The sequence below is a fragment of the Rhodovarius lipocyclicus genome (genome assembly GCF_009900765.1).
Taxonomy (GTDB): domain Bacteria; phylum Pseudomonadota; class Alphaproteobacteria; order Acetobacterales; family Acetobacteraceae; genus Rhodovarius; species Rhodovarius lipocyclicus.
The window spans coordinates 56,106-111,585 of sequence record NZ_JAAABL010000007.1 but is presented as its reverse complement, the minus strand read 5'-3'; the positions used below and the strand labels follow the sequence as shown (position 1 = coordinate 111,585).

The following is a 55,480-nucleotide window of genomic DNA, read 5'->3' as shown; positions in this document are numbered from 1 at the left end:
CAGCATCGGCACGCTGAAGGCGATCAGCGACGTGCTGGGGGTGCATATCAACTGGTTCTTCCAGCCCCAGCCCGAACGCCCGCCCGAGGAGGTGGAGTTCATCGTGCGTGCCAACGGCCGCCGGCGCATGACCTTCACCGGGCTCGGCATCCAGGAGGAATTGCTCTCCCCCAACCTGGCCGGCCCGCTGGAAATGCTGCTGAGCACCATCGAACCCGGGGCCGACAGCGATTTCTACAGCCATGAAGGCGCGGAAGCCGGGCTGGTGATCGAGGGCACGCTCGACCTGTGGGTGGGGGAGAGGCGCTTCCGGCTGGAGGCGGGGGACAGCTTCTCCTTCCGCAGCACGGAGCGGCACCGCTGCGCCAACCCGGGCGAAGTGCCCACCCGGGTGGTGTGGGTGATCACGCCGCCGCATTACTGAGGGGGGGGGCCGCCAGTCAGGGGCTCCGCCCCCGACACCCCCGCCAGGACCGAGCACGGTCCTGGACCTAGATCAGTTTGGCGCTGATCCTGGGAAGGTGTTTCCCATTGATTTTTATAATGGAAAAGGCGCCCCGCCTGCGAAGGTAAGGCGCCAAACTCCTGGGTTCCAAGGGCCTTTCGGCCTTTGGCGGGGTGGTCAGGGGCAGAGCCCCTGACTGGGGGTTCGGGGGCAAAGCCCCTGAGCGCCCCCTCACCCCGCGACCGACAACCCTTTCACCCTATGCTTCCCGATCAGCGCGGCCACCAGCCCGCTGGCCTTGGCTTCCTCCACGCAGGCTTGCAGGAAGGCGGCGCCGGCCGTGTTGGCGCGCGCGGTGCCGATGGCCTGTTGCACGGCGGTGAAGCGCCCTTCCAGGATGCGCGCGCCGGGCAGGGCCGCGGCATCCTCGATCAGCCGGGGGCGCAGCCCGGCGAGGACTTCCAGCTTCTGGTCGCGGAACAGTTCGAAGGCGCCGGGGATGCTGTCGCTGTGCAGCAGCTGGGCGTGGCGGATGTTGCGTTCCAGCCACAGGTCATAGGCGGCGCGCGCCGTGACGGCGATGCGGTGGCCGGGCTGGTCCACCTCCTCCAGCCGGGTGATGGGGGAATGGGGCGGGACCAGATAGGTCGCCTCGATCTCGCAATAGGCGTCGGTGAAGGCGATGCGCTCGGCGCGCTGCGGTTCGGCGCCGATCAGCCCGATATCCCAGGCGCCGGTGCCCACGTCATCGGCCAGGGCGCCGGGGCGGGGATAGGGCACGTACTGCACCGGCACGCCCAGCCGCCCGGCGATGAAGGCTGCCATGTCCGGGGAGACACCCTGGGGCTCGCCCGCCGGGCCCCGCCCGGTGACCAGCAGGAAATTGCTGAGGTTGATGGCCGCGCGCAACACGCCGCCCGGCGCGAGCTGGGAGAGGATGTCTGGGTTCATGCGCGCATCCTGGGGCCTTGGCACCAGGGCGAAAAGGGGCGGCACGCGCCGCCCCCCCGGTATCAGCCGACTTCGAGCAGTTCCACGTCGAAGACCAGCGTGGCGTTGGGCGGGATCACGCCGCCGGCGCCGCGCGCGCCATAGCCCAGCTCGGGCGGGATCACGAGGCGGCGCTGCCCGCCCACCTGCATGCCGACCACGCCCTGGTCCCAGCCCTGGATCACATGCCCGGCGCCCAGCGGGAAGCGGAACGGGTCGCCCCGGTCGCGGGAGCTGTCGAATTTGCGGCCCTTGTTCTCGGGCGCCGCCTCGTCGAACAGCCAGCCGGTGTAGTGGACGGCCACATAGCGGCCGGCGGTGGCGGTCTCGCCGGTGCCGATCTTGATGTCAGTCATCAGGGTTCTCTCGATAGGATCGCCCCAAATTGGCGCGGTTTGCGAAATACGCAACCGCGCCCGCCCGGTTCAGTCGTCGTAGCGGACGGGCGTGTTCAGCGCGTCATCCTCATGGCGCTTCCAGTACAGGTCGAGGATGCGGGTGGTGATGGGGCCGGGCCGGCCGTCGCCCAGCTTCCGGCCCTCGTACCAGGTGACCGGGGTGATGCCGCCGGCGGTGGTGCTGGTGAAGATCTCGTCGGCCTCGGCCACTTCCTCGGCGCGGACGGGCCGCACCTCGCAGCGCAATTGCAGGTCGGCCGCGATCTCGGTCACGGTGCGGCGGGTGATGCCTTCGAACATGCCGCGGTCGGGCGTGGCCAGCGCCCCGTCCTTGACGATGAAGATATTGAAGCCCGGCCCCTCGGTCACGGTGCCGTCGGCCAGCGGCAGCACCGTCACGGTGGCGTCGCGGTCGTAGGCCTCGAACAGGCTCATGGTCAGGTCCAGCCAGTGGAAGTTCTTGATCCGCTGGTCGAGGGATTCGGGCGGGATGCGCTGGGTCTTGGCCAGGACCATGCGCAGGCCGTCGCGCCGCTGTTCCTCGTTCGCGATCCACAGGAAGGGCTGCACATAGGCATAGAGCCGGTTGCGGCACAGGCGGGGGTCGCGCGTGCCCGGCGGCTGCACCCCGCGTGAGCACATCACCATGATGAAGGCATCCCGGTAGCCGGTGCGGCGGACGCATTCCATCAGCACCTCGGCCAGTTCCCCGTCCGTGTGCGGCAGGGACATCCGCAGCCCGGCCATGGAGGCGCGGAAGCGCGCGATATGGTCGGCCAGGCGGAAGATCCGCCCCTTCCAGACATGCAGCGCGTCATAGGTGATGTCGGAGCGCAGGAAGCCCCGGTCCAGGATGGGGATGGAGGCCTCGGCGAGGGGCATGTAGCGCCCATCCATATAGGCCACGCCCTGCACGGCGGCCAATTCGTCGATCGCGTTCATGCCGCCGTCGTCTCCCGTCCCTCGAAGCCCGCCACCGCGCCCGCGACGCAGCGCGCGATGGTGTCCATGTTGTAGCCGCCTTCCTGCACCAGCACGGTCGGCAGGTTCAGCGCGGCCAGCCGCGCGCCGATGCGCCGGAACCCGTCGAAGGTGATGGACAGGCCCTCGGTCGGGTCGGCCTCATGCGCATCGACGCCGAGCGAGACGACCAGGGCCTCGGCCTGGCTGGCCGCGATCCGGGCGCAGGCGGTCTCCAGCGCGGCCAGGAAGGCGGCGTCGCCCGTGCCCTTGGGCAGCGGCAGGTTCAGGTTGAAGCCGAGCCCCGCACCCTCGCCGCGCTCATGCGCGTGGCCCACGAAATAGGGATGGTAGTCGATGGGGTCGCGGTGCAGGGAGGCGAACAGCACGTCGTCCCGCCGGTAGAACACCGCCTGCGAGCCATTGCCGTGATGCACGTCCACATCGATCAGCGCGACGCGGCCGAAGCGCTGGCGCAGGTGCTGGGCCGCGATGGCGGCGTTGTTCAGGAAGCAGTTGCCCCCGCCCATATCGGCCGAGGCGTGATGGCCCGAGGGGCGGCACAGCGCATAGACCGCGCGCTCCCCCTTCAGCACATGTTCGGCGGCCTCGACGGCCAGATTGGCGGAATCGAGCGCCACCGCCCAGGTGTGCTCCCCGATCGGGGCCCAGCAATCATGCATGTGGTAGCCCGCGCGCCCGACGATCGAGACCGGGTAGCCATGGTCCATGCCGCGCACGGGGAAGATATAGGGGAACACATCCTGCGAGGCGCCCTCGATCTTCCGCCACTCGCCCCAGGCATGTTCCAGGAAGTCGAGATATTCCGGGGTGTGGATGGCGGCGACGGGCTTCATGCCGTGCGGGGCGGCGTTCAGCAGCGTGTGCCCGTCCTGGCGCAGGGCGGCCAGGATGTTCTCCGCCCGCGTCGGCAGGTCCCGGTTCGCCACCACCCTGCCATGGCGGAAGGTCTCGCTGGGGCGATGCCCGGCATGGTGGGGTGAGAAGAAGGCCTTCATCAACGAGGTCCCGGCGCGTGAAGCCGAATAAATTCGACTTTCGGGAGGATGTCAGCGCGCCTTCGCCGCCGCAAGCGGAATTTGCCGGGAAACATCGAATTCCCGTGAAGGGTCAGCCCTCCAGCGGCTGCGCGCGCTTTTCGGCGTATTCGCCCACATACAGGCGCAGATAGGCCAGCTTCGCCCGCAGCGCCTCGGCGGCCATGTCCGGCTCCACCTGGCCGCCGCGCGCGAAGGACAGCGCCCAGACCGCGTCCGAGATGGTGACGGAGACCGCCATCGCCTGTTCCAGGGCGGGACTTTCCGCCACCACGAAATGCTGGATCAGCTTGCGGTAGTAGATGCCGCCGATGCGCCGGTTGGCGCTCAGGTCGGCGGCGCGGATCTCCCAGCCGGTCTCGGGCCCCAGGAACAGGCGCATGGCCACCGGATGCTCGTGGTAGAAGCGCAGGGACATCTCGGCATGAATGGCGCTGAGGTCGCTCCAATGCGTCAGCCGGTCGTGGGGGATGGGGCTCAGGGCCAGTGCCTCGAAGCCTGCCAGATAGCGGCGGGCCAGGCCCATCAGCAGGGACTGGCTGGTGGAGAAATAGTGATACAGCGAGGCCGGCGGCAGCCGCGCTTCCTCCGCCACCTGTTGCAGGCTGACATCCGTGCCCGCCTGCCGGCGGATCACGAGGTCGGCGGCATCCAGGATCTTCTCCATCCGCGCGCGGCCCCTCGCCTGGCGGTGCGGTTCCTCGATGATGGCGGCGGGCTGACGCAAGGCTGTCTCCTGGGGCGGGGAATTTATCGAATTTTATCGACTCCTGCAATTGCCCGGCAGGCATGGGCTGGGCATGATCGGCGCAAGGCGCATCACGACCGGGGAAACCTTCATGCAACAGGCTCAGGCGGAACTTCAGGCCAGCGAATGGCTGGCCCGGCTTCAGGCGCGGCTGGCCGCCCGCGATGCCGCCGGCGCCGCCGCCCTGTTCCTGCCGGACGGCTTCTGGCGCGACATGCTGGCCTTCACCTGGACCATCGAGACGCTGGAGGGCGCGCCCGCCATCGCCGCCATGCTGGCCGCGCGGCTGGAACCCACCGGCGCCGTCGCCTTCGCCCTGGAACCCGGCACCGCGCGGGAAGACGCGGGCGTGCTGGAAGCCTGGTTCCGCTTCGAGACCGCCCAGGCCCGCGGGCGCGGCCATCTGCGCCTGAAGGATGGCCTGGGCTGGACCCTGCTGACCGCGATGCAGGAGCTGAAGGGCCATGAGGAAGCCGCCGGCCCCCGGCGCCCGCGCGGCGTGGAGCACGGCGCCCGGCGCGGCCGCCGCAGCTGGCTGGAGGAGAAGCAGGCCCATGAGGCCGCGCTGGGCGACAGCATCCAGCCCTATTGCCTGATCATCGGGGGCGGGCAGGGCGGGCTGGCCCTGGCGGCGCGGCTGAACCGGCTGCGGGTGCCGGCGCTGGTGATCGACAAGCTGGCCCGGCCCGGCGACACCTGGCGCAGCCGCTACCGCGCCCTGTGCCTGCACGACCCGATCTGGGCCAACCACCTGCCGGACCTGCCCTTCCCGGACCATTTCCCCGTCTTCCTGTCCAAGGACCAGATGGGCGACTGGCTGGAATCCTATGCCAGCATCATGGGGATCAACATCTGGGGCTCCACCGAGGCGCGCTCCGCCCAATACGACGAGGCGGCGGGCGAATGGCGGGTGGAGGTGCTGCGGGAAGGCCGGCCGGTCACGCTGCGCCCGAAGCAGCTGGTGATCGCCACCGGCATGTCCGGCGCGCCCGCCATGCCGCGGCTGCCGGGTGCCGAGGCGTTCCTGGGCCGGCAGATGCACTCCAGCGCCTATACCGGCGGCGAGGCCTTCGCCGGCAAGACCTGCGTCGTCGTGGGGTCCAACAACTCCGCGCACGATATCTGCGCCGATCTGTGGGAACACGGGGCGCGGGTGACGATGTTGCAGCGCTCCCCCACCACCGTGGTGCGGATCGAATCCGTCATGCGGTTCAGCTCCGGCAAGCTGTTCTCGGAGGCGGCGCTGGCGGCCGGCATCACCACGGAACAGGCGGATTTCATGATCGCCTCGCGCCCGTTCCGGCTGGTGGAGCGCATCCAGAAGGGCATCTACGACGAGATCCGCGCCCATGACGCCGATTTCTACGCGCGCCTGGAACGGGCCGGCTTCCAGCTGGATTTCGGCGAGGACGAGACCGGCCATTCCATGAAGTATTTCCGGCGCGGCTCGGGCTACTACATCGATGTCGGCGCCAGCGAGCTGGTCTGCCAGGGAGAGATCGCCCTGCGCAGCGGCGTGCAGGTGGCGCGCCTGCTGCCGGACGGGCTGGAGCTGAACGACGGCAGCACCCTGAAGGCCGACCTGATCGTGCACGCCACTGGGTTCGAGCCGATGGAAAGCTGGATCGCCCGGCTGATCTCGCCGGAGGTCGCGGCCAGGGTCGGGCATGTCTGGGGGCTGGGCTCCGGCACGCGGAAGGACCCAGGGCCCTGGGCGGGCGAGCTGCGCAACATGTGGAAGCCCACCGCCCAGCCCGGGCTGTGGCTGCAGGGCGGCAACCTGCAACAGGCGCGCTTCTACTCGCGCATCCTGGCCTTGCAGCTGAAGGCGCGGATGGAGGGGCTGCCCACGCCGGTCTTCACGGGTTAACCAGCGGCCGGCGCCGCCAGGGGCTGGGCTTCGCCGCCCTGGGCGTAGCGCCGCGCCAGCCAGGCGCAGACGATCAGCTGGATCTGGTGGAACAGCATCAGCGGCAGCACCACCAGCCCCACCTGGCTGCTGGCGAACAGCACGCTGGCCATGGGCAGGCCGCTGGCCAGGCTTTTCTTGGACCCGCAAAAGACCAGCACGATGTCGTCCTCCCGCGCCAGGCCCAGCCCGCGCGACAGCATCAGGCTGATGCCCAGGGCCACGGCCAGCAGCGCGCAGCACAACAGCGCCAGCACCGCCAGCTGCGCGGGCGAGAGCTGGTGCCAGATCCCCTCGCGCACGCCCTCGCTGAAGGCGGCATAGACCACGAGCAGGATGGACAGCCGGTCCATCCGGCCCAGCAGCGCCTTGTTGCGCGTCACCAGCCCGCCGATCCAGGGGCGCAGCGCCTGGCCCGCCGCGAAGGGTAGGAACAGTTGCAGCGCGATGCCGCGCAGGGCGTCGAAGGACAGCCCGCCGCTGCCCGAGGCCTCCGGCATCAGGGCCGCGACCAGCAGCGGCGTGACCACCATGCCCAGCAGGTTGGACGCCGAGGCGCTGCACACCGCCGCCGCCACATGCCCGCGCGCGATGGAGGTGAAGGCGATGGAGGATTGCACGGTGGAGGGCAGCAGGCACAGGAACAGCACGCCGGCCTTCAGGCCTTCCGGCAACACCGCGTTGGGGAGCAGCCCGGTCAGCACCCCCAGGGCGGGAAACACCACGAAGGTGACGCCCAGCACCGTCAGGTGCAGGCGCCACTGCGCCAGCCCCTGCAAGGCCGCCTGTGGCGCCAGCCGCGCACCATACAGGAAGAACAGGAAGGCGATGGCGATCCCGGTCGCGTATTCCAGCACCTCCGCCCCCAGCCCGCGGGCCGGCAACACGGAAGCGAGGGCGACGGTGGCCAGCAGCGTGGCGACGAAGGCATCGATAGGCAGGCGGAGGCGCATGACGGGCATCTGCGCCCCCGCGAACCCATTGTGAACCGTGCTTGTCATACTGATGGTGATCGTGAATCATGATGGGCAGTGGAGGCCCCCATGCTGGAACCCATGCTGTTGCGCAGTTTCCTGGCCGTGGCCGAGCGCGGCGGCTTCTCGGCGGCCGCGCGGCACCTGGCGTTGCAGCAATCCACCGTCAGCGGCCATATCCGCCGGCTGGAACAGGGCTGCGGCCGGCGGCTGTTCCTGCGGGACACGCACAGCGTGGCCCTGACCGCCGATGGCGAGGCGATGCTGGGCTTCGCCCGCTCGGTGCTGGAGACGGAGGCGCGGGCGCGACGGCATTTCTCGGCGGCCAAGCTGCGCGGCCGGCTGCGCTTCGGCGCGTCGGAGGACGTGCTGCTGCAGGGCCTGCCCGACATCCTGCGCGACTTCACCCAGGCCCATCCGGGCGTGGAGCTGGAACTGACCGTGGGCATGAGCGGCCTGCTGCACGCCCGCCTGGCCGAGGGCGCGCTGGACCTGGTGCTGGCCAAGCGGCCGGAAGGCGACGCGCGCGGCCGCACGGTATGGCGGGAGCCATTGGTGTGGATCGGCCGGCTCGGCTACGCGCCCGACCCCGCGGAGCCGCTGCCGCTGATCCTGCTGGCAGCCCCCAGCATCACCCGCACCCGCGTGCTGGAGGCGCTGGAGCGCGCGGGCCGTGCCTGGCGCTTGGCCTGCACCAGCGGCAGCCAGACCGGGGTGGACGCGGCCGTGCTGGCCGGGCTGGGGGTGGCGCCGCACGCGGCCAGCCTGGTGCCGCAGGGCCTGGCCACCCTGCACGGCCCCGGCCTGCCGGAGCTGGGGGAGGTGGAGTTCGTCGTGCAGGGCGCGCGGCAGGGGGGGCAGGGCGCGCGGCGGGGGCCGGCGGCCGCGCTGGCGCAGTTGCTGGAGGCGAGCGCCGACCGGCTGCGCCGCCCGCTCAGTGCCCGGTGAAGGCGGGCGGGCGCTTCTCGGCCTTGGCGCGGCGACCCTCGGCGTAGTCGGCGCTGGCGTAGCAGGCATCCTCCGCCACCTGGGTGCGGGCGCGGTCGGGGGGCGCGTCGCGCCGGGCCAGCTCCTGGAAGGCGATCTTGGCGGCGCGCAGGCTCAGCGGCGCATTGGCCGCCAGTTCCCGCGCCAGCGCCGCCACGCTGGCCTCCATCGCCGCGATATCGGGCAGCACGGCCTGCGCCAGGCCCAGGGCGAGCAGCTCCTCCCCGCCATATTGCCGGCCGAGCAGCACCATCTCCCGCGCGCGGGAAAGCCCCACGACGTCGGCCACCTTCTCGATATCCTCCAGCCGGTAGGGCAGGCCGAGGCGCACGGCGGGGATGCCCACCCGCGTGTCGGCGGCGGCATGGCGGAAATCGGCCATCAGCGCGAATTCGAACCCGGCTCCCAGGCAATAGCCGTGCATGGCGGCGATGATGGGCTTTTCCATGCGTTGCAGGGCATTGGCCACCTCCCGCTGCCAGGCATTGTAGCGCGCGGCGGCCTCCGGGTTGGCGCGGATGGTGTCGAATTCGCTGATGTCGTTGCCGGTGCAGAAGGCGCGCTCACCCGCGCCGGCCAGCACCAGCACGCGGATGGCCGGGTCTTCCGCCACGCGCGCCAGGAAGCCGGGCAGGGCCTGCCACATCTCGGCATTCACCGCGTTCAGGCGGCGCGGGTTGTCGAGCGTCAGCCGCGCCACGCCATCCGTGACCTCGAAGCGGATCAGGCCGGTCACAGTGCCTTCTCCGCGCGCAGCGTGGCGATCTCCTCGGCCGAGAAGCCGAATTCCGCCAGCACCTCATCCGTGTGCTGGCCGCGATCGGGGGTGGGGTTGCGGGGGTTCCGCACCCCCGGCATCTGGATCGGCGTGCGGACCAGATGGAGCTCGCCCAGCTTGGGGTGCTGCACGGGGAAGGACAGGTTCAGGTGCCGCACCTGGGTGTCGGCGAAGACCTGGTTCATGGAATAGACCGGGCCGGTGGGCACGCCCGCCTTGTTCAGCCGCTCGATCCAGTTCTGCGCCGTGTCGCCCAGCAGCTTGGCTTGCAAGGTGGCATTCACCTTGGCGCGGTTGGCGGAGCGCGCCTTCTCGGTCGCCAGCTCGGGGGCCTTGGTCTCCTCCTCCAGCCCCAGGGTCTCCACGATGCGGCGCCACATCTCGTCGCCGCCGGCGGCCAGGTTGATCACGCCATTGGCGGTGTGGAACAGGCCGGTGGGCACGGTGGTGGGGTGGTCGTTGCCCGCCTGCTGCGGCACCTCATGCGCCATGGTCCAGCGGGTGGCCTGGAAGTCCATCATCGCCACCATCGCCTCCAGCAGCGAGGTATGCACCCAGCGCCCCTGGCCGGTCTTCTGGCGGTCGATCAGCGCGATCAGGATGCCGATGGCGCAGAACATGCCGCTGGTCAGGTCCGCCACCGGGATGCCCACGCGCATGGGCCCGCGCCCGGGCTCGCCGGTCACGCTCATCAGCCCGCCCATGCCCTGGGCGATCTGGTCGAAGCCCGGGCGGCGGGCATAGGGCCCGTCCTGCCCGAAGCCCGAGATCGACCCCAGGATGATGCGCGGATTGATCTTCGCCAGCGACTCATAGTCGATGCCGAGCCGCGCCTTCACATCGGGGCGGTAGTTCTCCACCACCACATCGGCCTGGGCGACCAGCCGCTGGAACACGGCCAGCCCCTCGGGCTTCTTCAGGTTCAGCGTGATGCCGCGCTTGTTCCGGTGCACATGCTGGTAGTCGGGGCCGTTGCGCGCGCCGCCCATGCCCTTGCCGGTATCGACCTCGTCCGGCGCCTCGATCTTGATGCAGTCCGCGCCCCAATCGGCCAGCTGCCGCACGCAGGTGGGGCCCGAGCGCACGCGCGTCAGGTCCAGCACCTTGATATGGGAGAGAGGGAGGGACATCAGCGCGTCTCCGGCAGGTGGATCACGATGTTACCGCCTGCTTCCACCATGGCGCGAGCGCCGGGCGGGATCAGGAGGGTGGACATGGCTTCCTCGATGATGGCGGGGCCGATCACCTCGGAACCGGCGGCGAGCCGCCTGCGGTCCAGCACCGGGGCGCTGAACGGGCTGTCGCCGAAGCGGGCCTGGCGGGCGCCGGTTGCCGCCTGGCCCTCGGCGGCCACCGGCACTTCGGGGTCCAGCGTGCCCTCGGCCGTGCTGCCGGTGACGGAGACGCGGATGTTGATGATCTCGATCGCGGCCACCGCCGGGCGGCGGCTGAACACGCGCTCATAGCCCGCCTGGAAGGCTTCGCGGATGCCGGCCTCCGTGCCCGGGCCATAGGGGCCGGCGGGCAGTTCGGTGATCAGCTCATAGCCCTGGCCGACGAAGCGCAGGTCCGCCGCGCGGCGGATCGACAGTGCGGCCCCGGCGCCGAGCGTGGCGCCGATCACGGCGCGGGCCTGGGCTTCCAGCTCCGCGTATTCGGCATCCAGCGCGGCCCAGTCCAGCCCGTCCAGCCGGCGTGTGACGGTCGCCACCCGGTCCACCCGGGCGGGCGCCAGCAGCAGGCCGAGCGCCGAGGCCACCCCCGCGCCCGGTGGGCAGATCACCTGGGAGATGCCCAGCCGCCGCGCCAGCTCGCAGCCATGCAGCGGGCCGCCGCCGCCGGTGACCAGCAGGGCGAAATCGCGCGGGTCATGGCCCTGTTCGGCCACATGCACGCGCGCCGCCGCCGCCATGGTCTCGTTCACCACGGCATGGATGCCGGCGGCGGTGCGCGGCACATCCAGCCCCGCTTGCGCCGCCAGCCCCCCCACGGCGGTTTCGGCGGCCTCGGTGGACAGCTTCATGGTGCCGCCCGCGAAGGTCTCGGCATCCAGATAGCCCAGCAGCAGATTGCCGTCCGTCACCGTGGGTTCCGTACCGCCGCGCCCGTAGCAGGCGGGGCCGGGGACGGAGCTTGCGCTGCGCGGCCCGACCTTCAGCAGCCCCAGCGCGTCATGGGCGGCAATGGAGCCGCCGCCCGCGCCGATCTCGATCAGCTCGATGGTCGAGATGTTCAGCGGCAGGCCGCTGCCAGCGGTGAAGCGGCGTTCGCGCCCCGCCTCGAATTTATGAACCACCAGCGGCTCGCCGCCATGCACCAGGGCCAGCTTGGCGGTGGTGCCGCCCAGGTCGAAGGCCAGCAGGTCGCGCTTGCCGGACCGCGCGCCGAAGAAGGCGGCCGAGAGCGCGCCCGCCGCCGGGCCGCTTTCCAGCAGCTGCACCGGCACGCGCTTGGCCTCATCCACATGCGTCAGCCCGCCATTGGACAGCATCATGAACAGGGGTGCCGCGATGCCGATGCCGGCCAGGTCGCCCGACAGGCGGTTCAGATACTTCTCCGCCAGCGGCTTCACATAGGCATTGGCGACGGTGGTGGAGCTGCGGTCGAATTCGCGGATCTGCGGCGACACGTCGCAGGACAGCGACAGGATCAGCCCCGGGTGGCGCTGCGCGATCAGCCGCGCCGCCTCACGCTCATGCGCCGGGTTGGCGTAGGCATGCAGGAAGCAGATGGCGAGCGACTCGACGCCCTGGGCCACCAGCGCGTCGGCGGCGGCGAGCACGCTGGCGGCATCCAGCGGGATTTCCACCGTGCCATCGGGTGCCAGGCGCTCCAGCGCCTCCTGCCTGAGCGCCCGGCGCACCAGGGGCTGGGGCAGCGGCAGGTGCAGGTCGTACAGCTCGTATTTGCGCTCATGCCCGATTTCCAGCGTGTCGCGGAAACCCTGGGTGGTCAGCAGGCCGGTGACGGCGCCGCGGCGCTCGATCAGCGCGTTGGTGAACAGGGTGGTGGCGTGCACCACGCGGTCTACCTGGGCGGCGTCGGTGTTTTCCGCCGCGAACAGGTGCGCGATGCCCGCCACCACGCCGCGCGCGGGGTCCGATGGGGTGGTCAGTTCCTTGTGGGCGGCGAAGCGGCCCGTGGCGTCGTCGTACAGCACGATATCCGTGAAGGTGCCGCCGATATCGATGGCCAGCGCGCTCATAGCTTGGTCTCCGTCACCAGACCGTCCTCGATGTCCTGCGCGGCCAGTGCCGCGTCGCGTTGGGCTGGGTCGCCATAGCCGCCGCCGCCGGGGGTGCGCAGTTCGACCGTGCTGCCGGGGTTCAGGATGTGCTGGCGCTTGGGGTCCACTACCGTGCCGTCGATCAGCACGGCGCCGGGCGTGCCCGCCCCGCCGCCCGCGAGGCCGGGGGCCGCCGCTTCCTGCCGCGTGCGCTCGGCCATGAAGGTGATGGCGACGGGGGTCGGGTTGCGGCTCTCGAAGGCCCATTCCTGGCCGGTGCCGCCGCGATGCTCGCCGGTGCCGCCGGTATCCACCCGCAGGCGGCGGTGGCGGATGCGGAAGGGCGCGCCCTGCTCGATCATCTCGACCGGCGCGGCGGACACGTTGGACGGCCAGGACAGCACATTCGCGCCGTCATGCGCGGCCCCGGCGCCGTAGCCGCCATTCATGAAGAACTGGTTCGCGATCGGCGAGCCATCCGCCCGCACCCCCGCGAAATTCAGGCTCCAGAGCGGGGAGCCCACGCCCGCGATCACCTTGTCCGGGATGGCGTCGGCCAGCGCCTGCAGGATCATGGGCGGGATGAAATGCCCGGTCAGGGCGCGGTTGGCCCCGGCGAAGGGCGGCGTGGAATTCAGGATGCAGCCCACGGGGGCCGAGACGGTGATCGGCCGGAACGCGCCCTCATTGTTCGGCACCTCCGGGCACAGCGCCGCCTTCACCGCGAAGGCGGTATAGGCCAGCGTATAGGCGAGGCAGACATTGATGCCGCGCGGCACCTGCGGGTCGGTGCCCGCGTAATCGGCCATGATGCTGTCGCCCTGCTTGTGCAGCGCCAGCTTCAGCCGGATCGGCTGTTCGAGGCCGTCCGTCACGACGTCCGCGTGATAGATGCCATCGGGCACGGCGCGGATCGCCTTGCGGGTCGCGGCCTCGGAGCGGCCATGAATCTCGTCGGCCAGCGCCACCAGGTCTTCCAGCCCATGCTCGCCCAGCAGGGCGCGCAGGCGGCGTTCCATCAGGTCCAGCGCGGTGAACTGGGCATAAAGGTCGCCCATCACCTGGTCCGGCACGCGGGTGTTCTTGCGCAGGAAGCGCACGAAGGTGTCGTCGATGGTGCCTTCCCGCACCACCTTCATGATCGGGATCTGCAGGCCTTCCTCATACACCTCACGCGATTCGGCCGTGCGGATGCGCCCGCCGATGTCGGGCGCATGCGCCACGGAGCCCGCGAAGGCCAGCAGCTTGCCATTGAGGAAGATCGGCTTGGCCACCGTGATGTCCGGCAGGTGGCCGGTGCCTAGCCAGATATCGTTGGTGATCAGGATATCGCCCTCGCGCAGCGTCTCGGGCGGGAATTCGGCCAGGAAATGCCCGATGGTGCGCGGCACGGTGCACAGGAAGGACGGCACGCCATCCGTCGCCTGCACCAGGGAATGGCCGCGCGCGTCGGTCAGCACGCAGGCGAAGTCATGGCTTTCCCGCACGATGACGGAAAAGGAGGTGCGCAGCAGTGCCGCCGCTGCCTCGTCCACGATGGAGACGAGGCGCGTCCAGAGCAATTCAAGCGTGACGGGATCGAACTTGATGGTCATCCAAAAATCCTCAGTTCAACCGGATGCCGGCGGCCTGGATCACGCGGTTCCACTTCTCGGTCTCCGAGGCGAAGAAGGCGCGGGATTCGGCGACGGTGCCACCCACGGGGGTGATGCCAAGGCCGGCCAGGCGCTGGACCACGGCGGGGTCGGCCAGCACGGCGCGGGTGTCGGCGTTCAGGCGTTCCAGCAGGGGGGCGGGGACGCTGGCGGGGGCGGCCAGCGCCAGCCAGGCGGTGGCGACATAGCCGGGCAGGCCCGCTTCCTCGGCCGTCGGCACATCGGGCATGGCCGGTGAGCGCGTGGCGGAGGTGACAGCCAGCGGCCGCACCGAACCGGCCTGGGCCAGGGGCGGGATGGTGGGCAGATTCTCGAACATCATCTGGATGTTGCCCGCCACCAGGTCGTTCAGCGCGGGCCCGCTGCCGCGATAGGGCACATGGGCGATCTGCACCCCCGCCGTCAGCAGGAACAGCTCGCCATGTGGGTGGAGCTGCCATTGCCGGCGGAACCGAAGCTGAGCGAGCCCGGCCGGCTGCGCGCCAGCTCCAGCAGTTTCCGCAAATTGCGCGCGGGCACCCGCGGGTTCACCACGATGACATTGGGCAGCTCGCCCAGCACCGTCACCGGCGCCAGCTCCCGCGCCGGGTCATAGTTCAGGCGCGGGTAGATCGCGCTGGCCGCGTGGATGCCGAGCGTGCCGAGCAGCAGCGTGTAGCCATCGCCCGGTGAGCGCGCGACGTATTCCGCGCCGATATTGCCCCCGGCGCTCGGGCGGTTTTCCACCACCACGGGCTGGCCCCAGCGGGTGCCCAGATGCTCACCCACGATGCGGGCCAGCACGTCGCCCGAGCCACCGGGGGCCAGCGGCACGATGATGCGCACCGGCTTGGTGGGAAATTCCTGGGCATGCGCGGGGGCGTGCGCGCCCCATGACAGAACCGCGGCGAGGGCCGCGGGAAGCAGACGACGATACATGGCTTGTCCTCTTGGCGGGATCAGCCGCGTGACTGGCGTTTTTTCTTATGGTTTCAGCGTGCCCGAGAGCACGGCGGCGTAGAGTTCGCGGCCCGCGGCGATATGGCGCCGCATGGCGGTTTCGGCGGCCTGGGCATCCCCGGCCTCGATGGCGTCCAGGATCTCCGAGTGTTCGTCGGCGATATGGCCCGGGCGTTCCGGCACCCCGCGCGCGAGGTGGCGGTAGCGCTCGAAGCCCAGCATCACCTGCTCATGGCAGGCGGCGGCGGAGTGGTTGGCCGCGAGGCGCCGTAGCTCCTCGTGGAAATCCAGCCCGACGGAGAGGATGAGTTCCGCGTCGCCCAGCGCCTGCACGCGGCTGTGGCGGGCGTGGATGTCCCGCAGGCGGGCGGGGTTGGCCAGGCCCTGTGCCACGCGCCGCGCGGCGGAGGCGGCGAGCAGCCCCTCCAGCACCTCTCGGGTGGCGGACAGCTCGTGCATCTCGGCCATGGTCAAGGGCGGGATGCGCAGGCCCTTCGCCTCCCGCCGCAGCAGCCGCAGCTGCTCCAGCCGGCGGAGGGCGTCGCGCAGGGGGGTGCGGCTGACATCGTAGCGGGTGGCCAGCCGTTCCTCGGTTTCGAGGGAATCGGCGGGCAGTTCGCCATTGAGGATGGCGTGCAGCAGGCGGCGGAAGACCAGCTCGGCGGCGGTGATGCCGGAGGGCGGCTTGTCCAGCGGGCTGGGGGGTGGTGCGTCCCATCTCATGGGCACATGAGTTCATGTATACATTCAGGGCGCAAGAGGGGGCTTCAGGCACAAAAAAGCCGCCCCTCTTGCGAGGGGCGGCTCAAGGGCCGGGGCTTGGGGAGGGTTAGGGAGAGCCGCCCCGGCCGAAGGTTCAGCCGCGGCTGGGCACCCACACCGTGCGGTCACGGCCGCCGACGTTCTGCACCACGGGCACCTGGCCCGCGATGCCCCGCTGCGCGGGGCCTTGGATGGAGTAGCTCAGCACCGGCCGGCCCTGGTCGATACGGCTGATGGTCACGGGACCGCCGCCCACGATGTTGCCGCGATAGGCGTCGTCATAGACGACATGCTGGCTGGCGAAGTCGCCCTCCAGGCGGGGCGCCTGATGGGCGAAGGCGGGGGCGGAAGCCATCAGGCTGATGGCGGCGGCGGCGAAAGCGATGCGGTTCATGGTCTGGGTCTCGGTTCTCTGTGGCGGGGCGGCCCTTGCCGCCCGGCGTTGAGAGACAGATGCACCTCCACGAAAAGACTCTCCAATCGAGCCTGCGCATCCACATCATACGCTGGGGTTATGATGCGGTGGCGCGGTTGCGGCGGGGCCCGCGGCTGGCTACATCCCGGCCATGCAGCATTATGATGCCGTCATCCTGGGTGCCGGCGCCGCCGGGCTGATGTGCGCCATCAGCGCCGGGCGCCGGGGCCGCCGCGTGCTGGTGCTGGACCACGCGCCGCAGGCGGGCTCCAAGATCCTGATCTCCGGCGGCGGGCGGTGCAATTTCACCAACACCGGCACGGCGCCGGACCGCTTCATCTCCGCCAATCCGCGCTTCGCCCGCTCCGCGCTGTCCCGCTTCCGCCCGCGCGACTTCCTGGAGATGGTGGAGAAGCACCGCATCCCCTGGCACGAGAAAACCCTCGGCCAGCTGTTCTGCGACCGCTCCGCCAAGGACATCCTGGCCATGCTGCTGGCCGAATGCGCCGCCGTGGGCGTGGCGATCGAGACCGGCGCGCGGGTGACGGAGGTGACGAAGCCCGGCCCCTTCCACACCGTGACCGGGCGCGGGACCGTGGCCTCCGAATCCCTGGTGCTGGCCACGGGCGGGCTGTCCATCCCGAAGATGGGCGCCACCGGCTTCTCGCTCGATCTCGCCCGGCGCTTCGGGCTGCGGGTGGTGGAAACCCGCCCCGGCCTGGTGCCGCTGACCTTCGATGCCGAGGCGCTGGAGATGATGCGCCCGCTGGCGGGCGTCGCACTGCCGGTGCTGGCCCGCGCGGCGGAGGGGCCGCGCTTCCCCGAGGCCATGCTGTTCACCCACCGGGGCCTGTCGGGGCCGGCGATCCTGCAGATTTCCTCCTACTGGCGGCCGGGGCAGGCGATTTCGCTGAACCTGCTGCCGGGGCAGGACCCGGCGGCGCTGCTGCTGGCCCGCAAGCAGGCCCGGCCCCGGGCCGAGCCCCGCACCGTGCTGGCCGAATTCCTGCCGCAGCGCCTTGCGCAATCCCTGGCCGAGGCCTTCCTGCCGGGGATGGAAATGGCCAACCAGCCCGACCGCGGCCTGCGCGCGCTGGCGGAGCGGCTGCGGGCCATGTCGCTCACCCCCTCCGGCACCGAGGGCTACGCCAAGGCCGAGGTGATGCTGGGCGGCGTGGATACGGCGCAGCTTTCCTCCCGCGACATGCAGGCCAACGACGTGCCCGGCCTGTTCGTGGTGGGTGAGGCGGTGGACGTCACCGGCTGGCTGGGCGGCTACAATTTCCAATGGGCCTGGGCCAGCGGCTGGTGCGCGGGGGAGGCCGCCTGAGGCCATCTTGCCGCCCGGCCGGGGCGGCCGCAGGATCGGCCCATGCATGACGACCTGATCCGCCTGACCGCCACCGAGGCCACGGCCCTGCTCCGGCGGGGGGAAGTCTCGCCCCTCGACCTCATCGACGCCGCCGAGGCGCGCATCGCCCAGGTCGAGCCCGCCGTGAACGCCCTGCCCACCCTGTGCTTCGACCGGGCCCGCGCGCATGCCCGGCGGCTGATGGCCGGCGAGGGGCGGGAGCTGGAGGGCCAGGCGGGTTGGCTCGGCGGGCTGCCGGTCTCGATCAAGGACCTGACGGATGTGGCGGGGGTGCGCACCACCTATGGCTCGCCCATCTTCCGCGACCATGTGCCCCAGGCGTCCCACCCGGTCGTGAAGCGCATCGAGGCGCATGGCGGCATCGTCGTCGGCAAGTCCAACACGCCGGAATTCGGCGCCGGCGGGTCCACCTTCAACGAGGTGTTCGGCCGCACCCGCAACCCCTGGAACACATCCCTCACCTGTGGCGGCAGCACCGGCGGCGGCGCCGTGTCGCTGGCCACCGGAGAGGTCTGGCTGGCCCAGGGCACCGACCATGGCGGCAGCCTGCGCCGGCCGGGCACCTATTGCGGGGTGGTGGGGCTGCGGCCCTCGCCCGGGCGGGTCACGCGCGGGACGGTGAACAACCTGTTCTCCACCCTGTCCGTCCAGGGGCCGATGGCGCGCAACGTGCCGGACCTGGCGCTGTTCCTGGACAGCATGGCCGGCTGGTGCGTGCTGGACCCGCTGACCTATGACGCGCCCGCGCGCTCCTATACCCAGGCCGTGGCGGTGGCCGGGGCCGAGCGCCCGAAGCGCATCGCCTTCACCGCCGACTTCAACGGCCAGCTGCCGGTGGACCGCGAAACGCGGGAGATCTCCACCCGCGCCGTCCGCGCCTATGAGGCCGCGGGCTGCGTCGTGGAGGAATTCGCCCCCGACCTGGCGGAGTTGGGGGAGGCCTTCCTCATCCTGCGCAGCCAGGCCTTCGTCGTGGACCGGGAGGCGCAGCTGGCCACCCACCGCGACCTGATCAAGCCCGACATCATCTGGAACACCGAGCGCGGCCTGAAGGCGACCCCCAGCCAGCTGGCCTGGGCCGACCGGGAGCGCGCGGCCTTCTACCGCCGCATGGCCGCGATGTTCGCGCGCTACGACGTGTTCGTCACACCCGGTGCCGCCACCCCGGCCTTCGACGTGATGCTGCGCAACCCGGAGACGATCGCGGGCGTGAAGCTGGAAAACTACATGGCCGGGTCCATGATCAACGCCGCCATCACGCTGGCCGGCTGCCCCGCCGTGGCCGTGCCCTGCGGCTTCGACCAGTACGGGCGGCCGGTGGGGCTTCAAGTGGTGGCCCCGCCCCGGCGCGATGACATCGCCCTGCAAGCCGCGGCCCTGCTGGAACAGGTCACGGGGCTGGCGGCGCAGCTGCCCATCGACCCCCGGCGCGGCACGGTGCCCCCGGCGGAGGCGGCGTAGGGCGTCAGGGGCTTTGCCCCCGAACCCCCAGTCAGGGGCGCTGCCCCTGACAACCCCGCCAAAGGCCGAAAGGCCCTTGGAACCCAGGAGTTTGGCGCTTCATCCTGGCAGGCGGGCCAGCATTTTCATTATAAAAATCAATAGGTAAAACCTTACCAAGGTGTAGCGCCAACTGATCTAGGTCCAGGACCGAGCACGGTCCTGGCGGGGGTGTCGGGGGCAGCGCCCCTGACCGGGGGTTCGGGGGCGAAGCCCCCGGGGCGCGCGTCACCCCCGCTCGATCCGCGGCAGGAACCAGGCCAGCAGTCCGGCCAGTGGCAGGAAGGAGCACAGGCTGTACACGCTCTCGATGCCGATGCTGTCCGCCAGCCCGCCCAGCATGGCGGCCGCGATACCGCCCAGCCCGAAGTTCAGCCCGTAGAACAGCCCGCCAACCAGGCCGATCCGGCCGGGCATCAGCTCCATCGCGTACAGCATGATGGCGGCGAAGGCGCTGGCCATGATCAGGTTGATCAGGGTGGTCAGCACGCCGGTCCAGAAGAAGTCGGCATAGGGCAGCAGCAGCGTCAGCGGCAGCGGGCCCAGCACCGAGAACCAGATGACGCGGTAGCGGCCGATGCGGTCGCCGATGATGCCGCCCAGCAGCGCGCCGGCGGCCGAGGCCAGCAGGAAGACGAACAGCATCAGCTGCGAGATCTGGATCGAGACCCCGAAGCGGTCGATCAGGTAGAAGGTGTAGAAGGAGCGGAAGCTCTCACTATAGGCGTTCTTGGAGAACATCAGCAGCATGAGGACGATGATCCCCACCGCCACCGTGCCCCGCGAATAGGCTGGGCGCTCCGCGCCGCCCGCCTTGGGCGTGGCCTTGGCGCGCAGCACATGCTGGCGGATCGCGCTGTGCTGGCCCGCCGTCCAGACCATCAGCAGCATGGCCAGCAGCGCGGCCGAGGCGAACCAGACCAGGCTGTCCTGCCCGCGCGGCACGATGACGATGGCCGCGAACAGCGGCCCCAGCGCCCCGCCCGCCTGGCCCCCCACCTGGAACACGCCCTGCGCGAAGCCGTGCCGCCCGCCCGAGGCATAGCGCGCCATGCGCGTCGCCTCCGGGTGGAAGATCGAGGAACCGATGCCGATGCAGCCCGCCGAGGCGATGATGAGGCCGTAGCTGGAGGCGAAGGCCAGCCCCACAAGCCCGCTCAGCGTGAACAGCATGCCGATGACGGTGGAATAGGGCATCGGGTGGCGGTCGGTGTAGTAGCCCACCGCCGGCTGGAACAGCGAGCCCGCCACCTGGAAGGTGAGGGTGATCATGCCGATCTGCACGAAATCCAGCCCGTAGGCGTCCTTGATGATCGGATAGACGGCCGGGATCAGGGACTGCATCAGGTCGTTCAGCAGATGCGTCAGCGCCAGGATGAGCAGGACGGTCATGTGCGTCCGGGGCGGGGCGTCGGCGGTCTGGGCGGGGGTCATGATCCGCTATGTCCTGACCTTGTCCGGATTGTCGAGGGGGGCACGCGCGGCATGCGGCCGCCCGGGTGGCCGCCGCGCCGGATGGCGCGGGTGCCGGCATAGCCCCGGCTATTCCATGCGGATGTTCGCGGCCTGCGCCACCTCTCGCCAGCGGGAGAGGTCGGTGGCGATGAAGCGCTCGCATTCCTCCAGGCTGCCGGGGCTGGGCCGGGCGCCTTCCTGCGCCAGGCTGGCCGCCAGCCGGCTGTCGCCCAGCGCCGCGTTGGCGGCCGCGTTGATGCGGGCACGGGCCGCCGCCGGGATGTCCCGCCTGCCCAGCAACCCCCACCAGATCGCGGCCTCATAATCCGGCAGGCCGCTCTCACGCGGGGTGGGGGCGTGGGGGGCGCCCTTGTTCTCGATCACGAAGGGCTGGCCCAGGCCGCGCTGCATCTCGTCGCACAGCGGGCGCGCCACGGCATCGTTGCTGCCGCCGGGCGGGAAGGGGACGATGATGCGCACCGCGCGGCTGGGCCAGGGTGGTGTCTGGGCCTGGGCCAAGGCGGGTGCCGCCCACAGGCCCAGCGCCGCGCGCCGTTTCAGCCGCATGTCGTTTCCTCGGAGTTTTGGGGCATCCTGGCGTGGGCTTCCATTCCGTGCAAGTCACTTCCGTCTGGTGGAATCGCCTGCTAGCCTTCCGCCATGGCCAAGCGCATGCCCAGACCCGCCGAGACGCCCACGGAGCCCCTGCTGCGGGAGGTTCCGCCCCCCGCCCAGGTCTCGGGCGTGGGGGACAGCGTGCGCGCCGTGGACCGCGCGCTGGTGATCCTGCGCGCCTTCCGCGAGGATGACGGCCCCCTGCCGCTGACCGAGATTTCCCGCCGCGCCGGGCTGAACATGACCACCGCGCTGCGCCTGCTGGGCACGCTGGAGGGGCATGGCTTCGTCAAACGCCTGCCCGCCGGCGGCTATCTGCTGGGCCCCACCCTGCTGCTGCTGGGGGATCTGTTCCGCCGCTCCCTGCGGCTGGAACACCATGTGATGCCGGCGCTGGAGCGCCTGCGCGCCGAAAGCCGGGAGAGCGCGGCCTTTTTCGTGCGCGAGGGCGAGCAGCGCCGCTGCGTCTTCCGCCTGGATTCCCCGCAGATCGTGCGGGAGGTGGCGCATGTGGGCGAGGCGCAGCCGCTGGGGCGCGGGGCCCATGGCCGCTCGCTGGTCGCGCTCGATACCCATGAGCCCCTGCCCGTCGTCACGCGCGGAGAGCGCCTGCCGCAGATCGCGGCCATCGCCTGCCCGGTGCTGAACGCGGCGGGCGAGGTGGCGGGTTCCATCGGCATCTCGGTGCCGCTGTATCGTTTCGATGCCGGGATCGAAGCCCTTTGTGTGCCGCTGGTGATGCGGGAGGCGGTCGCCATGACCCGCGACCTGGGCGGCGACCCCACCCCCTTGGAACGATTGCGGCGCTGACCGCGCCAACCGGAGGAAACGAACAAGCAATGGCCCGTATCGAACTGACCCCCGAGGGGCAGCGCACGCCCGAGGAGCAGCGCGCCTGCCAGGAAGCCATCAGCGGCATCCGTGGCCGCGTGCCCGCGCCGATGATCGCTTGGCTGAAGAACCCGGAACTGGCCAGCCGCGCCCAGAAGCTGGGGGAGCTGCTGCGCTACCAGACCTCGCTGGAGCCGCGTTACAGCGAGCTGGCCATCCTGGTCATGGCCCGGCACTGGAGCGCGCATTACGAGTGGTTCGCGCACAAGCGTATCGGGCTGGAGGCGGGGATGGACCCCCAGGTGGTGGCGGACATCGCCGCCCGCCGCGTGCCCACCCTGCGCGATGCGAAGGAACAGGCGATCTACGATGTCGCCACCACCCTGCTGGCCACCCGCCGCGTGCCGCGCCCGCTGTATGACCGCGCCGTGGCGGCGCTGGGGGAGAAGGGGCTGGTCGAGCTGATCGGGATGCTCGGCTATTATTCCTTGGTCTCCATGACGCTGAACACCTTCGAGCTGGGCCTGCCGGAGCATTTCCAGACCGAGCTTGGCGCGGAACCCGGCGATGAGGTGCCCAACTGATGGCCGGGCGTCTGCAAGGCAAGGTCGCCATCATCACCGGCGCCGGCTCGGTCGGCCCCGGCTGGGGCAATGGCCGCGCGGCCGCGGTGCTGTTCGCGCGGGAGGGTGCGATCGTCCATGGCGTGGACCGCGACCCGGCCGCGATGGCGGAAACCGCCGCCCGCATCGCGGAATTCGGCGGCAGCTTCACCATGGGCCAGTGCGACGTGATGCAGCCCGCCTCCATCGCGGCGATGGTGGCCGAGGCCCACAAGCTGCACGGCCGCATCGACATCCTGGTGAACAATGTCGGCGGCAGCGCCAAGGGCGGGCCGGTGGAGATGAGCGAGGAGGTCTGGGACAGCCAGATCGACTACAACCTGAAAAGCGTCTTCCTGGCCTGCAAGCATGTGCTGCCCATCATGGTGGCGCAGGGGGGCGGGGCGATCGTCAACACGGCCTCGACCAGCGGCACCCGCTGGACCGGTTCGGCCCAGGTCGCCTATGCGGCGTCCAAGGCGGGGGTGATCCAGCTCTCGCGCGTGGTCGCCGTGGAATACGCCAGCCGCAACGTGCGGGTGAACACGGTGGTGCCCGGGCAGATGCACACGCCGATGGTGGAGGTGCGGCTGGCGGGCCAGCGCTCCGGCGGCGATGTGGAGGCGCTGCTGAAGCAGCGCCTGTCGCGCATTCCCATGGGCTTCGCGGGCGATGGGCGGGACACGGCCCACGCCGCGCTGTTCCTCGCCTCCGACGAGGCGCGTTTCGTGACCGGCACCGAAATCGTGGTGGATGGGGGGATGTCAGCCAGATGCGACTGATGGCTTCGCGCCGCGCCCTGCTCGCGGCCCCTTTGGCTACGCCAGCCTTCGCGCAGTCCTTCCCCGACCGGCCGGTGCGCCTGGTCGTGCCCTTTCCGCCGGGCGGGCCGGTCGATCTCGGCGCGCGCATCCTGGCCCAGCCGCTGGGCGAGGAACTGCGCGGCTCCGTGGTGATCGACAACCGGTCCGGCGCCGGGGGCGTGGTGGGTGTGGATGCCGTGGCGAAGGCCACGCCCGATGGCTACACGCTGGGCTTCGCCAGCACGGGGGCGCTGGCCGTCAACGTCACGCTGATGCCCAACAACCCCTATGACACCCGGCGGGATATCGCGGCGATCTCCATCGTCTCGGCCGTGCCGTCGCTGCTGGCGGTGCACCCGGATGTGCCGGCGCGCAGCGTGGCGGAGCTGGTGGCGCTGGCGAAAGCCCGGCCCGGGCGGCTGAACTACGGCTCCTCCGGCCCTGGCGGCACGCCGCATCTTGCGGGGGCGCTGTTCACCATGCGCGCGGGGGTCGAGATGGGCCATGTGCCCTATCGCGGCGCCGCCCCCGCCATCACGGCGCTGCTGGCCAAGGAGGTGGACATGGCCTTCCTGGATGTGCCGGTGCTGCTGCCGCATGTGCAGGCCGGGCGGCTGCGCCCGCTGGGCGTGACCAGCGCCGGGCGCTCGGCCGCGCTGCCCGAGACCCCCACCTTCGCCGAGGCCGGGGTGAGCGGCATGGAGGTGGAGAACTGGTACGCCATCTTCGCCCCCGCCGGCACGCCGGCCGGGCGCGTGGCCCGGCTGCACGCGGCCACCGCCGCGGCCCTGGCCCGGCCCGAGACCCAGCGCCAGATCACCAGCCAGGGCGCCCGCGTGGTGGCCAGCCGGCCGGAGGACGCGGCGACCTTCATCTCGGCCGAGGTGGACCGCTGGGCCCAGGTCGTCCGCGGCGCCAACATCAGGCCCGAGTGATGCCCTATATCCCGCCCGAAAACACCTGCGACGCCCATTGCCATGTCTGGGGCCCCGTCGCGCGCTTTCCCTTCGCGGAAAACCGGCCCTTCACCCCGCCCGAGCGCACGAAGGACGACCTGGCCGCGCTGTACCGGCGGCTGGGCATCGCGCGGTCCGTTATCGTGCAGGCGGTGGTCTATGGCACCGACAATGGCGCGATGCTGGATGCCATCGCGCATTCCCAGGGGCGCTATCGCGGCATCGCGCTGATCGACGACAGCTTCGACGAGAAAGCGCTGATCCGCCTGCATGAAGGCGGCATCCGGGGCGTGCGCTTCGGCTTCGTGCGGCATCTGGGCAAGCGGCCGGACCTGGCATTCTTCCGCCGCACCGTGGCGCGCATCGCCCCCCTGGGCTGGCACGCGCAGATCCACCTGGATTCCGCGGATCTGCTGGAGCTGCGGGAGGAGCTGGACCGCCTGACCATCCCCTTCGTCATCGACCATATGGGCCGCGTCGATGCCGCGAAGGGGCTGGACCAGCCCGCCTTCCGCGCCCTGCTGGAGCAGGTGAAGCGGGAGAATTGCTGGGTGAAGGTCTCCGGCAGCGATCGGGTCTCGGCCACCGGCGCGCCTTTTCATGACGCCATCCCCTTCGCCCGGGCGCTGATCGCGGCGGCACCCGACCGCGTGGTGTGGGGCACGGACTATCCGCATTCCAACCCGCGCCACCTGATCGAGGATGACGCGGGGCTGATGGAACTGCTGCCGCTGATGGCCGACGCGGCCGGGCTGCGGAAGCTGCTGGTGGAGAACCCGGCCCGGCTCTACGGGTTCTGAGGCGGCTATTCCGCCGCGGCGGCCTTGCGCCGCGCGGGGTGTTCGGGGCGCGGCAGGCCCAGGTTTTCCCGCAGGGTCCGGCCCTCATACTCCCGGTGGAACACGCCGCGCCGCTGCAAGGCGGGGATCAGCTTGTCGAAGATGTCGCGCACCGGGCCGGGGAAATAGGGCGGCAGGATGTTCCAGCCGTCGCAGCCCCGGTTCAGGAACCAGTCGCTCATCTCGTCGGCGATGCTCTCGGGCGTGCCGACGATGACATGGTGGCCGGAGGCGCTGCGCTGGTTGATCAGCTGGCGGATGGTCAGCCCCTGGTTGGCGGCCAGGTTCCGCGCCAGCTTGGCGTGCTCGCTTTTCAGGCTGTTGGTGTCCGCCAGCATCTGCGGCACCGGCGCGTCGAGGTCATAGCCGCTGAGATCCCCGAAGGAGGGATACAGCGCCGCCAGCCCCAGCTGCGGGTGGATCAGTTCCTGCAACCGCTCGTTCAGGTCGCGGGCTTCCTGCATGGTGTCGGCCATGATGGGCATGACGCCGGGCATGATCAGCGCATGGTCGGGCGAGCGGCCCTGCGCCGCCACCTTCTCCTTCACGCCGGCGTAGAAGGCCTGGGCCTCGGGCAGGGATTTCTGCATCGTGTAGACGAGTTCGGCGATGCGCCCCGCCAGATCCTGCCCCGGCCCGGACGACCCCGCCTGCACGATGACCGGATAGCCCTGGATCGGCCGGCGCGCGTTCAGCGGCCCGCGCACCTTGAAATGCTCGCCCCGGTGGTCGGGCACATGGATCTTCGCGGGGTCGAAATACTGCCCCGTCGCCTGGTTGCGGATGAAGGCGTCGTCCTCGTAGCTGTCCCACAGCCCGAACACGACATCGACGAATTCCTGCGCCCGGCGATAGCGCGCGCCGTGCTCCATGTGCTTGTCGCGGTTGTAGTTCAGCGCCTCCTGCTCCGACCAGGAGGTCACGACATTCCAGCCCACCCGGCCCTCGGTGATGTGGTCCAGCGAGGCGAACAGCCGCGCCACCGTGAAGGGCTCGTAATAGGTGGTGGAGACGGTGGCGATGTAGCCCATGTGCTCCGTCACGGCCGAAAGCGCCGAGAGCAGGGTCATCGGCTCGAACACGTCGATCCGGCTGTCGTAGCTGAGCTGGGCGTTGTCCTTGGCGGAGCTGCGCACCGCCATGCCGTCGGCCCAGAACATCATGTGGAACTTGGCGCGCTCGGCCTCCCTGGCCAGCGTCTTCCACATGCCGATATCCATGGCCGCGCCCAGCAGCGCGTCGGGCATGCGCCAGCCGCCGCCATGCGCGCCATTGGCCACCAGGTTCAGGCCGAGCTTCATGGTGCGACTGGTCAATGCGATTACTCCGCGGCGGCTGACCGGGCGGCGCGTTCGGCCGCCCAGCGGTTCACGGGCGTCTTCAGCCCCAGATTCTCGCGCAGCGTAGCGCCCTCGTAAGCCTTGCGGAACAGGCCGCGCCGCTGAAGCTCCGGGGTGATGTGCTCCACGAAATCGTCGCAGCAGCCGGGCAGATAGGGCGGCAGCACGTTGAAGCCGTCGCAGGCCTCGGCCTCGTACCATTCCTGCATGCCGTCCACGATGTCGCTGGCGGTGCCGATCAGGTAGAAGCCGCCGCCCACGATCTGCTGGTACAGCTGGCGGATGGTCAGGTTGCCGTCGCGGGCGCGCTTCATCACGCGCTCGGTGGCACTCCTCACCTGGGCCTCGCGCTGAGGTTCGGGCACCGGGCCGTCGATGTCGAAGCCCGACAGGTCGCCGAGGGCCGCATAGACGCGGGCGAGGCCCACCAGCGGGTCCGTCAGTTCCTGCAGCCGGTCGAACTTGGCCTGGGCCTCGGCCCGGGTGGCGCCCACGATGGTGCGCACGCCGGGCATGATCTTCAGCTCATCCCAGTCGCGGCCATACTTGGCCATGCGGCCCTTCACGTCGTCGTAATAGGCCTTGGCGGCGCTGACGGAATCGGCCGCCGCATAGACCACATCGGCGGTGGCGGCCGCGATCTCGCGCCCGGGTTCGGAGGCACCGGCCTGCACCAGGATGGGCCGGCCCTGCGGCATGCCCGCCACGTTCAGTGGCCCGCGCACCTGGAAGTGCTTGCCCCGATGGTTCAGCAGATGCATGCGGCTTTCGTCGTAGAACAGGCCGCTCTGCTTGTCGTAGACGAAGGCGTCGGGTTCCCAGCAATCCCACAGCCCCTTCACCACCTCGACGAATTCGGCTGCGCGTTCGTAGCGCAGGTCGTATTCGAGGTGCTCCTCGCGCGAAAAATTCTTGGCTTCCGCCTCGGACCAGGAGGTGACGATGTTCCACCCCGCGCGCCCGCCGCTGATCAGGTCCAGCGTCGCGAATTTGCGGGCGATGTGATAGGGCTCGTTGTAGGTGGTGCTGGCCGTGGTCACCAGGCCGATGTGCTTCGTCAGCACCGACAGCGCCGGCAGCAGCGTCAGCGGCTCCATCTCCACCAGCTCATAGCCCGAGCGCGCCAGCGAGCCGCGCGGCTCATCGCGTTCGCGCAGGCCGATGCCGTCGGCGAAGAAGATCATGTCGAACAGGCCCTGTTCGGCCATCTTCGCGTTGTGCGCGTAATGCTCGAAGCGCAGCGTGCCGTCCGAGGGCACATCTGGGTGCCGCCAGGCGGCGGGGTGGTAGCCGAGCCCGCGCATCGACATGCCGAGCTTCATCATTCCTTGCCGAGCCATTCCCACATCCTCAAGGCGCGCCGGGCGCCGCTTGCAATTGCCGGAATGCGATGGCCGCGAGGCAGCCAGAGGGTGAGAGCGCCAGCATGCACAGGCCCGCAGGGGCGCGCAAGGCCTATCAAAACGAAAACGTATGAAGGCGGACAGCGACCCTAGGTCAGCCCGGGCAGCAGCCGTTCCATCGTTGCCTCCGCCCGCAGCATGGCGGTGAATTCCTCCACCGCGCGCGAACGCGGCTGGCCGGAGGGAAAGGCCAGGGTCGCCGGGTAGTCGATGCGCGGCTCGAAACGGCGCAGCGCGATGGCGGGATCGCGCACCGCCGTGACGGTGAAGGGGTCCAGCAGGGCGATGCCCACACCCTGGCCGACCAGCCGGCACATCGCCTCGGCGGAGGTGGATTCCGCCACCTCCCGCGCCACGGCGCCGGCCAGGCGCAGCATCGCATCCAGCTTCACCGTGATGTGGCTGCCGGCGCCGTGGTTCACCAGCTTCTGCTCGTGCAGATCCTCCGGCCGGATCACGCGCTTGGCCGCCAGCGGGTGGTTGGCCGGCAGCACGCACACCGCGTCCAGCTGTGGCAGCACCTCGATATCCACCCCCGGATAGTCGAGCGGCGCATAGGCGATGCCCAGGTCGTATTGCCGCATCGCCACGCGCTCCAGCACCGTGGGCGCGATGTGGTTGTGCAGGGCCACGAAGGTGTCTGGGTGTTCGTCGAGGAAGCGCGCGACCAGCCGCGGCAGGATGCCGTGGGCCGGCCCCGCCATGGCGATGATGCGCAGGTTGCCGCGCCGGGCGCGCTTGATCTCCTGGGCCGTGTGCTCGATGCGGTCCAGGCCCAGGAAACTGCGCTGGACCTCCTCATACAGCAGGTTGGCCTCCGCGTTGGGCACGATGCCGGTGCCGCGCGGCTCGAACAGGCGCAGCTTCAGCACCTCCTGCAGGTCGCGCATCAGGCGGCTGACGGCGGGCTGGGTCAGGCCCAGCATCTCGGCGGCGCCGGAGATCGAGCCGCGCAGCATCACGCCGCGGAAAGCCTCGATCTGGCGCTGGGTGATTCGGCGGGCCATCGCTTCATAATATAATGACATGAAGACGGGTGAAAACAGCATTTGACCCCCCTCGGTTTCATGCCGCACGGTTTGATCCAGCGCAACCGGGCCAACCGGTGCGGCAGGGAAGAATGCTTGAGGTCGCGGCACACTCCGTGGGGGAGTTGCTGACGTGCTGCATCTGGAAATCCGTTCGAGGCTGACGCCCGACACCGACATGACCGCCCCTGGGGGCGCCCCTGGGGGCACCGCTTCGGGCGGGGCGTAACCACGCCCCGTTCCAGGAGCATGCCGCCGTCCCCGAGGGTGAGAGCGAGGGGGCGGCGGCGGCTCCGATCCACAATGGTCGCCGCCTTCCGGGAGAAACCATGGGGACCGCCCGCTATATCGCGAGACGCCTGATCTTCTCGCTCTGCCTCATCCTCGGCGTCAGCGTCATCCTGTTCGCGATGATCAACGCCATCGGCAACCCGGTGGAGGTGCTGCTGGCCGAACGGCCCGGCATCACCGAGGAAATGATCCAGGCCGTGACCGAATACTACGGCCTGAACGGCAGCGTGACGGACAGGTACTTCACCTGGATCTGGGCGCTGCTGCGCCTCGATTTCGGCACCTCCATCATCTACAACCTGCCCGTCTCCGAGATGCTCGTGACCTATGGGCTGGAGACGCTGAAGATCCAGGTGCCGGCCATCCTGATCGCGCTGCTGGTGTCGGTGCTGATCTCGGTGCTGGCGGCCACGCGGCAGTACAGCCGGGTGGATTTCGGCGTCATCGCCTCGGCCATGGTCGGGCATTCCATGCCGGGCTTCCTGCTCGGCATCGTCCTGATCCTGATCTTCTCCTATTCGCTCGGTATCCTGCCCAGCTATGGCGCCTATTCCACCCGCAACCCGCTGTGGGGCAGCGATGTGGCGGACGCGCTGTGGCACATGGTGCTGCCGGTCGGCATGCTGGTGTTCTTCAACTGCGCGACGCTGACGCTGCTGCTGCGATCCTCGCTGGTGGACGTGCTGCGGCAGGATTTCATCACCGCTGCCCGCGCCTCCGGCCTGCCGGAACGCCGGGTGGTGTTCGGCCATGCCCTGCGCAATGCCTTCATCCCGGTGCTCACCTACCTCGGCATCCTGTTCGGGCTGATGCTGGGCACCGCGCCGGTGACGGAAACCGTGTTCACTTGGCCGGGCCTCGGCGCGCTGTACATCATGGCGATCCAGCAGCTCGACTACCCGCTCATCATGGGGGCCACGATGGTCATCACCGTCATGCTGGTCACGGCGACCCTGCTGACCGACATCGCCTATGTGGCGATCGACCCGCGTATCAGGCTGGGCTGAAGCACATGAGCGACGCGACCCTTCCGGCCATCGCGGCCCCCCGGCAGCGCGCCCCGGGCATCTGGCGGCAATCCTGGTACCGGTTCCGGCGCAACCGCGCGGGACTGATCGGGCTGGCCATGGTCACGCTGGTGGTGCTGGTGGCGCTGCTGGCTCCCTTCGCCGCGCCCTTCGCGCCGGACGACACCTCGGCCATGCTGCGCGGCGCCGCCCGGCGCGCGCCCAGCGCCCTGCATTGGCTGGGCACCGACCGCAACGGCTACGACGTGTTCACCCGCATGATCTACGGCGCGCGCACGGCGCTCGCGGTCGGGCTGGGGGCCATGATCATCGCCTCCGTCATCGGCGTCATCATCGGCGGCATCGCGGGCTATGCCGGCGGCATGGTGGATGAGCTGCTGATGCGCTTCGCCGAATTCTTCATGGTCATCCCCGTCTTCGTCGTGATCCTGGCCGTGGTGCGGCTGTTCGGCATCGTGGTGGTGGGCACCTGGCTGGAGGACATCCCCAACCTCAACCTGATGACCATCATCGTGCTGCTGGGCTGCTTCGAATGGCCGCCCATCGCCCGCATGGCCCGCGCGGAATTCCTGCGCCTGCGCAACTCCGAATTCGTGGAGGCCGCGCACTGCATCGGTTCCTCCCGCCGGGACATCCTGCTGCGCCACATCCTGCCCAACGCCATGCCGCCGCTGATCGTGCTGGTGGCACTCGGCATCGGCGGGGCGATCCTGGCCGAGACGATGGTCAGCTTCCTGGGCTTCGGCGACCCCCGCGCCGTCTCCTGGGGCCAGTCGCTGTATTTCAACTACGAGGCGCTGAAAGTGGCCCCCTGGGCCGTGCTGTCGCCCGGGGCCGCGCTGTTCGTGACGGTGCTTGGGTTCAACCTGCTGGCGGATGGACTGACCGATGCTTTCAACCCTCGCACCCGCCAGTAGCCCGCCGGTGGTGGCCGCCCCCGCCCCCCTGCTGCAGGTGCGCGACCTGCGTGTGCATTTCCACACGCGTGAGGGTGTGGTGCGCGCGGTGGATGGTGTGGACTATCACGTGAACCCGGCCGAGACGCTGGGCATCGTGGGGGAGTCCGGCTCGGGCAAGACCGTCTCCAGCCTGGCCACGCTGCGGCTGGTGCCGCCGCCCGCGCGCATGGCCGGCGGCCAGATCCTGTTCGAAGGCCAGGACCTGCTGGCCAAGAAACCCGCCGAGATGGCCGCCCTGCGCGGGCGCCGCATCGCCATGATCTTCCAGAACCCCGCCACCTCGCTGAACCCGATCTATTCCATCGGCGCGCAGCTGGGCGAGATCCTGATGTGGCACGAGAAGGCGAGCCGGGCCGAGGCCGATGCGCGCGTCGTGGAACTGCTGGGGCTGGTCGGCATCTCCGACCCCGGCGCCCGGCTGCGGCAATTCCCGCATGAGCTGTCGGGCGGCATGAAGCAGCGCGTGGGCATCGCGCGGGCCCTGCTGTGCAACCCGTCGCTGGTGCTGGCGGATGAGCCGACGACGGCGCTGGACGTGACCATCCAGGCGCAGATCCTGGAACTGCTGGCGGACCTGCAGAAGCGTTTCCGCATGTCCATGGTGCTGGTCACCCACGACATGGGGGTGGTGGCGCGCATGGCGAGCCGGATCACCGTGATGTACGCCGGCCGGGTGTGCGAGAGCGCGGATGCCGCGACCATCTTCAACGCGCCGCGACACCCCTATACCCGCGCGCTGCTGGAAAGCATGCCGCGCATCGACCATTCCTATACCGGGGCCGCGCGCCGGCCGCTGCCGACCATCGCCGGCCGCCCGCCCAACCTGCTGAACCCGCCCCCGGGCTGCCGCTTCCATGACCGCTGCCCGGAGGCAGCCCCCGAGTGCCGCCGGCTGCTGCCGCTCGAAACCCCGGTCGGCCCGGGCCACACCGTCAGTTGCCTGAAGCGCGGCAGCGAGGGGATCGCGGCATGAGCGCGCTGCTGGAAGTCGACGGGCTGTCGAAATACTACCCTGTCCTGGAACGCCGCCTGTTCCGCGCCAGCAAGCAGACGGAGATCCGCGCGGTCGATGGCGTCTCCTTCAGCGTGGCCGAGGGCGAGACGCTGGGCCTGGTGGGCGAATCCGGCTGCGGCAAGACCACCACCGCGCGCTCCATCCTGAACCTGGTCGAGCCCTCGGACGGCGCGGTGCGCTTCCAGGGGGAGGACATCGTGCCGGTGTTCCGCGGCGGGGACCGGGCGCGCATTCTCGCGATCCGCCGTTCCCTGCAATACGTGTTCCAGGACCCGTACCTGTCGCTGAACCCGCGCTGGACGATCGGGGAGACGCTGAAGGAACCGCTGCGCGTGCACCGGCCCGAGGCGCCGGAGACATGGGACGCCCGCATCGGCGAGTTGCTGCGGATGGTGGGCCTCGAACCTCATCATGCCTGGCGCTATCCGCACGAATTCAGCGGCGGCCAGCGCCAGCGCGTGGGCATCGCGCGCGCGCTGGCCATCGAGCCCCGCCTGCTGATCCTGGATGAGCCGGTGTCTTCGCTCGATGTCTCGGTGCGCGCGCAGATCCTGAACCTGCTGGCGGAGCTGCAGGACAGGCTGGGCCTCGCCTATCTCTACATCTCCCACGACCTCAGCTCGGTCCGCTACATCAGCACCCATGTGGCGGTGATGTATCTGGGCAAGCTGGTCGAGATCGGGCCGGTGGACGACATCTTCACCCGCCCCCGGCACCACTACACGCGGGCCCTGCTCAGCGCGATCCCGGTGCCGAGCCCTGGCGCCGCGCAGGACCGCATCGTGCTGCAGGGGGAGGTGCCGAGCGCCATGCGCCGCCCCACGGGCTGCCCCTTCCACCCGCGCTGCGCGGCCGCCCTGCCGGTGTGCGCGCAGAGCGAACCCCTGCTGATGCCGCCTTCCGCGCCGCATCGCGCCGCTTGCCACAACCCCCTTTGAACGGAGACACCGCATGCGCATGACCACAAAGCGCCGCGCCATGTTGCAGGCCTCGGCCGCATCCCTCGTCACCGCGGCGGTCGGCCCGGCCCAGGCGGCGCCGCCCTTCTTCCGCCTGTACCTGATGATCCCGAACAACCAGCCGGCGCGGATGATCTGGGGCACGCTGGCGGCCCAGCAGATGTCGCGCATCGGCATCGACGTGGTGTCGAGCTTCGTGCCCTTCACCGTCATCTCCCCCCGCCGGTCGCGCGGCGACGGCAAGCCGCATGCCGAGGGCGGCTGGGACGCCTATCTGGAGCGCTACTACTACAACGCCATCACGCCCACGCCGAACTCGCTGTTCCACAGCCGGCTGGCCCCGCCCTCCGGCCAGAACTTCTATTACGTGAACGACCCGCAGATCGACGACGCACTGGACCGCCTGGGCAGCACCATCGACCCCGCCGGGCGCCAGGCCGCCTACCGCGACTTCGCCAAGCGCTGGTACGATACAGAGCCGATGACGATCCTGTTCTATCCGAAGGACGTGATCGCGGTGAACCCGAAGCTGCGGGGCTTCGACACCACCACCTTCAACCCGGTGTTCTTCCCCAACCCCGAGAGCTGGACCATCGAGGGCGCGGGCAATGACGCGACGGCCGCCTTCGCCTCCTGGGCGCCGCCCATGTCGCTGATCCCGATGTATTCCAACGGTTATTCGGACAGCAACATCTTCGGCCCGGTCTACAACCGGCTGTACGAGTATGAGAGCTGGGAGAACAAGCGCCTGCAGCCCGGCCTCGCGCTCAGCCACACCATGTCCGACGACGGCAAGAAGTGGGTGATCACCCTGCGCCCCAATGTGCGCTGGCATTCGGGCGAGGAATTCACCGCCGAGGATGTGAAGTTCACCTGGGACACCATCCTGAACAAGGCCTATGGCGCGCCGATCCAGGCCACCGCCGAGCAGGTGCTGGGCGGCACCGAGAGCTATCGCGTGACCGGCAAGTACGAGATCACGGTGGAACTGCCGAAATACGACATGCTGTTCCTCGACTGGTTGCTGGGCGCGCAGGCGATCATGCCCAAGCATGCCTATGAGGGGATCGCGCCGGCCTCCATGCGCGGCCATGTGGCCTCGACCTGGAACGGGCGGTTCCAGGTGCGCGTGTCGGGCGGGCGGACCTATACCTCGCTGGGCGGCGTGGGCACCGGGCCCTGGATCGCGCAGGGCTATGACCCGCAGCGCCGCGCCTACAAATTCGTGCGCAACGAGAATTACTGGAAGCCGCACACCGGCAATGTGAAGACCTTCTACGTGGTCAACATCCAGGGCACGGATTCCGTGCTGTCGGCCCTGCGCTCGGGCGCCATCGACGCGCATGACCCGATGTACGACATCGGCCCCCTGGCCAGCACCATCGAGCCGAGCTGGGGCAAGGTGCAGAGCTTCGACAGCTTCAAGTGGCAGCACATCTGCTACAACCTGCGCCACCCGGTCTTCGGCACCGGCGTCGATACGCCGCTGGGCCGGCAGGACCCCGCCCGCGCGGCGGAGGCCGCGGCCTATATCCGCAAGGCCATCAGCCATGCCATGCCGCGCGAGCAGATCGTCAAGGAGATCGCGGGCGGCTATGGCGAGGAAGGCACGGTGCCGCTGCCCTTCACCTCGGAGCAGTACGACCACGATCTGCTGAAGCCCATCGCCTATGACCTCGACAAGGCGCGCGAATACCTGCAACGCGCCGGCTACCAGTACTGATCACGGGCCGCGCCCTTCGGGTGCGGCTCCTCCTTCCAAAGACGAGAACGACACCATGACCAGCCCGAAGCAGATCAGCCTCGGCCTTTCGATGCGCTATCTGGGTTACCACGCCGCTGCCTGGCGGCATCCCTCGGCGGACCCGGACGCGGCCTCCAAGCTGAGCCACTACCGCCGTGTCGCCGAGACCGCCGAGCGCGCCAAGCTCGACATGGTGTTCCTGGCCGACGGCATCGGCCTGCGCACGCGCGACGAGCCCCCGGGGGCGCTGCGCCGCTCCCACCAGGTGTTCGAGCTGGAGCCGCTGACGCTGCTCTCGGCGCTGTCCTCGGTGACGTCGCGCATCGGCCTCGTCTCCACCGCCAGCACCACCTACAACGAGCCCTATCATATCGCGCGCAAATTCGCCTCGCTCGACCACCTCAGCGGCGGGCGCGCGGGGTGGAACATCGTCACCTCCTGGTCCGAGGTGGAGGCCCGCAACTTCAACCGCGAAAAGCACATGGACTACGACACGCGCTATGAGCGCGCGGCGGAGTTCGTCTCCGTGGTGAAGGGGCTGTGGGATAGCTGGGAGGAAGATGCGCCGGTCTTCGACAAGGAGAGCGGCATCATGTTCGACCAGTCGAAGATGCACACGCTGTTCCACAAGGGAAAGCACTTCCAGGTCGAGGGCCCGCTGACCATCAAGCGCACGCCCCAGGGCCGGCCGGTGCTGGTGCAGGCGGGGGCGGCCCAGCAGGGCATGGAGATCGCGGCCGAAAGCGCCGATGTGGTCTATTCCTCCCATTTCGACATCGCCTCGGCCAAGGCCTATTACGACGATCTGAAAAGCCGGCTGGCCAAGTATGGGCGCGAGCGGGAGGCGCTGAAGGTGATGCCGGGCGTCACCCTCTTCATCGGCCGCACCCGGGCGGAGGCCCAGGCGAAATACGATGAGCTGAACGCGCTGGTGGCGCCGGAGCTCGGGCTTTCCTACCTGTACCAGACGCTGGGCGACCTCAGCGGTTTCGACATCGACGGGCCGGTGCCCGAACCGCCGAACGCCACCATCAAAAGCTCCGCGGGGCGCATGCTGGCCCTGGCGCGGCAGAAGAACCTGACCATCCGCCAGCTGTACCAGACCATCACCCCGGGCTTCGGCGGGCGCTGCGTGGTCGGCACGCCGAAGGATATCGTGGACGACATGCAGGCCTGGGTGGAGGGCGGCGCTGCCGACGGCTTCAACCTGTGCCCGCCGGTGCTGCCGCATGGCCTGGATGAGTTCGTGGAGCTGGTGCTGCCGGAGCTGCGGGCGCGGGGCATGTTCCGCACCGAATACAGCGGCCCCACCCTGCGCGACCATCTGGGCCTGGCCAGGCCGCGCAACCGCTACGCCCCGGCGTAACGGCAGGCGGGGCGCGGTGCCTGGGGACCGGCGATTGTGGAAGGCCCGCAAGCGCCTTACCAAGGGCTTGGCGGCGGAGGACCGCCATAACCCCTCCGCCGGCACCGCCGCGCGGAACCATGGCCTGCCGGCCGAACCGGCAGCCTGACGGAGCGCCCATGCCCCATATCGTCGTCGCCGATCCGATCCATCCGGACGGCATCCAGCGCCTGCTCGACGCGCCCGGCGTCACCCTCGACCATCCGGGCGATGGCGTGGCCACGGGCCTTCTTGACCGGCTGCGGGAAGCCGAGGGGCTGATCGTGCGCGGCACGGTGGTGGATGCGGCGCTGGTCGCCCAGGCGCCGAAGCTGAAGGTCGTGGTGCGCCATGGCGTGGGCTACGACCTGGTGGACGTGCCGACCCTGACCGCGCGCGGCATCGCGCTGATGATCACGCCGGAGGCCAATGCCGCCTCCGTCGCCGAGCACGCGCTGATGCTGATGCTGTCCGTCGCGCGGCGCGTGCTGCCGGTGGATGCGGGGGTCCGGCGCGGCGAGTGGCGCGTGAAGGGCCAGTCCGCCACCTTCGAGCTGGGCGGGCGGCGCGTGCTCATCCTGGGCTTCGGGCGCATCGGCACGCGCGTGGCGCGGCTGTGCGCGGCCTTCGGCATGCGGGTGGGGGTGCATGACCCCTTCATCCCCGCCGGCACCATTCGCGGCGCGGGGTATGAGGTGGTGAAGGACCGCGACGCGGGGCTGGCGGCCGCCGACATCGTCACCCTGCACCTGCCGGCCAGCGACGCCACGCGCGGCATGGTCGATGCCGCCTTCCTGGCCGCCATGAAGCCGGGTGCCGTGCTGATCAACACCGCGCGCGGCACGCTGGTGGACGAGGCGGCGCTGGATGCCGCCCTGCGGTCCGGCCATCTCTCGGGCGCGGGCATCGACGTGCTGCGGGTGGAGCCGATGCGGGAAGCCGGGCCGCTGCTGTCGCATGAGAACTTGGTCGTCACCCCGCATGTCGCGGCCAGCACCGCCGAGGGGCTGCAGCGCATGAGCTGGGATTCGGCCGGCAATGCCCTGGCCTATCTGGCCGGGGAGCCCGACATCGACGCGGTGGTGAACCGCGAGGTGCTGCGCTAAGGCCCGTGGGCAGCCGGCTTGCGGCGCCACCCCGATCGCCCAGCCCGCCGGGCACCACCAAGGAGAGCACATGGCATCGCACCCCACCCCACCCGCCGCTCCCGGCCGCTGGGAAGCCAACGCGCCGCCCGTGCGCTATCCGGACCCGGACGTGATCGTGCTGGACCCGCGCTTCCAGGCGCTGATCACGCCGCTGGCCGCCATCGAGCGCATCGCCACCGGCTTCCGCTTCACCGAGGGGCCGGTGTATTTCGGCGACACCCGCGGCCTGCTGTTCACCGACATCCCGAACGACGCGCTGCTGCGCTGGGATGAGGTGACGGGCCAGGTGGCGCCCTTGCGCCAGCCCTGCGGCAACATCGACGGCAACACCCGCGACCGCCAGGGCCGGCTGATCAGCGCCGAGCTCGGCAGCCGCACCCTGACCCGCACGGAGCATGACGGCACGGTCACCGTCCTGGCCTCCCACTTCCAGGGCACGCGGCTGACCGGGCCGAACGATGTGGTGGTGAAATCCGACGGCAGCATCTGGTTCAGCGACAATGGGGCGGGCATCCGCGGCCATTACCTGGGCGACAAGGCGCCGAAGGAAATGCCCTTCCGCGTCTATCGGCTGGACCCCGAAACCCGCGACCTGACCATCGCCATCGACGACATGGAGCGCCCGAACGGGCTGTGCTTCTCGCCCGATGAATCGCGGCTGTATGTGGTGGACACGCCGGCCGCGAACCGGCTGACCCGGGTGTACGACATGGTGGACGGCATGCCGCGCAACGGCCGGCTGTTCTTCGACGGGGCGGGCCATGCCGACGGCATCCGCTGCGACACCGAGGGCAATGTGTGGGCGGGTTTCTCCGGCGGGCCGGGGCAGGATGGCGTGGCCGTCTTCGCGCCGGACGGCACGTTGCTAGGCCGCATCCTGTTGCCGGAACGCTGCGCCAACCTGTGCTTTGGCGGGCGCAAGCGGAACCGGCTGTTCATGACGGCCAGCCAGTCCGTCTATGCGCTGTATGTGGAGGCGCAGGGGGCGCTGGGCGGGTGATGCCCGGGGCGCCGCCCGCGGGCTTGCACTGAACGGTCGGTCAGCGCATGTGTCAGGCGAACCGCCGGTTGCCGGCGGAAGGCGGGGGAATGGCATGGCGCGTCCGGCCACCAGGATAGCCAGCCCCGAGAGCGGGGATGGGGCCGAGCGCATGCTGCAGATCCTGTCGGAAGCGGCGCGCCTGTTCGCCACCAATGGCTATGACGGCACCTCGATGCGCGACATTTCCGAGGCCTGTGGCATCTCGAAGTCGCTGCTCTATCATCACTTCACCGACAAGGATGAGATCTTCGCCAAGGTGACGCTGGGCTCCACACGGGAGCTGTACCACTTCGTGTTCGACCGCCTGCCCGCGGATGCCCGCCCTTCGGAGCGCGTGCGCGTCTTCATGACCGCGACGGGCGAGTATTTCCAGCGCTACCGCTGGGCCTGGATCGCCTCCACCACCGCCTTCTGGAACGACCCGGAGCAGCGCCGCCAGAAGGAGCGCATGATGTGGCGCGACCGCTATGAGGGGCTGATCCGCACCCTGATCGAGGAAGCGATCGAGGCCGGCGAGTTCCGCCCGTTGGATGTGCCGCTGACCGGGCGGCTCATCCTCTCATCCCTCAACTGGATGCACCGCTGGTACAAGCCCGAGAAGGGCATGGCGCCGCCGCAGATCGCCGACGCCTATTGCGACATGATCTTCAACGGGCTGGTCGCGCCGCGATGAGGCGGACGGCGGCCGGGTCGTTGCGCTCGTCCATCCGCGCCTCATAGGTCAGATTCGCGCGCATCGCCCAGATGGCGTTCTGCAGGTACAGCGGCACGATCATCCCATCCTCCAGCGCGGTCAGGGAGGCGCGGCGCAGCAGGTCCTCGCGCCGCGCGTCATCCATCTCGGTCTGGGCGGCCGCGAGCTGGCGGTCCATCTCCGCGTTGGAATAGAGCAGGCGGTTGGCCGGGCCGTGCCCCGCGTCGCGGTCGGGCGTGCGCAGCACGGAATTCAGCAGCACCGAGACCTCGCCGGTGGAATTGCCCCAGGTCAGCAGGGCGGCGGGCGCCTCCCGCCGGCTGGCGCGGCCGATGAAGGTGGCATAGGGCTGGGCCTCCACCATGGTGCGCACGCCGATGCGCGTCCACATCTGCCCCACCGCCTGCACGAGGCCGGGCGCTTCATCGCGCAGGCCGCCATCCAGTGCCATGGCGGCATGGGCATGACCGAGGATGTGGCCGCGATCCGCCTCGCGCGCCGCATCATGATGGCCGAGTTCGAATTCGGCGACCGCAGCTTCCAGGCCCGCCGCCTGCTCGACGCGCATCGCGCGGCGGCCTGAGGGAACAGCACTATGCACGAACTGGCAAAGATGTTCCGGCCGCAATCGGTGGCGGTGGTCGGTGCCTCGGGCGACCCGGAGAAGCTGGGCGGCCGCGCGCTGCTGCACCTGAAGACGCTGGGGTATCAGGGGCGCATCTATCCCATCAACGTCAGCGCGGCCGAGGTGCAGGGCCTGCCCGCCTTCCGCAGCGTGATGGATCTGCCGGAGGTGCCGGATTGCGCGCTGATCCTGCTGCCGGCGGGGCTCGTTTCCAAGGCCGTGGAGGATTGCGCGGCCAAGGGGGTGAAGCACATGCAGGTGCTGTCCTCCGGCTTCGCGGAGGAGGGCGGCGAGGGCGTCGCCATGCAGCGGCGCCTGGCCGAGCAGGCGCGCGCCCACGGTATCCGCTTCACCGGGCCCAACTGCCTGGGCAGCATCAGCCCGCCCGACGGGTATTTCGGTACGTTCTCCTCGCTGCTGGCCACCGCACGGCCGGGGCCGGGCACGGTGGGGGTGGCGACCCAGAGCGGCGCCTATGGCTCGCACATCTACGCCGTCGCGGGCTTTCGCGGCATCGGCATCAGCCGCGCCATCGCCACCGGCAATGAGGCCGATGTGGATGTGGCCACCGCCATCGACTATCTGGCCGAGGACCCGGGCACCAAGGTGATCTGCGCCTCGCTGGAGGGCTGCGCCAATGACGACGGGTTGCGCCGCGCGCTGCTGAAGGCCGCTGCCGCGCGGAAGCCCGTGATCATCATGAAGGTCGGCAGCACCGAGGTGGGCGCGGCCGCCGCCGCGACCCATACCGGCTCGCTCGCCGGTGAGGACCGGGTGATCGACACCGTGTTCCGCGAATGCGGGGCACTGCGCGTTTCCTCCATCGAGGAGATGCTGGATGTCGCCTATCTGTGCTCCGTCGGGCCGCAGCCGCCGAACGCCGGGGTGGGCATACTGAGTGTCTCGGGCGGTATCGGCGTGCTGATGGCCGATGCCTGCATCGAGAACGGGCTGCAGGTGCCGGCCATGCCGCCGGAGGTATTGGCCGAGATCCGCGCCGTGCAGCCCATGGCGGGCGGGCGCAACCCGATCGACACCACGGCGCAACTGGCCGGCCGCCTGCATGTGGTCGAGACGATCAGCCAGAGCATGATGCGCGGCGCCGATCTGGGCGCTGTCATGTTCTATCTGGCGCATCTGGGGCGCGACCTGAAGCGCTTCCCGCCCCTGGCCAAGGCGCTGACCGGGCTGCGGCGGGACTATCCGGACCGCGCGGTGGTCGCCGTGATGACGCATGTGGACGAGGTGCGCCTGGCGCTGGAGGCCGAGGGCATCGCGGTGTTCGAGGACCCCAACCGCGCCGTGCGCGCGGTGGCGGGGGCGGAGCGCCTGCGCCGCCTGCAACTGGGCGCGGAGGCGGTGCCCGTCATCGCCCTGTCCGCCTGCAATGAGGCCGAGGCCAAGCGCCTGATCGCCGAGGCCGGCGTGCCGGTGCCGCCCGAGCATGCCTGTGCCAGCGCGACGGCGGCGGTCGCGGCGGCCGAGGCGCTGGGCTACCCGGTCGTGCTGAAAATCCTGTCCGACGACATCCCGCACAAGACCGAGGTCGGCGGCGTGCTGCTGAATGTGGCCGATGCGGATGCGGCCGCGCGGGGTTTCGCCACGCTGATGGAACGCGCCCGCCAGGCGCGGCCCGATGCGAAGCTGGATGGCGTGCTGGTGGCACCCATGCTGAAGGGCGGCGTCGAGACCATTCTGGGCACGCTGCGCGACCCGGTCTTCGGGCCGATGGTGATGTTCGGGTTGGGCGGGGTGGCGGTGGAACTGTTCCGCGACGTGGCCTTCGCCAGCGCGCCGCTGACGCCGCACCGGGCCGAGGCGCTGATCGCGGCATCCCGCGGTGCCAGGCTGATCGAGGGCTGGCGCGGCGCGCCGCCGCTGGACAAGGCCGCGCTGGTGCAGGCGCTGGTGGCACTCTCCCGCTTCGCCGCCGCGCATCCGGAGGTGGCGAGCGTGGAGGTGAACCCGTTCCTGGTGCGGGAGAAGGGGGCGGCGGCGCTGGACGCGCTGGTTAGCATCAGCACGCGGTGCTGAGGCGGGCGCGGGCCTGCGCGAAAAAGCGCGCCCCGGCGGTAGCCTCCGCCGCCGGAGGCGCGCAATCTCGGCCGCAAGAACATCGTCCGGGGAGGACATCGTGGACGCATCGTGGATTCCCGCGCCCGAAGCGGTCGAGCGCGCGCAGGTGACGCGGCTGATGCGAGAGCTGGGCTGCGCCGATTACGCGGCCTTGTATCGCTTCTCGGTGGAGCGCCCGGACGCCTATTGGCGCCACCTGCATGGCTTCCTGAACATCGCCTGGTCGAAGGACCCGCTGGGCTATGTCGACCTGCCCCAGGGCCGCGCCTTCCCCGACTGGTTCCCCGGCGGCGAGCTGAACTGGGTGGACACGGTCTTCGCCTGGGGCCGCACCCGCGCCGACCAGCCCGCCATCATCGCCGAGAGCGAGGACGGCACCGTCACCGAGATCACCTGGGCCGGGCTGGAGGACCGCGTGCTGCGCTTCGCCGCCGGGCTGCGCGCGCGGGGCTTCCAGCGCGGGGACCGCATCGGCCTGCTGATGGAAATGGGCATCGAGGCGGTGGTGACCTTCATGGGCATCTCGGCGCTGGGGGCCATCTGCGTGCCGCTGTTCAGCGGCTTCGGGGTGGAGGCGATCCGCGCCCGGCTCTCGGGTTGCGGCGCGCGGGCGCTGGTCGCCACCGCGGGCTTTTCCCGCCGCGCGCGGCCCATCGACATCGCGGGCCTGATCGGCCAGGTGCGGCCGCTGCTGCCCGAACTCGACACGGTGATCATGAAGGGCGCCGCCGCCCCGGGCACCATCCCCTGGGCCGAGGTGGACGCGCCCCCCGAGCCCGACCTGCCCGCCCGCATGGGGCCGGACGACCCGATGATGGTCATCTACACCTCCGGCACCACCGGCAAGCCCAAGGGGCCGGTGCACACCCATGGCAGCTTCCCGCTGAAGATCGCGCATGACGCGGCGGTGCATTTCGACATCGCACCGGAAGACCGCTTCTGCTGGCCGGCCGATATGGGCTGGATCGCGGGGTCGCTGATCCTGTGCAGCGCGCTGATGCGCGGCGCCACGCTGGTCTGCTACGACGGCGCGCCGGACTACCCCGACTGGGGCCGCATGGCGCGGCTGATCGAGCGCCACCGCGTCACCCATTACGGCGCCTCGCCCACGCTGATCCGGGGGCTGGCGGCGAACATGCCGGCCAGCGTGGCGGCGGACCTGTCATCCCTGCGGCTGCTGATCACGGCGGGCGAGGGCATCGATCCCGAGCATTTCCTGTGGTTCCAGCGGCACATCGGCGGCGGCCGCTGCCCGGTCATCAACTACACCGGCGGCACCGAGGTCTCGGGCGGGTTGCTGTCCAATGTGCCGGTGCTGCCGATCGTGCCCTCGGGGTTCAACACGGCCTCGCCGGGCATCAGGCTGGATGTGCTGGGCGATGACGGCGCGCCGATCCGCGAGGAGGTGGGGGAGCTCGCGATCCTCGACCCCTTCGTGGGCATGACGCGCTCCTTCTGGCAGGACCGGGAGCGGTATCTGGACACCTACTGGTCGCGCTTTCCCAACATCTGGGTGCATGGCGACCTGGCGCTGCGCGAGGAGGAGGGCGTGTTCTTCCTGCGCGGGCGTTCGGACGACACGTTGAAGGTGGCGGGCAAGCGGCTGGGCTCGGCGGAGGTGGAGGAGGTGGTGCTGGCCATCCCCGGCGTGGCGGAGGCCGCCGCGATCGGGGTGGAGGACGCGCTGAAGGGCCAGAAGCTGGTGGTGTTCCTGGTGGCCAAGCCCGATGCGGGGCCGGGGCTGGAGGCCGCCGCGGCGCTCGCGGTGGAACAGCATCTGGGCCGCGCCTTCCGCCCCGGCGCGGTGCACCTGGTGGCGGAAATGCCCAAGACGCGCAGCCAGAAGATCATGCGGCGCGTCATCCGCAACCTCTATACCGGCAAGCCGCCGGGGGATCTCAGCTCCCTCGACAATCCCTCGGCGCTGGAGGCGATCAGGGCTTCGGCCGTGACCTGATCTCGGCCCCGGCCCAGCCCTCGATCAGCTTCGCCAGCGCCGTCATGTCCTGGCCCGCCTGGCCATGGCTGGCGGCGAAGCGCCAGACCCGCGCGGCCTGCTCGATGGTCCACATCGGCACGCCCAGGTCGCTCGCGGTCTGCACCCCCAGCGCGATGTCCTTGTCCAGCACCGCGACGCTGGCGCCGAAGGCGAAGCGCCCGGACAGCACATCGCCCATCACATCGGTGCTGACATAGCTGCGCCCGGTGCCGGCATTGACCAGGGCGGCCATCATGTCCGGGTCCAGCCCCGCCTTGGCGCCCATGGCGAAGGCCTCCAGCGTGGTGACGATGTGGGTGGCGACCAGCACATTGTTCACCAGCTTCATCACCTGCGCCTGGCCTGGCTGCTCGCCCACCGGATAGACGGCGCGGCCGATGCGCAGCAGCAGGGGGCTGAGCTCCTCCACCGCCGCCGGGCTGCCGGCGGCCATCATGGCCAGGGTGCCGGCCCGCGCGCCGGGCGGGCCGCCGGTGATGGGGGCGTCCACCAGCGCGATGCCGCGCGTGGCCAGCCCCGCCTCGATGCGCCGCACGCAGGCGCTCCCGATGGTGGACATCTCCGCATGGATGCGGATGGCCGTGCCATGCACCACGCCCTGGGGGCCGAGCGCCGCGGCCTTGCTCACCTCGCCGGAGGGCAGGCAGGCCAGCACGATGCCGGCCGCATCCGCCACGCCGCGCGGGCTGTCATGGGCGATGGCGCCGCGCGCGATGAAGGGGGCCGTCGCCTCCGGGCGCGGGTCGAAGACATGCAGCTGGATGCCCTCGCCGAACAGGCGCTCGGCCATGGGCGCGCCCATCTGGCCGAGGCCCAGGAAACCGACATGGATCATACCGTCACCAGCCCGCTATCCACCGGCAGGATGATGCCGGTGACGATGCGCGATGCGTCCGAGGCGAGGTAGAGCGCCGCCTCCGCCATGTCCCGCGCCTCGCCCAGCCCCAGCAGGTGCTGGTCCGCCAGGCCCTGCATGGCCGGGTTGCCCTCCACCAGCGCGCGCACGCGCTCGGTCAGGGTGATGGTGGGCGCGATGGCGTTCACCCGCACGCCCTGCCGCCCGAATTCCACCGCCAGCGAGCGTGTGAGCGACGCGATGCCGCCCTTGGCCGCCGTGTAGCAATCCCGCCCCGGAAACCCCATCAGCGCGACGACGGAGGCCATGTTGATCACCGATCCGCCGCCGCTGCGGATGATTTCCGGAATGCCGAATCGGCAGCCCAGGAAGGTGCCGAACAGGTCGAGCCGGATGGCGCGCCAGAATTCCTCCAGCGGGGCGTTCACCGCATCGGAATCCACGCCGGTGGAGCCGCCAGCATTGTTGTGCAGCACATGCAGCCCGCCGTAATGCGACACGGCGCGGCCGATCGCGGCCTGGATGCTGTCGGGCTCACCCACATCGGTGGGGATGGCGATGGCCTCTCCACCGGCCGTGGCGATGCGGTGGGCGGTTTCCTCGCCGGTCGTGGCGTCGATCTCCGCGATGACGACGCGCGCGCCTTCGCGCGCGAACAGCTCGGCCGTGGCGCGGCCGATGCCGGTGCCCGCACCCGTGACGAGCGCGACCTTTCCAGCCAGTCTTGGCATGGCGTTTCCCCTGTTTTGCCCGACTATCGGCCCGGCCGCGCGGCGTGCGCAAGCGATTGCGGCCATCAACCGGCTGTGACAGCATCCCGCGAAACAGGCTGCCCGTTCGAGGCAGCGGGAGGAACCACATGGTCCAGTCGCTTTTCGCGGCGCCGCGCCGCCGTGCCCTGCTCGGCACCAGCCTCGCGGCCGTCGCCGCCCCCACCACGCTCCGCGCGCAGTCACCCAACGTGAAGATCGGCGTGCTGACCGATATGAGTTCCGTCTACGCCGATTATGCCGGGCAGGGTTCCGTCGATGCGGCGCGCATGGCCATCGCGGATTCCGGCCTGGGTGAGCGGGTGCAGCTGATCTCCGCCGACCATCAGAACCGGCCGGATGTGGGCTCCAACCTCGCCCGCGCCTGGTATGGCGACCAGAATGTGGATGCGATCTTTGACTGCCCGACATCCTCGGTGGCGCTCGCGGTGAACACGGTGGCGGGGCAGGCGAAGAAGCTGTGCATCTTCTCCACCGCCATCATCGACCGGCTGACCGAGGAGGATTGCAACGGCTATGGCCTGTCCTGGACCTGGGACATCTATTCGGTCGCGCGCAGCTCCGTGGTGCTGCAGATGCGGCGCGGCCTGGATACCTGGTTCATCATCCACCAGGACTACGCGGCGGGCACCGCCATGGCGTCGCTGGCGCGGGACATGCTGACCCAGGGCGGCGGGCGCGTGGTGGGCTCCGTCGCGCATCCGCTGGGTACCACCGACTACGCGGCCTATCTGCTGCAGGCCCAGGCCAGCCGCGCCAAGTTCATCATGTTCACCGCCGGCGGGTCGGACCTGATCAACGCGCTGAAGCAGGTGCGCGAATTCGGCCTGGTGCAGCGCGGCCAGCAGATCGGCACCATGTTCACCGTGCTGACCGATGTGCACGCCATCGGGCTGGAGGCGTTGCAGAACCTGAACTTCGTCACCGCCTTCTACTGGGACCGCGACGAGCAGACCCGCGCCTTCTCCCGCCGGTTCTTCCCGCTGCGGCAGAAGCCGCCGACCATGTTCCAGGCGGGCGTCTATTCCGCCGTCACGCGCTACCTGCGGGCGGTGAAGGCCACGGGCAGCGCCAAGGCCGAGGATGTGCGCGGCTGGATGCGCGACAACCCGTTCGAGGATTTCTTCGCCCGCAACGCACGGCTGCAACCCAATGGGCGGCTGATCCATGACATGCTGACCGCGCGCATCAAGGCGCCCGGCGAACAGCGCCACCCCTGGGATTACTATGAGATCACCGGCGTGGTCGGTGCGGGCGAGGCCTTCCGCCCCATCGAGCAGAGCAGGTGCCAGGCGCGCTTCTGATGGATCTGGGACTGCGCGGCCGCCGGGCGCTGATCACCGGCGGGTCCAAGGGCATCGGGCTGGCCGCCGCCGAGGCGCTGGCGGGGGAGGGGTGCGATGTCGTCCTCGTCTCCCGCACCGCACCGGAGCTGGAGGCGGCGCAGGCGAAGCTGCGCGCCGCGCACCAGGTGCGGGTGGTGGTGCGCGCCATCGACATGGCGGTCAGCGGCGGCGCGGAGACGCTGGCGCGCGAGTTCCCCGACATCGACATCCTGGTGAACAATGCCGGCGCCATCCCGGGCGGCACCATCGAGGAGGTGGACGAACCCCGCTGGCGCGCCGCCTGGGATCTGAAGGTGTTCGGCTACACCGACATGTGCCGGCGCTTCTACGCCGCGATGCGGGCGCGCGGGCGGGGGGTGATCGTGAACGTGATCGGGGCCGCGGGCGAAAGCCCGGATGCGGCCTATATCGCGGGTTCGGCCGGCAATGCGGCGCTGATGGCGCTGACGCGCGCGCTAGGTGGTGCCGCACCCGCTGACAATCTGCGCGTGGTTGGCATCAACCCCGGCCCGATCCTGACCGACCGGCTGGAGACGCTGCTGCGCCGCCGCGCGCTGGAGACCTTGGGCGACGCGGAGCGCTGGCCGGAGACCATGAAGGACATGCCCTTCGGCCGCGCCGGGCATGCGCGGGAGATCGGCGCGCTGGTGGCCTTCCTGGCCAGCGACCTGTCCGGCTACACCACCGGCACCATCGTGACGGTGGATGGCGGCATGGCGAGCAAGCGCAAGGCCTTTTAGACCTCGGTGGTGGGCGGAAAGCTGGGCTTGCGCTTCTCCAGGTGGGAAGCCAGCCCTTCCTTCACCTCCGGGCCGCTGAACCCCATGAATTCCATGGCCAGCGACGCCTCGAAGGCGGGGCCCGCGCTGCGCAGCCAGTTGTTCAGGGCATGCTTGGTCCAGCGGATGGCGCTCTGCGCCCCGTCCGCGAGGCGCGAGGCGACCTTCACCGCCCGCTCATCCAGCTCCCCGTCCTCGACCGCCAGGGAGATCAGGCCGATCCGTTCCGCTTCCTCGCCCGTCAGCAGGTCGCAGGTCAGCAGGTAGTATTTCGCCTTGGCCATGCCGCACAGCAGCGGCCAGATGATCGCCGCATGGTCGCCCGCCGCCACGCCCAGCCTTGTGTGGCCGTCGGTGATCTTGCATTCCTTGGTCGCGATCGAGACGTCCGCCAGGATGCCGCAGACCAACCCCGCGCCCACGGCCACGCCGCGCATGGCACTCACCACCGGCTTGCGGCAGTTGATGATGCCATAGACCATGTCCTTGGCCTCCCGCCACACGCGGGTGCGGGTCTCGAAATCCTCCGTGATGGCGCGCACCATCTCGAAATCGCCGCCGGCCGAGAACATCGCGCCCGCCCCGGTGATGATGGCGCAGGCCACGCTGTCGTCGCCGTCGATGTCGCGCCAGATCCGCACCAGCTCCCCATGCATGATGGCGTCGGCGGTGTTCATCTTGCCGTTGTCCATGGTGATGCGCAGCACGCGCGGGTGCGGGCGGTCGAAGCGCAGCCGCTGGTAGGTGTCTTCATAGCTCATGCCTGGATTTCCTTGCTCAGGGCGGCGACCGCTTCGGGGTTCACGAGGCTCGACAGGTCGCCCGGCGGCTGGCCTGCCAGCGCCGCGCGGATGACGCGGCGCATGATCTTCATCGAGCGGGTCTTCGGCAGGTCGGGCACGAAGATCACCCGCTTGGGCTTGAAGGAGCGGCCGAGGGCGGTGGCGACGGCGTTGGCCAGCAGTGCCGCATCCCCGGTGTGGCCGGGGGCTGCCACCGCGACGCAGATCACGGCCGTGCCGGTCACGGCGTCGGGCACGCCCACAGCGGCCACCTCCGTCACCGTGCCGGTGGCCAGCATCGCCTCCTCGATCTCGGTGGGCCCCACGCGCTTGCCGGCCACCTTCATCGTGTCGTCCGACCGGCCATGCAGGAACCAGAACCCCTCCGCGTCGCGGGAGGCGAGGTCGCCCTGCACCCACAGCCCCGGGATCTGGGACCAGTAACTGTCGATGAAGCGCGCCTCGTCCTGCCACAGGCCCCGCGTGGTGCCGATGCAGGCCTCCCGCATCACCAGCTCCCCCACCTCGCCGGGCGGCAGGCTGGCCCCGTCCGGCCCCACGATGTCGCCGCCCGTGCCCGGCACCGGGCCGCTGAAACTGCCGGGCTTCTGCGGGAACAGGATGTTGGAGCCGACGATGGCGCACATCTCCGTCCCGCCCGAGAAGTTCAGGATCGGCGCGCGTCCGCCGCCCAGGCGGTGCATCACCCACAGCCAGGTTTCGCGGTCCCAGGCCTCGCCGCTGGAGGGGAAGGCGCGGATGGAACGCAGGTCATGGCGCTCGATGGCGTCATCCGCATCCCGCCGCAGCATGCGCGCCAGGGTGGCGGCGGTGCCGAAATGCGTGACCCGGTGCTGGGCGGCCAGCCGCAGCAGCCGGTCGGGCTGGGGCCAAGTGGGCGCGCCCTCCGCGATCACCAGGGTGGCTCCCGCCATCAGGCTGCCCAGGATGGTCACCGTGCCGCCGAACCAGCCGAAATCCGTGGGCCACAGCATGCGCTCGCCCGGCTTCAGGTCCAGCGTCAGCCGCGCATCCTGGCCGATCTTGATGCCGAGCCCGGCATGGGTGTGCACCGTGCCCTTGGGCCGGCCGGTGGTGCCGGAGGTGTACATCAGCAGCACCGGGTGTTCGGCCGGCAGCTCGGCGGCGGGCGGGGCCTCGCCGTGCGCCACATCCCGCCAACGCAGGTCGCGGCCGGGCCGCATGGGGGCGTCGTCGCCCAGGACGATGACGTGGCGGACCTCGGCCGGCTCGCGCAGCGCCTCGTCCACCACCGCCTTCATGGGGACCGCGGCGCCGCGCCGCCGCGTGCCGTCCACCGTGATCATGGCGCGCGCGCCGCTCATCGCCAGGCGCTGGGCGATGGCATCGGCCCCGAAGCCTGAGAACAGGGGCAGGGTGATGCAGCCGATCCGCGCGCAGGCCATGAAGGCGGCCAATGTCTCGGGCAGCATGGGCAGATAGACCGCGACGACATCGCCCGCACCCAGCCCCAGCCGCGACAGCCCGGCGGCCAGGGCCGCGGCCTCGCGGTCCAGCTCGGCATAGGACCATTGGCGGGTGGTGCCGTCCTCGCCTTCCCAGATCACGGCGGGGCGGGCGGGGTCGTTCGCCGTCACGGCGGAATCGTACAGGTTCGCCATGCCGCCGATGAACCAGCGTGGCCGCATGATGCCGCCCGACAGGTCCAGCATGCGCTCCGGCGTCTGGCGGAAGCGGAAGCCCAGCCAATCCGCCAGGGCGCACCAGAACCATTCCGGCTCCGCCGAGGAGCGGGCCAGCAATTCCTGGTAATCCCCGCAGCCGCTGGCCGCGATGAAGCTTGTCCAATTGGCCGCGCGTCGAACGTCGTCCGACGGGCGCCAGGCGATCTCGTCGTCCCGCGTCATGTGTTTCACTCCCGCGCGCAGCTTGCGCACAGGGCGGGCCGGGCACAAGGGCGGGGCGGGTGCTTCAGGCCTTGCGGATGTTGTGGAACAGCGGGAAGCCGTTGAGCATGCCGGTGATGCTGCTGCGGAAGGCGAAGGGCTGCATCCAGGCGCCGGTCGGGATGTAGGGCACGTCCTGCCAGGCCTGCATCTGGATGTCGTGGCAGATGCGCTGCTGCTGGGCCGGGTCGGCGGCATCCAGGTATTCGTCGCGCAGGGCCTCCAGCCGCGCCGATTCCGGCCAGCCGAAGGTGCCCGCGCGCCCGATGCCGCGCAGATAGGATTGCGTGGCGGGGGAGGTCGCGATGATGCCGGGGATGTAGTTGCACCACACGCTCCAGCCGCCGCGGTCCAGCCCCTCGCGGTTCGCCAGGCGCGGCAGCACCGTGCCCCAGTCCAGCGCCTGGTAGTCGAGGTTGATGCCCACCTTGCGGAACATGTCCGCCGCCAGCAGGCTCATGGCGTTCAGGGAGGGCAGGTCGGTCGGCACCACGAAGACCACGCGCTCGCCCTTGTAGCCCGCGGCCTCCAGGTCGCGCTTCACCTTCTCCAGGCTGCGCGGGCCGGTCATCACCTCCAGCCCGGCCTCGGTGGCCGAGGGGCTGCCGGGCAGGAAGAAGCCGCAGCGGTCGTTCCACAGGGAACGTTCCTCGCCCATCACCGCCTGCATGTATTCGGTCTGGTTCACGCCGGCCAGGAAGGCGCGGCGGATGGCCGGGTTGTCGAAGGGCGGCACCAGGTGGTTGAAGCGGATCATGCCCATCAGCCCGCCGCGCTCCTTCGCCTCCACGCGGATGTTGCGGTTGCGGCGCAGCAGGGGCAGCAGGTCGGGCTGGGGCTGTTCCCACCAATCGACCTCGCCCGCCTGCAGGGCGGCGGCGGCGGTGGCGGCGTCGGGCAGGGTCACCCATTCCACGCGGTCGATGTGCACCACCTTGGGCCCCGCCGCGAAGCTGGGCGTGCCGGAGGAACGCGGCACATAGCCCGCGAATTTCTCGTATACATTGCGCGCGCCGGCCACGCGCTCGCCCGCGATGTAGCGGAAGGGGCCGGAGCCTACCATGTCCGACACCTGCTGGTTGAAGGGGGTATTGGCCAGGCGTTCCGGCATGACGGGACAGAAGGCCGAGGGCTTGGCCAGCGCCGTGGGCAGCAGCGGGAAGGGCTTCTTCAGCCGGAACTGGATCACGCGGTCGGAAGGCGCGCTCAGCTCCTCGGTCGTGGCGCGCAGGGTCTGGCCGAAGGCGTCGGTCTGCGTCCAGCGGTTGATGCTGGCCACCGCGTCGCGCGCCAGCACCGGCGTGCCGTCATGGAAGCGCAGCCCCTCCCGCAAGGTCAGCTTCCAGGTCTTGCCGTCATTCTCAATGACATGGCCTTCGACCATCTGCGGCTGCGGGGTGAAGCTGTCGTCCAGCCCGTAGAGCTGGTCGAACACCAGGAAGCCATGGTTGCGGGTGACGAGGCCGGTGGTGAAGACCGGGTCCAGCAAAGCGAGATCCGCCTGCGGGACGAACTTCACCACCTTGGCCGGCTGCGCGCCGGCCGGGGCGGAGAGGCCGGCGGCGCCGGCGGTGGCGAGGAAGTCTCGACGCTTCATGGCACTCACTCTCCGTGATGGTGGGGGTTATTGCGCGAGCGGCGGCCTCTTCTGCGCCCAGGGGCGGGCTTCCTCGAAGGCGGCGGAGGCTTGCAGCACGCCCAGATCGTCGAAGCGGCGGCCCACGATCTGCAAGCCCACCGGCAGGCCGGCGGGGGTGAAGCCGCAAGGCACGCTGGCGGCCGGGCTGCCGGACCAGTTGAAGGGGTAGGAGAATTCCGCCCACATCAGCCAGTCCCATTCATGCTGCGGCCAATGGGCCGGTTGCAGCTTGTCGGCCGGGAAGGCCGCCACGCTGACGGCCGGCGTCAGCAGGAAGTCGTAGCCCTCCATGAATTCATGGATCTGCTGGATGTAGGCGAAGCGGCGCGCGCGCATCTGCATGAACTGCGGCGCGGTGAAGGTGGAGGCGTATTTGATCATCGCCACGAAGCCCGGGTCCATGCCGCTTTCGAACTCGGCCAGGCTCTCGATGCGGCTGGAGAAGGTGGCGGGCCAGAAGAAACGCGCCAGCTCCGGGCCCAGCGGCCCCCAGGCGGGCGTCACCTCCTCGACGATCGCGCCCATCTCCTCGAACACCTTCACGGCGGCCTCGGCCGCCTCGGCGATCTCGGGGTCCACCCGCGCATGGCCCAGGTCGCGCGACCAGGCGATGCGCTTGCCCTTCATGGAGGCGGCCTTGAGCTGGGAGGCGTAATCCTGCGGGGGGGCCTCCAGCGAGGTGAAGTCCCACGGGTGCGGGCCGGCCATGGCCTGGGTCATCAGCGCCGCGTCCTCCACGCTGCGGGTCAGCGGGCCCATATGGGTGGCGTTGTCGTTGTTGGAGACGGGCCAGTTGGGCACCCGCCCATGCGTCGGCTTCAGCCCATACACACCCGAGAAATGCGCGGGCATGCGGATCGACCCCGCCCCGTCCCCGCCCTGGTGCAGCGGCCCATAGCCGCAGGCGGCCGCGACCCCGGCACCGGAGGAGGACGCCCCCGCATTCAGCCCCTTGCCCCAGGGATTGTGCGTGATGCCCGAGATCGGCGCCTGGCTGACGCCCTTCCACCCCCATTCGGCGGCGGAGGTGGTCTTGCCCATCATCATCCCGCCCGCCGAGAGCAGGCGGCTGACGCAGGGGGCGTCCACATCCGGGATGGTGCCCTGCATGATGACGGTGGAGAAATCCGTCTGCACACCCTTCGTGTGCTGCAGATCCTTGATGGTGACGGGGATGCCTTCCAGCAGGCGGGGCGTGTCGCATTGCATGTACACCGCCTCCGACCGCCGGGCCGCTTCCAGCGCGTGGTCGGGGGTCAGGCGCATCATCGCGTTCACATTTGGCTCGATGCGCTCGATCCGGGCGAGAACCGCGCGGGCGACCTCCACCGGAGAGAGCTTGCGCGCCCGATACAGGGCGTGGAGTTCACCAACGCCCAGATAGCCGATCTCGTCGAAATCCATCGTCCACCTCGATGCCCGCCGACATATTCAAGGCGTTTTCATCGAGGTGGCAATGCAGCTTTTGGGGAGCGGCGCCCCGTCATCCCTGGGCCACCCGCCAATCCGTGAACTGCTTCGGCGGCACGGAGGCACTCCGGCCTCTCCGTTCGAGGTGAAACCGCCCGCCGAGAGCCATGGCCCGTGGGGCTACGACAAGCCACTCGCCGCCGTGCCGGCCGACCAGGCATGGCACACGCTGGAGGAAGGCGGCTGCCGCCTGCGGGAGTAGGGCTCGCCGGGGGAGGCAGCCCGGTTTCTCAGAAGCCGGGCGACGGGCTGAACGGCCGCGGCGCCTCCAGCACGGCGTGTGCTCCTCACGCGGGCGCTACTCGTCCAGCGGAAAGGCCGGCACGGTCGAGGCCGGGGCCCTCATCATCTCGGCACTGGGCACGCCGCGGTGCCGATCTCGTTGGTGGCCAGACGGGCCAAAGAAGCAATGGAACAGAAGACAGCCCAACCGACCTCGCGGCCCGCATAAAGTCAGGCGCCAAATCTCCGCTCCGTTCTCGTTGAAAGCGTAGTGGCCCTTATGGCCTCCAGAGACGATGCCGCCCGGCAGACGGTCTCAGCCGTGAGGCCAAGCTCGCGAACCCGCAGCCTTCGTCACTAGGGGCGAAAGTCGAAAAATTCTTTCATTTCAATGAGATATCAATGGCGGACAGGGTGGGATTCGAACCCACGATACGCTTTTGACGTATACGCACTTTCCAGGCGCGCGCCTTCGACCGCTCGGCCACCTGTCCGGCGGCGCCCTCATACGGCGAGATTCGCGACAGCACAAGCGCCAGGCGGCCTATAAGCCGGGTTCTGTCCTGTGGATAAACCACATGGATGACCATTCCTCTGGGATGCCTCTCGCGAGGCACCTCACGCGGCCAACCCGGGTGGCGGGGCGGATACCCCTGTGTGTTAACACTGCCACCCCTATTCGGCCTTGCTCCCGGTGGGGTTTGCCGTGCCGCCGCCGTTGCCGGCAGCGCGGTGCGCTCTTACCGCACCCTTTCACCCTGACCTGGGCAAGCCCAGGCGGTTTGCTTTCTGTGGCACTGTCCCTGAAGCGGGCCGAAGCCCACCCCGCCGGTCGTTAACCGGCACCGTCTATCCGTGGAGCCCGGACTTTCCTCCAGCCCGGAATCGCTTCCGGGCCAGCGGTCACCCAGCCGCCTGGCGGCCGCAATAGGCGCTTTACGCCTACCCCCGTCAAGCCGCCGCCGAGCCCTCCTCCGATTCGCACAGCGCCGCCACGGCCGAAAGCCGGGCCAGCGTCTCCGCATCGGCCAGCCCATCCACCAGCATCGGCCGCCAGTGCCGCTGAAAGGCCCGCAGCAGCACCGGCAGCGGCAGATCCGCCCGATACCCGATGCGCGCCAGCAGCGCGGCCGTGTCGGCGCCAGGGGCCGGGGGGATATGCGCGGGCCACAGCCCCACCCCTTGCTCGGCCAAGGCCTGCCATTCGAACATCTCGCCCGGGTCCTGCTTGCGGTCGGGGGCGATGTCGCTGTGCGCCACCACATTGCGCGCGGGGATCGGGTGCCGGCCCAGGATCTCCAGGCACAGGTCGGCCACCGCGGCCATCTGCAGCACCGGAAATGGCCGGTAGCCCCATTCATGCCCGGGGTTCACGATCTCGATCCCGATGCTGCGCCCGTTCAGCCCCTCATGCCCCCGCCAGAAGGATACCCCGGCATGCCAGGCGCGCCGCTCCTCCGGCACCAGGGCGAAGACGGTGCCGTCCTCCTCGACGAGGTAGTGGGAGGACACGCGCGCCTCCGGGTCCCGCAGCCGCTCCAGCGCCGCGCGGCCGCTCCGCATGCCGGTGTAGTGCAGCACCAGCATGTCCACCGGCTCGCCCGCCGGCCTCGCATCGTGGTTGGGGCTGGGGGCGGTGCGGATCACAGCTTGCGCTCCCGCTTGATGCGGTCCCAGGCGGCGTTGATCTCGGCCACCTTGTCGGCCGCGCGGCGCACCATGTCCGGCCCCGCCCC

Annotated in this window: 50 protein-coding genes, 1 tRNA gene, 1 other RNA gene and 1 pseudogene (2 of these 53 only partly in view); 24 read left to right on the top strand and 29 right to left on the bottom strand. The window is 70.1% G+C overall.

Annotated features, from left to right (window positions below; translation table 11 throughout):
• Nucleotides 1-424: the 3' portion of a helix-turn-helix domain-containing protein gene (locus GT007_RS09000; protein ID WP_160121268.1), read on the top strand. The gene continues 155 nt to the left of window position 1, outside the view; the window shows 424 of its 579 coding nt (coding positions 156-579); its start codon lies off the left edge, out of view; the stop codon is at nucleotides 422-424.
• A 252-nt stretch (nucleotides 425-676) separates the two neighbouring features.
• Here the strand turns inward: GT007_RS09000 and GT007_RS08995 are convergent, their stop codons facing one another.
• The 5 genes from GT007_RS08995 to GT007_RS08975 form a co-directional block, all read right to left on the bottom strand.
• Nucleotides 677-1,396: a transporter substrate-binding domain-containing protein gene (locus GT007_RS08995; RefSeq protein WP_160121267.1), complete on the bottom strand. Its 720-nt coding sequence runs from the start codon at nucleotides 1,394-1,396 to the stop codon at nucleotides 677-679.
• A gap of 62 nt (nucleotides 1,397-1,458) precedes the next feature.
• Entirely contained in the window at nucleotides 1,459-1,791 is a 333-nt protein-coding gene (locus GT007_RS08990; protein ID WP_160121266.1) for an FKBP-type peptidyl-prolyl cis-trans isomerase, read from the bottom strand.
• Nucleotides 1,792-1,860: 69 nt separating this feature from the next.
• The gene (locus GT007_RS08985) at nucleotides 1,861-2,775 is read right to left on the bottom strand and encodes an aminotransferase class IV (RefSeq protein WP_160121265.1); all 915 of its coding nucleotides are present in this window, start codon (nucleotides 2,773-2,775) and stop codon (nucleotides 1,861-1,863) included.
• On the bottom strand, nucleotides 2,772-3,812 hold the full coding sequence (locus tag GT007_RS08980; RefSeq protein WP_160121264.1) for a histone deacetylase family protein: 1,041 nt from the start codon (nucleotides 3,810-3,812) through the stop codon (nucleotides 2,772-2,774). Before GT007_RS08980 ends, GT007_RS08985 begins: the two co-directional genes overlap by 4 nt.
• 112 nt (nucleotides 3,813-3,924) lie before the next feature.
• Nucleotides 3,925-4,578, bottom strand: a complete 654-nt coding sequence (locus tag GT007_RS08975; RefSeq protein ID WP_236571570.1) for a TetR/AcrR family transcriptional regulator — start codon at nucleotides 4,576-4,578, stop codon at nucleotides 3,925-3,927.
• 112 nt (nucleotides 4,579-4,690) lie between these two features.
• Here GT007_RS08975 and GT007_RS08970 point away from each other — a divergent pair, with 112 nt between their 5' ends.
• Nucleotides 4,691-6,469 carry a flavin-containing monooxygenase gene (locus GT007_RS08970; protein ID WP_160121263.1) on the top strand — a complete coding sequence of 593 codons (1,779 nt, stop codon included), beginning with the start codon at nucleotides 4,691-4,693 and terminating at the stop codon, nucleotides 6,467-6,469.
• Here GT007_RS08970 and GT007_RS08965 read toward each other — a convergent pair.
• A complete protein-coding gene (locus GT007_RS08965) occupies nucleotides 6,466-7,509 on the bottom strand; it encodes a bile acid:sodium symporter family protein (RefSeq protein ID WP_236571569.1) in 1,044 nt (347 codons plus the stop codon). The genes GT007_RS08970 and GT007_RS08965 overlap by 4 nt on opposite strands.
• A gap of 42 nt (nucleotides 7,510-7,551) precedes the next feature.
• Here GT007_RS08965 and GT007_RS08960 point away from each other — a divergent pair, with 42 nt between their 5' ends.
• A complete protein-coding gene (locus GT007_RS08960; protein WP_160121262.1) occupies nucleotides 7,552-8,430 on the top strand; it encodes a LysR substrate-binding domain-containing protein in 879 nt (292 codons plus the stop codon).
• Here GT007_RS08960 and GT007_RS08955 read toward each other — a convergent pair.
• The 7 genes and pseudogenes from GT007_RS08955 to GT007_RS08925 form a co-directional block, all read right to left on the bottom strand.
• Complete coding sequence (locus tag GT007_RS08955; RefSeq protein WP_160121261.1) at nucleotides 8,417-9,205, bottom strand: enoyl-CoA hydratase-related protein; 789 nt, start codon at nucleotides 9,203-9,205, stop codon at nucleotides 8,417-8,419. The genes GT007_RS08960 and GT007_RS08955 overlap by 14 nt on opposite strands.
• Nucleotides 9,202-10,377, bottom strand: coding sequence for a CaiB/BaiF CoA transferase family protein (locus tag GT007_RS08950; protein WP_160121260.1), 1,176 nt, complete (start codon nucleotides 10,375-10,377; stop codon nucleotides 9,202-9,204). The genes GT007_RS08955 and GT007_RS08950 overlap by 4 nt, the downstream gene beginning before the upstream one ends.
• The gene (locus GT007_RS08945) at nucleotides 10,377-12,452 is read right to left on the bottom strand and encodes a hydantoinase/oxoprolinase family protein (protein ID WP_160121259.1); all 2,076 of its coding nucleotides are present in this window, start codon (nucleotides 12,450-12,452) and stop codon (nucleotides 10,377-10,379) included. The genes GT007_RS08950 and GT007_RS08945 overlap by 1 nt, the downstream gene beginning before the upstream one ends.
• On the bottom strand, nucleotides 12,449-14,068 hold the full coding sequence (locus GT007_RS08940) for a hydantoinase B/oxoprolinase family protein (RefSeq protein ID WP_160121258.1): 1,620 nt from the start codon (nucleotides 14,066-14,068) through the stop codon (nucleotides 12,449-12,451). Before GT007_RS08940 ends, GT007_RS08945 begins: the two co-directional genes overlap by 4 nt.
• A gap of 10 nt (nucleotides 14,069-14,078) precedes the next feature.
• Nucleotides 14,079-15,046: pseudogene (locus GT007_RS22370) on the bottom strand (Bug family tripartite tricarboxylate transporter substrate binding protein).
• Nucleotides 15,047-15,091: 45 nt separating this feature from the next.
• Nucleotides 15,092-15,790 carry a GntR family transcriptional regulator gene (locus GT007_RS08930; protein ID WP_160121257.1) on the bottom strand — a complete coding sequence of 233 codons (699 nt, stop codon included), beginning with the start codon at nucleotides 15,788-15,790 and terminating at the stop codon, nucleotides 15,092-15,094.
• Nucleotides 15,791-15,923: 133 nt separating this feature from the next.
• The gene (locus tag GT007_RS08925) at nucleotides 15,924-16,223 is read right to left on the bottom strand and encodes a hypothetical protein (RefSeq protein WP_160121256.1); all 300 of its coding nucleotides are present in this window, start codon (nucleotides 16,221-16,223) and stop codon (nucleotides 15,924-15,926) included.
• A gap of 172 nt (nucleotides 16,224-16,395) precedes the next feature.
• Between GT007_RS08925 and GT007_RS08920 the strand changes: the two genes are divergently transcribed.
• On the top strand, nucleotides 16,396-17,574 hold the full coding sequence (locus GT007_RS08920) for a BaiN/RdsA family NAD(P)/FAD-dependent oxidoreductase (protein ID WP_160121255.1): 1,179 nt from the start codon (nucleotides 16,396-16,398) through the stop codon (nucleotides 17,572-17,574).
• 42 nt (nucleotides 17,575-17,616) lie between these two features.
• A complete protein-coding gene (locus tag GT007_RS08915) occupies nucleotides 17,617-19,077 on the top strand; it encodes an amidase (protein ID WP_160121254.1) in 1,461 nt (486 codons plus the stop codon).
• Between the two features lie 267 nt (nucleotides 19,078-19,344).
• Here the strand turns inward: GT007_RS08915 and GT007_RS08910 are convergent, their stop codons facing one another.
• On the bottom strand, nucleotides 19,345-20,550 hold the full coding sequence (locus GT007_RS08910; RefSeq protein WP_160121253.1) for an MFS transporter: 1,206 nt from the start codon (nucleotides 20,548-20,550) through the stop codon (nucleotides 19,345-19,347).
• A gap of 108 nt (nucleotides 20,551-20,658) precedes the next feature.
• Nucleotides 20,659-21,138, bottom strand: coding sequence for a type 2 periplasmic-binding domain-containing protein (locus GT007_RS08905; RefSeq protein WP_160121252.1), 480 nt, complete (start codon nucleotides 21,136-21,138; stop codon nucleotides 20,659-20,661).
• A gap of 105 nt (nucleotides 21,139-21,243) precedes the next feature.
• Here GT007_RS08905 and GT007_RS08900 point away from each other — a divergent pair, with 105 nt between their 5' ends.
• From GT007_RS08900 to GT007_RS08880, 5 genes are read left to right on the top strand one after another with little or no spacing between them, the layout of a single operon-like run.
• Complete coding sequence (locus GT007_RS08900; RefSeq protein ID WP_160121251.1) at nucleotides 21,244-21,996, top strand: IclR family transcriptional regulator; 753 nt, start codon at nucleotides 21,244-21,246, stop codon at nucleotides 21,994-21,996.
• Nucleotides 21,997-22,025: 29 nt separating this feature from the next.
• Entirely contained in the window at nucleotides 22,026-22,601 is a 576-nt protein-coding gene (locus tag GT007_RS08895) for a carboxymuconolactone decarboxylase family protein (protein ID WP_160121250.1), read from the top strand.
• Complete coding sequence (locus GT007_RS08890; protein ID WP_160121249.1) at nucleotides 22,601-23,401, top strand: SDR family NAD(P)-dependent oxidoreductase; 801 nt, start codon at nucleotides 22,601-22,603, stop codon at nucleotides 23,399-23,401. The genes GT007_RS08895 and GT007_RS08890 overlap by 1 nt, the downstream gene beginning before the upstream one ends.
• Complete coding sequence (locus GT007_RS08885; RefSeq protein WP_236571568.1) at nucleotides 23,392-24,357, top strand: Bug family tripartite tricarboxylate transporter substrate binding protein; 966 nt, start codon at nucleotides 23,392-23,394, stop codon at nucleotides 24,355-24,357. Before GT007_RS08890 ends, GT007_RS08885 begins: the two co-directional genes overlap by 10 nt.
• Entirely contained in the window at nucleotides 24,357-25,178 is an 822-nt protein-coding gene (locus tag GT007_RS08880) for an amidohydrolase family protein (RefSeq protein WP_160121248.1), read from the top strand. Before GT007_RS08885 ends, GT007_RS08880 begins: the two co-directional genes overlap by 1 nt.
• Nucleotides 25,179-25,183: 5 nt before the next feature.
• Here GT007_RS08880 and GT007_RS08875 read toward each other — a convergent pair whose 3' ends face one another.
• The 3 genes from GT007_RS08875 to GT007_RS08865 all read right to left on the bottom strand — a co-directional run bounded on the left by GT007_RS08875 (nucleotide 25,184) and on the right by GT007_RS08865 (nucleotide 28,967).
• Nucleotides 25,184-26,533, bottom strand: coding sequence for an LLM class flavin-dependent oxidoreductase (locus GT007_RS08875; protein WP_236571567.1), 1,350 nt, complete (start codon nucleotides 26,531-26,533; stop codon nucleotides 25,184-25,186).
• Between the two features lie 5 nt (nucleotides 26,534-26,538).
• The gene (locus tag GT007_RS08870; RefSeq protein ID WP_160121247.1) at nucleotides 26,539-27,897 is read right to left on the bottom strand and encodes an LLM class flavin-dependent oxidoreductase; all 1,359 of its coding nucleotides are present in this window, start codon (nucleotides 27,895-27,897) and stop codon (nucleotides 26,539-26,541) included.
• 152 nt (nucleotides 27,898-28,049) lie between these two features.
• Entirely contained in the window at nucleotides 28,050-28,967 is a 918-nt protein-coding gene (locus GT007_RS08865; RefSeq protein WP_160121246.1) for a LysR substrate-binding domain-containing protein, read from the bottom strand.
• Nucleotides 28,968-29,317: 350 nt separating this feature from the next.
• On the opposite strand from GT007_RS08865, the gene GT007_RS08860 reads away from it, so the two are divergent.
• The 9 genes from GT007_RS08860 (at nucleotide 29,318) to GT007_RS08820 (ending at nucleotide 39,231) form a co-directional block, all read left to right on the top strand.
• Entirely contained in the window at nucleotides 29,318-30,286 is a 969-nt protein-coding gene (locus GT007_RS08860) for an ABC transporter permease (protein ID WP_160121245.1), read from the top strand.
• 5 nt (nucleotides 30,287-30,291) lie between these two features.
• Nucleotides 30,292-31,224, top strand: coding sequence for an ABC transporter permease (locus GT007_RS08855; RefSeq protein ID WP_160121244.1), 933 nt, complete (start codon nucleotides 30,292-30,294; stop codon nucleotides 31,222-31,224).
• A 10-nt stretch (nucleotides 31,225-31,234) separates the two neighbouring features.
• A complete protein-coding gene (locus GT007_RS08850) occupies nucleotides 31,235-32,239 on the top strand; it encodes an ABC transporter ATP-binding protein (protein ID WP_236571566.1) in 1,005 nt (334 codons plus the stop codon).
• A complete protein-coding gene (locus tag GT007_RS08845) occupies nucleotides 32,236-33,219 on the top strand; it encodes an ABC transporter ATP-binding protein (RefSeq protein ID WP_160121242.1) in 984 nt (327 codons plus the stop codon). Before GT007_RS08850 ends, GT007_RS08845 begins: the two co-directional genes overlap by 4 nt.
• Nucleotides 33,220-33,232: 13 nt before the next feature.
• Nucleotides 33,233-34,963: an ABC transporter substrate-binding protein gene (locus tag GT007_RS08840; RefSeq protein ID WP_160121241.1), complete on the top strand. Its 1,731-nt coding sequence runs from the start codon at nucleotides 33,233-33,235 to the stop codon at nucleotides 34,961-34,963.
• 55 nt (nucleotides 34,964-35,018) lie between these two features.
• Nucleotides 35,019-36,350 carry an LLM class flavin-dependent oxidoreductase gene (locus GT007_RS08835; RefSeq protein WP_160121240.1) on the top strand — a complete coding sequence of 444 codons (1,332 nt, stop codon included), beginning with the start codon at nucleotides 35,019-35,021 and terminating at the stop codon, nucleotides 36,348-36,350.
• Nucleotides 36,351-36,508: 158 nt separating this feature from the next.
• The gene (locus tag GT007_RS08830; RefSeq protein ID WP_160121239.1) at nucleotides 36,509-37,474 is read left to right on the top strand and encodes a hydroxyacid dehydrogenase; all 966 of its coding nucleotides are present in this window, start codon (nucleotides 36,509-36,511) and stop codon (nucleotides 37,472-37,474) included.
• Nucleotides 37,475-37,544: 70 nt separating this feature from the next.
• Nucleotides 37,545-38,516, top strand: a complete 972-nt coding sequence (locus GT007_RS08825; protein WP_160121238.1) for an SMP-30/gluconolactonase/LRE family protein — start codon at nucleotides 37,545-37,547, stop codon at nucleotides 38,514-38,516.
• Nucleotides 38,517-38,610: 94 nt separating this feature from the next.
• Nucleotides 38,611-39,231, top strand: a complete 621-nt coding sequence (locus tag GT007_RS08820; RefSeq protein WP_160121237.1) for a TetR/AcrR family transcriptional regulator — start codon at nucleotides 38,611-38,613, stop codon at nucleotides 39,229-39,231.
• Here the strand turns inward: GT007_RS08820 and GT007_RS08815 are convergent.
• On the bottom strand, nucleotides 39,206-39,703 hold the full coding sequence (locus GT007_RS08815) for a periplasmic substrate-binding domain-containing protein (protein WP_160121236.1): 498 nt from the start codon (nucleotides 39,701-39,703) through the stop codon (nucleotides 39,206-39,208). The genes GT007_RS08820 and GT007_RS08815 overlap by 26 nt on opposite strands.
• Nucleotides 39,704-39,709: 6 nt before the next feature.
• Here GT007_RS08815 and GT007_RS22775 point away from each other — a divergent pair, with 6 nt between their 5' ends.
• From GT007_RS22775 to GT007_RS08805, 3 genes are all read left to right on the top strand, one after another.
• The gene (locus GT007_RS22775) at nucleotides 39,710-39,835 is read left to right on the top strand and encodes a hypothetical protein (protein WP_268894550.1); all 126 of its coding nucleotides are present in this window, start codon (nucleotides 39,710-39,712) and stop codon (nucleotides 39,833-39,835) included.
• A 12-nt stretch (nucleotides 39,836-39,847) separates the two neighbouring features.
• Nucleotides 39,848-41,911 carry an acetate--CoA ligase family protein gene (locus tag GT007_RS08810; protein ID WP_160121235.1) on the top strand — a complete coding sequence of 688 codons (2,064 nt, stop codon included), beginning with the start codon at nucleotides 39,848-39,850 and terminating at the stop codon, nucleotides 41,909-41,911.
• 100 nt (nucleotides 41,912-42,011) lie between these two features.
• Complete coding sequence (locus GT007_RS08805) at nucleotides 42,012-43,910, top strand: AMP-binding protein (protein WP_201451839.1); 1,899 nt, start codon at nucleotides 42,012-42,014, stop codon at nucleotides 43,908-43,910.
• Here GT007_RS08805 and GT007_RS08800 read toward each other — a convergent pair.
• Entirely contained in the window at nucleotides 43,888-44,787 is a 900-nt protein-coding gene (locus GT007_RS08800) for an NAD(P)-dependent oxidoreductase (protein ID WP_160121234.1), read from the bottom strand. The genes GT007_RS08805 and GT007_RS08800 overlap by 23 nt on opposite strands.
• The gene (locus GT007_RS08795; protein WP_160121233.1) at nucleotides 44,784-45,539 is read right to left on the bottom strand and encodes an SDR family NAD(P)-dependent oxidoreductase; all 756 of its coding nucleotides are present in this window, start codon (nucleotides 45,537-45,539) and stop codon (nucleotides 44,784-44,786) included. Before GT007_RS08795 ends, GT007_RS08800 begins: the two co-directional genes overlap by 4 nt.
• Nucleotides 45,540-45,667: 128 nt before the next feature.
• Here GT007_RS08795 and GT007_RS08790 point away from each other — a divergent pair, with 128 nt between their 5' ends.
• Nucleotides 45,668-46,882: an ABC transporter substrate-binding protein gene (locus GT007_RS08790; RefSeq protein ID WP_160121232.1), complete on the top strand. Its 1,215-nt coding sequence runs from the start codon at nucleotides 45,668-45,670 to the stop codon at nucleotides 46,880-46,882.
• On the top strand, nucleotides 46,882-47,664 hold the full coding sequence (locus GT007_RS08785; protein WP_160121231.1) for a short-chain dehydrogenase/reductase: 783 nt from the start codon (nucleotides 46,882-46,884) through the stop codon (nucleotides 47,662-47,664). The genes GT007_RS08790 and GT007_RS08785 overlap by 1 nt, the downstream gene beginning before the upstream one ends.
• Here GT007_RS08785 and GT007_RS08780 read toward each other — a convergent pair.
• The 8 genes from GT007_RS08780 to GT007_RS08745 all read right to left on the bottom strand — a co-directional run.
• Nucleotides 47,661-48,464, bottom strand: a complete 804-nt coding sequence (locus GT007_RS08780) for an enoyl-CoA hydratase/isomerase family protein (RefSeq protein ID WP_160121230.1) — start codon at nucleotides 48,462-48,464, stop codon at nucleotides 47,661-47,663. The genes GT007_RS08785 and GT007_RS08780 overlap by 4 nt on opposite strands.
• The gene (locus GT007_RS08775) at nucleotides 48,461-50,374 is read right to left on the bottom strand and encodes an AMP-binding protein (RefSeq protein WP_160121229.1); all 1,914 of its coding nucleotides are present in this window, start codon (nucleotides 50,372-50,374) and stop codon (nucleotides 48,461-48,463) included. The genes GT007_RS08780 and GT007_RS08775 overlap by 4 nt, the downstream gene beginning before the upstream one ends.
• A 64-nt stretch (nucleotides 50,375-50,438) precedes the next feature.
• On the bottom strand, nucleotides 50,439-52,010 hold the full coding sequence (locus GT007_RS08770) for an ABC transporter substrate-binding protein (RefSeq protein ID WP_160121228.1): 1,572 nt from the start codon (nucleotides 52,008-52,010) through the stop codon (nucleotides 50,439-50,441).
• 27 nt (nucleotides 52,011-52,037) lie between these two features.
• A complete protein-coding gene (locus GT007_RS08765) occupies nucleotides 52,038-53,456 on the bottom strand; it encodes an amidase (protein ID WP_160121227.1) in 1,419 nt (472 codons plus the stop codon).
• A gap of 691 nt (nucleotides 53,457-54,147) precedes the next feature.
• A tRNA-Ser gene (locus GT007_RS08760) sits at nucleotides 54,148-54,238 on the bottom strand.
• 37 nt (nucleotides 54,239-54,275) lie between these two features.
• Nucleotides 54,276-54,663: RNase P RNA component class A (rnpB, locus tag GT007_RS08755), an RNA gene on the bottom strand.
• Between the two features lie 32 nt (nucleotides 54,664-54,695).
• Nucleotides 54,696-55,391: an N-acetylmuramoyl-L-alanine amidase gene (locus GT007_RS08750; RefSeq protein ID WP_268894549.1), complete on the bottom strand. Its 696-nt coding sequence runs from the start codon at nucleotides 55,389-55,391 to the stop codon at nucleotides 54,696-54,698.
• Nucleotides 55,388-55,480: the 3' end of a TerB family tellurite resistance protein gene (locus GT007_RS08745; protein ID WP_160121226.1), read on the bottom strand. Its footprint extends 666 nt past the window's final position; the window shows 93 of its 759 coding nt (coding positions 667-759); its start codon lies beyond the right edge, outside the window — the gene reads right to left on this strand; the stop codon is at nucleotides 55,388-55,390. Before GT007_RS08745 ends, GT007_RS08750 begins: the two co-directional genes overlap by 4 nt.

What these genes read in the sequence shown, in the direction of transcription:
- GT007_RS08890 (WP_160121249.1), top strand. Translation starts at nt 22,601, where the DNA reads ATGGCCGGGCGTCTGCAAGGCAAGGTCGCCATCATCACCGGCGCCGGC.
- GT007_RS08930 (WP_160121257.1), bottom strand. Translation starts at nt 15,790, where the DNA reads ATGAGATGGGACGCACCACCCCCCAGCCCGCTGGACAAGCCGCCCTCC.
- GT007_RS08835 (WP_160121240.1), top strand. Translation starts at nt 35,019, where the DNA reads ATGACCAGCCCGAAGCAGATCAGCCTCGGCCTTTCGATGCGCTATCTG.
- GT007_RS08820 (WP_160121237.1), top strand. Translation starts at nt 38,611, where the DNA reads ATGGCGCGTCCGGCCACCAGGATAGCCAGCCCCGAGAGCGGGGATGGG.
- GT007_RS08825 (WP_160121238.1), top strand. Translation starts at nt 37,545, where the DNA reads ATGGCATCGCACCCCACCCCACCCGCCGCTCCCGGCCGCTGGGAAGCC.
- GT007_RS08795 (WP_160121233.1), bottom strand. Translation starts at nt 45,539, where the DNA reads ATGCCAAGACTGGCTGGAAAGGTCGCGCTCGTCACGGGTGCGGGCACC.
- GT007_RS08980 (WP_160121264.1), bottom strand. Translation starts at nt 3,812, where the DNA reads ATGAAGGCCTTCTTCTCACCCCACCATGCCGGGCATCGCCCCAGCGAG.
- GT007_RS08990 (WP_160121266.1), bottom strand. Translation starts at nt 1,791, where the DNA reads ATGACTGACATCAAGATCGGCACCGGCGAGACCGCCACCGCCGGCCGC.
- GT007_RS08785 (WP_160121231.1), top strand. Translation starts at nt 46,882, where the DNA reads ATGGATCTGGGACTGCGCGGCCGCCGGGCGCTGATCACCGGCGGGTCC.
- GT007_RS08995 (WP_160121267.1), bottom strand. Translation starts at nt 1,396, where the DNA reads ATGAACCCAGACATCCTCTCCCAGCTCGCGCCGGGCGGCGTGTTGCGC.
- GT007_RS08945 (WP_160121259.1), bottom strand. Translation starts at nt 12,452, where the DNA reads ATGAGCGCGCTGGCCATCGATATCGGCGGCACCTTCACGGATATCGTG.
- GT007_RS08900 (WP_160121251.1), top strand. Translation starts at nt 21,244, where the DNA reads ATGCCCAGACCCGCCGAGACGCCCACGGAGCCCCTGCTGCGGGAGGTT.
- GT007_RS08910 (WP_160121253.1), bottom strand. Translation starts at nt 20,550, where the DNA reads ATGACCCCCGCCCAGACCGCCGACGCCCCGCCCCGGACGCACATGACC.
- GT007_RS08865 (WP_160121246.1), bottom strand. Translation starts at nt 28,967, where the DNA reads ATGGCCCGCCGAATCACCCAGCGCCAGATCGAGGCTTTCCGCGGCGTG.
- GT007_RS08800 (WP_160121234.1), bottom strand. Translation starts at nt 44,787, where the DNA reads ATGATCCATGTCGGTTTCCTGGGCCTCGGCCAGATGGGCGCGCCCATG.
- GT007_RS08925 (WP_160121256.1), bottom strand. Translation starts at nt 16,223, where the DNA reads ATGAACCGCATCGCTTTCGCCGCCGCCGCCATCAGCCTGATGGCTTCC.
- GT007_RS08880 (WP_160121248.1), top strand. Translation starts at nt 24,357, where the DNA reads ATGCCCTATATCCCGCCCGAAAACACCTGCGACGCCCATTGCCATGTC.
- GT007_RS08765 (WP_160121227.1), bottom strand. Translation starts at nt 53,456, where the DNA reads ATGGATTTCGACGAGATCGGCTATCTGGGCGTTGGTGAACTCCACGCC.
- GT007_RS08780 (WP_160121230.1), bottom strand. Translation starts at nt 48,464, where the DNA reads ATGAGCTATGAAGACACCTACCAGCGGCTGCGCTTCGACCGCCCGCAC.
- GT007_RS08920 (WP_160121255.1), top strand. Translation starts at nt 16,396, where the DNA reads ATGCAGCATTATGATGCCGTCATCCTGGGTGCCGGCGCCGCCGGGCTG.
- GT007_RS08905 (WP_160121252.1), bottom strand. Translation starts at nt 21,138, where the DNA reads ATGCGGCTGAAACGGCGCGCGGCGCTGGGCCTGTGGGCGGCACCCGCC.
- GT007_RS08790 (WP_160121232.1), top strand. Translation starts at nt 45,668, where the DNA reads ATGGTCCAGTCGCTTTTCGCGGCGCCGCGCCGCCGTGCCCTGCTCGGC.
- GT007_RS08775 (WP_160121229.1), bottom strand. Translation starts at nt 50,374, where the DNA reads ATGACGCGGGACGACGAGATCGCCTGGCGCCCGTCGGACGACGTTCGA.
- GT007_RS08940 (WP_160121258.1), bottom strand. Translation starts at nt 14,068, where the DNA reads ATGACCATCAAGTTCGATCCCGTCACGCTTGAATTGCTCTGGACGCGC.
- GT007_RS22775 (WP_268894550.1), top strand. Translation starts at nt 39,710, where the DNA reads ATGGGCATGACCGAGGATGTGGCCGCGATCCGCCTCGCGCGCCGCATC.
- GT007_RS08950 (WP_160121260.1), bottom strand. Translation starts at nt 10,377, where the DNA reads ATGTCCCTCCCTCTCTCCCATATCAAGGTGCTGGACCTGACGCGCGTG.
- GT007_RS08870 (WP_160121247.1), bottom strand. Translation starts at nt 27,897, where the DNA reads ATGGCTCGGCAAGGAATGATGAAGCTCGGCATGTCGATGCGCGGGCTC.
- GT007_RS08860 (WP_160121245.1), top strand. Translation starts at nt 29,318, where the DNA reads ATGGGGACCGCCCGCTATATCGCGAGACGCCTGATCTTCTCGCTCTGC.
- GT007_RS08810 (WP_160121235.1), top strand. Translation starts at nt 39,848, where the DNA reads ATGCACGAACTGGCAAAGATGTTCCGGCCGCAATCGGTGGCGGTGGTC.
- GT007_RS08815 (WP_160121236.1), bottom strand. Translation starts at nt 39,703, where the DNA reads ATGGCACTGGATGGCGGCCTGCGCGATGAAGCGCCCGGCCTCGTGCAG.
- GT007_RS08845 (WP_160121242.1), top strand. Translation starts at nt 32,236, where the DNA reads ATGAGCGCGCTGCTGGAAGTCGACGGGCTGTCGAAATACTACCCTGTC.
- GT007_RS08830 (WP_160121239.1), top strand. Translation starts at nt 36,509, where the DNA reads ATGCCCCATATCGTCGTCGCCGATCCGATCCATCCGGACGGCATCCAG.
- GT007_RS08840 (WP_160121241.1), top strand. Translation starts at nt 33,233, where the DNA reads ATGCGCATGACCACAAAGCGCCGCGCCATGTTGCAGGCCTCGGCCGCA.
- GT007_RS08895 (WP_160121250.1), top strand. Translation starts at nt 22,026, where the DNA reads ATGGCCCGTATCGAACTGACCCCCGAGGGGCAGCGCACGCCCGAGGAG.
- GT007_RS08970 (WP_160121263.1), top strand. Translation starts at nt 4,691, where the DNA reads ATGCAACAGGCTCAGGCGGAACTTCAGGCCAGCGAATGGCTGGCCCGG.
- GT007_RS08960 (WP_160121262.1), top strand. Translation starts at nt 7,552, where the DNA reads ATGCTGGAACCCATGCTGTTGCGCAGTTTCCTGGCCGTGGCCGAGCGC.
- GT007_RS08855 (WP_160121244.1), top strand. Translation starts at nt 30,292, where the DNA reads ATGAGCGACGCGACCCTTCCGGCCATCGCGGCCCCCCGGCAGCGCGCC.
- GT007_RS08985 (WP_160121265.1), bottom strand. Translation starts at nt 2,775, where the DNA reads ATGAACGCGATCGACGAATTGGCCGCCGTGCAGGGCGTGGCCTATATG.
- GT007_RS08915 (WP_160121254.1), top strand. Translation starts at nt 17,617, where the DNA reads ATGCATGACGACCTGATCCGCCTGACCGCCACCGAGGCCACGGCCCTG.
- GT007_RS08965 (WP_236571569.1), bottom strand. Translation starts at nt 7,509, where the DNA reads ATGACAAGCACGGTTCACAATGGGTTCGCGGGGGCGCAGATGCCCGTC.
- GT007_RS08770 (WP_160121228.1), bottom strand. Translation starts at nt 52,010, where the DNA reads ATGAAGCGTCGAGACTTCCTCGCCACCGCCGGCGCCGCCGGCCTCTCC.
- GT007_RS08885 (WP_236571568.1), top strand. Translation starts at nt 23,392, where the DNA reads ATGCGACTGATGGCTTCGCGCCGCGCCCTGCTCGCGGCCCCTTTGGCT.